At 33.7% G+C, this 56745-nt stretch carries 52 protein-coding genes and 1 pseudogene (1 of these 53 running past the window's edge); 26 read left to right on the top strand and 27 right to left on the bottom strand.

What is annotated here, in order from left to right:
- From AC4FQX_RS09895 to AC4FQX_RS09885, 3 genes and pseudogenes are all read left to right on the top strand, one after another.
- A pseudogene (locus AC4FQX_RS09895) lies at positions 1-189 on the top strand (DUF4302 domain-containing protein); the annotation flags it as partial.
- Between the two features lie 198 nt (positions 190-387).
- Positions 388-594: a hypothetical protein gene (locus AC4FQX_RS09890; RefSeq protein WP_491167529.1), complete on the top strand. Its 207-nt coding sequence runs from the start codon at positions 388-390 to the stop codon at positions 592-594.
- A 12-nt stretch (positions 595-606) separates the two neighbouring features.
- Positions 607-855 carry a hypothetical protein gene (locus AC4FQX_RS09885; RefSeq protein WP_491167528.1) on the top strand — a complete coding sequence of 83 codons (249 nt, stop codon included), beginning with the start codon at positions 607-609 and terminating at the stop codon, positions 853-855.
- 27 nt (positions 856-882) lie between these two features.
- Here the strand turns inward: AC4FQX_RS09885 and AC4FQX_RS09880 are convergent, their stop codons facing one another.
- Positions 883-1023 carry a hypothetical protein gene (locus AC4FQX_RS09880; protein WP_491167527.1) on the bottom strand — a complete coding sequence of 47 codons (141 nt, stop codon included), beginning with the start codon at positions 1021-1023 and terminating at the stop codon, positions 883-885.
- 104 nt (positions 1024-1127) lie between these two features.
- Positions 1128-1346 carry a hypothetical protein gene (locus AC4FQX_RS09875; RefSeq protein ID WP_491167526.1) on the bottom strand — a complete coding sequence of 73 codons (219 nt, stop codon included), beginning with the start codon at positions 1344-1346 and terminating at the stop codon, positions 1128-1130.
- 450 nt (positions 1347-1796) lie between these two features.
- Between AC4FQX_RS09875 and AC4FQX_RS09870 the strand changes: the two genes are divergently transcribed.
- The 12 genes from AC4FQX_RS09870 to AC4FQX_RS09815 all read left to right on the top strand — a co-directional run bounded on the left by AC4FQX_RS09870 (position 1797) and on the right by AC4FQX_RS09815 (position 15526).
- On the top strand, positions 1797-2018 hold the full coding sequence (locus AC4FQX_RS09870) for a hypothetical protein (protein ID WP_491167525.1): 222 nt from the start codon (positions 1797-1799) through the stop codon (positions 2016-2018).
- Positions 2019-2231: 213 nt separating this feature from the next.
- The gene (locus AC4FQX_RS09865) at positions 2232-2438 is read left to right on the top strand and encodes a hypothetical protein (protein ID WP_491167524.1); all 207 of its coding nucleotides are present in this window, start codon (positions 2232-2234) and stop codon (positions 2436-2438) included.
- Positions 2439-2469: 31 nt separating this feature from the next.
- Positions 2470-2760: a hypothetical protein gene (locus AC4FQX_RS09860; RefSeq protein ID WP_491167523.1), complete on the top strand. Its 291-nt coding sequence runs from the start codon at positions 2470-2472 to the stop codon at positions 2758-2760.
- A gap of 16 nt (positions 2761-2776) precedes the next feature.
- Positions 2777-3625 (top strand): hypothetical protein, encoded by an 849-nt coding sequence (locus AC4FQX_RS09855; RefSeq protein ID WP_491167522.1) that lies wholly within the window; start codon positions 2777-2779, stop codon positions 3623-3625.
- A 6-nt stretch (positions 3626-3631) separates the two neighbouring features.
- A complete protein-coding gene (locus AC4FQX_RS09850) occupies positions 3632-4543 on the top strand; it encodes a hypothetical protein (protein WP_491167521.1) in 912 nt (303 codons plus the stop codon).
- Positions 4544-4578: 35 nt separating this feature from the next.
- Complete coding sequence (locus AC4FQX_RS09845; RefSeq protein WP_491167520.1) at positions 4579-5286, top strand: hypothetical protein; 708 nt, start codon at positions 4579-4581, stop codon at positions 5284-5286.
- A 2-nt stretch (positions 5287-5288) separates the two neighbouring features.
- Positions 5289-6734, top strand: coding sequence for a replicative DNA helicase (gene dnaB / locus AC4FQX_RS09840; protein ID WP_491167519.1), 1446 nt, complete (start codon positions 5289-5291; stop codon positions 6732-6734).
- Between the two features lie 11 nt (positions 6735-6745).
- A complete protein-coding gene (locus AC4FQX_RS09835; RefSeq protein ID WP_491167518.1) occupies positions 6746-6931 on the top strand; it encodes a hypothetical protein in 186 nt (61 codons plus the stop codon).
- Between the two features lie 107 nt (positions 6932-7038).
- A complete protein-coding gene (locus tag AC4FQX_RS09830) occupies positions 7039-7245 on the top strand; it encodes a hypothetical protein (RefSeq protein ID WP_491167517.1) in 207 nt (68 codons plus the stop codon).
- A gap of 193 nt (positions 7246-7438) precedes the next feature.
- Entirely contained in the window at positions 7439-7906 is a 468-nt protein-coding gene (locus AC4FQX_RS09825) for a T9SS type A sorting domain-containing protein (RefSeq protein ID WP_491167516.1), read from the top strand.
- 40 nt (positions 7907-7946) lie between these two features.
- Positions 7947-14849, top strand: coding sequence for a polymorphic toxin type 23 domain-containing protein (locus AC4FQX_RS09820; protein ID WP_491167515.1), 6903 nt, complete (start codon positions 7947-7949; stop codon positions 14847-14849).
- 56 nt (positions 14850-14905) lie between these two features.
- Positions 14906-15526, top strand: a complete 621-nt coding sequence (locus tag AC4FQX_RS09815) for a hypothetical protein (protein ID WP_491167514.1) — start codon at positions 14906-14908, stop codon at positions 15524-15526.
- 262 nt (positions 15527-15788) lie between these two features.
- Here AC4FQX_RS09815 and AC4FQX_RS09810 read toward each other — a convergent pair whose 3' ends face one another.
- From AC4FQX_RS09810 to AC4FQX_RS09760, 11 genes are all read right to left on the bottom strand, one after another.
- Complete coding sequence (locus AC4FQX_RS09810) at positions 15789-16580, bottom strand: LPD38 domain-containing protein (RefSeq protein WP_491167530.1); 792 nt, start codon at positions 16578-16580, stop codon at positions 15789-15791.
- Between the two features lie 4523 nt (positions 16581-21103).
- On the bottom strand, positions 21104-21457 hold the full coding sequence (locus tag AC4FQX_RS09805) for a hypothetical protein (RefSeq protein ID WP_491167513.1): 354 nt from the start codon (positions 21455-21457) through the stop codon (positions 21104-21106).
- Between the two features lies 1 nt (position 21458).
- A complete protein-coding gene (locus tag AC4FQX_RS09800) occupies positions 21459-22952 on the bottom strand; it encodes a hypothetical protein (protein ID WP_491167512.1) in 1494 nt (497 codons plus the stop codon).
- A complete protein-coding gene (locus AC4FQX_RS09795; RefSeq protein WP_491167511.1) occupies positions 22952-23608 on the bottom strand; it encodes a hypothetical protein in 657 nt (218 codons plus the stop codon). The genes AC4FQX_RS09800 and AC4FQX_RS09795 overlap by 1 nt, the downstream gene beginning before the upstream one ends.
- A gap of 179 nt (positions 23609-23787) precedes the next feature.
- A complete protein-coding gene (locus tag AC4FQX_RS09790) occupies positions 23788-24540 on the bottom strand; it encodes a hypothetical protein (protein ID WP_491167510.1) in 753 nt (250 codons plus the stop codon).
- Between the two features lie 63 nt (positions 24541-24603).
- Positions 24604-25977, bottom strand: a complete 1374-nt coding sequence (locus AC4FQX_RS09785) for a hypothetical protein (protein ID WP_491167509.1) — start codon at positions 25975-25977, stop codon at positions 24604-24606.
- A 120-nt stretch (positions 25978-26097) separates the two neighbouring features.
- Entirely contained in the window at positions 26098-26508 is a 411-nt protein-coding gene (locus AC4FQX_RS09780) for a hypothetical protein (RefSeq protein WP_491167508.1), read from the bottom strand.
- Positions 26509-26600: 92 nt separating this feature from the next.
- Positions 26601-27320, bottom strand: coding sequence for a hypothetical protein (locus tag AC4FQX_RS09775; RefSeq protein ID WP_491167507.1), 720 nt, complete (start codon positions 27318-27320; stop codon positions 26601-26603).
- A gap of 139 nt (positions 27321-27459) precedes the next feature.
- Positions 27460-32175 carry an Ig-like domain-containing protein gene (locus AC4FQX_RS09770; protein ID WP_491167506.1) on the bottom strand — a complete coding sequence of 1572 codons (4716 nt, stop codon included), beginning with the start codon at positions 32173-32175 and terminating at the stop codon, positions 27460-27462.
- A gap of 134 nt (positions 32176-32309) precedes the next feature.
- The gene (locus AC4FQX_RS09765; RefSeq protein ID WP_491167505.1) at positions 32310-33152 is read right to left on the bottom strand and encodes a hypothetical protein; all 843 of its coding nucleotides are present in this window, start codon (positions 33150-33152) and stop codon (positions 32310-32312) included.
- 116 nt (positions 33153-33268) lie between these two features.
- The gene (locus tag AC4FQX_RS09760) at positions 33269-33967 is read right to left on the bottom strand and encodes a hypothetical protein (protein ID WP_491167504.1); all 699 of its coding nucleotides are present in this window, start codon (positions 33965-33967) and stop codon (positions 33269-33271) included.
- Between the two features lie 145 nt (positions 33968-34112).
- Between AC4FQX_RS09760 and AC4FQX_RS09755 the strand changes: the two genes are divergently transcribed.
- A complete protein-coding gene (locus AC4FQX_RS09755; RefSeq protein ID WP_491167503.1) occupies positions 34113-35435 on the top strand; it encodes a hypothetical protein in 1323 nt (440 codons plus the stop codon).
- Positions 35436-35558: 123 nt separating this feature from the next.
- On the opposite strand, the gene AC4FQX_RS09750 is transcribed toward AC4FQX_RS09755, so the two are convergent.
- The 3 genes from AC4FQX_RS09750 to AC4FQX_RS09740 form a co-directional block, all read right to left on the bottom strand.
- Positions 35559-36602, bottom strand: a complete 1044-nt coding sequence (locus AC4FQX_RS09750; protein ID WP_491167502.1) for a hypothetical protein — start codon at positions 36600-36602, stop codon at positions 35559-35561.
- 74 nt (positions 36603-36676) lie between these two features.
- Complete coding sequence (locus AC4FQX_RS09745; protein WP_491167501.1) at positions 36677-38029, bottom strand: hypothetical protein; 1353 nt, start codon at positions 38027-38029, stop codon at positions 36677-36679.
- A 12-nt stretch (positions 38030-38041) separates the two neighbouring features.
- Entirely contained in the window at positions 38042-39208 is a 1167-nt protein-coding gene (locus AC4FQX_RS09740; RefSeq protein WP_491167500.1) for a hypothetical protein, read from the bottom strand.
- A 222-nt stretch (positions 39209-39430) separates the two neighbouring features.
- Between AC4FQX_RS09740 and AC4FQX_RS09735 the strand changes: the two genes are divergently transcribed.
- A complete protein-coding gene (locus AC4FQX_RS09735) occupies positions 39431-40159 on the top strand; it encodes a hypothetical protein (RefSeq protein WP_491167499.1) in 729 nt (242 codons plus the stop codon).
- 147 nt (positions 40160-40306) lie between these two features.
- On the opposite strand, the gene AC4FQX_RS09730 is transcribed toward AC4FQX_RS09735, so the two are convergent.
- The 7 genes from AC4FQX_RS09730 to AC4FQX_RS09700 form a co-directional block, all read right to left on the bottom strand.
- On the bottom strand, positions 40307-42712 hold the full coding sequence (locus tag AC4FQX_RS09730; RefSeq protein ID WP_491167498.1) for a RuvC family protein: 2406 nt from the start codon (positions 42710-42712) through the stop codon (positions 40307-40309).
- Positions 42709-44937, bottom strand: a complete 2229-nt coding sequence (locus AC4FQX_RS09725; protein ID WP_491167497.1) for a hypothetical protein — start codon at positions 44935-44937, stop codon at positions 42709-42711. The genes AC4FQX_RS09730 and AC4FQX_RS09725 overlap by 4 nt, the downstream gene beginning before the upstream one ends.
- 6 nt (positions 44938-44943) lie before the next feature.
- The gene (locus AC4FQX_RS09720; RefSeq protein ID WP_491167496.1) at positions 44944-45300 is read right to left on the bottom strand and encodes a hypothetical protein; all 357 of its coding nucleotides are present in this window, start codon (positions 45298-45300) and stop codon (positions 44944-44946) included.
- Positions 45301-45387: 87 nt separating this feature from the next.
- Positions 45388-45993: a hypothetical protein gene (locus AC4FQX_RS09715; protein ID WP_491167495.1), complete on the bottom strand. Its 606-nt coding sequence runs from the start codon at positions 45991-45993 to the stop codon at positions 45388-45390.
- Positions 45994-46068: 75 nt separating this feature from the next.
- Positions 46069-46656 carry a hypothetical protein gene (locus AC4FQX_RS09710; protein ID WP_491167494.1) on the bottom strand — a complete coding sequence of 196 codons (588 nt, stop codon included), beginning with the start codon at positions 46654-46656 and terminating at the stop codon, positions 46069-46071.
- Positions 46657-46664: 8 nt separating this feature from the next.
- A complete protein-coding gene (locus AC4FQX_RS09705; RefSeq protein ID WP_491167493.1) occupies positions 46665-47225 on the bottom strand; it encodes a hypothetical protein in 561 nt (186 codons plus the stop codon).
- An 18-nt stretch (positions 47226-47243) separates the two neighbouring features.
- Complete coding sequence (locus AC4FQX_RS09700) at positions 47244-47573, bottom strand: hypothetical protein (RefSeq protein ID WP_491167492.1); 330 nt, start codon at positions 47571-47573, stop codon at positions 47244-47246.
- 90 nt (positions 47574-47663) lie between these two features.
- Between AC4FQX_RS09700 and AC4FQX_RS09695 the strand changes: the two genes are divergently transcribed.
- A complete protein-coding gene (locus tag AC4FQX_RS09695) occupies positions 47664-48245 on the top strand; it encodes a hypothetical protein (RefSeq protein ID WP_491167491.1) in 582 nt (193 codons plus the stop codon).
- A gap of 19 nt (positions 48246-48264) precedes the next feature.
- On the opposite strand, the gene AC4FQX_RS09690 is transcribed toward AC4FQX_RS09695, so the two are convergent.
- The 3 genes from AC4FQX_RS09690 to AC4FQX_RS09680 all read right to left on the bottom strand — a co-directional run bounded on the left by AC4FQX_RS09690 (position 48265) and on the right by AC4FQX_RS09680 (position 50402).
- Positions 48265-48525 carry a hypothetical protein gene (locus AC4FQX_RS09690; RefSeq protein WP_491167490.1) on the bottom strand — a complete coding sequence of 87 codons (261 nt, stop codon included), beginning with the start codon at positions 48523-48525 and terminating at the stop codon, positions 48265-48267.
- Positions 48526-48818: 293 nt separating this feature from the next.
- Positions 48819-49118: a hypothetical protein gene (locus AC4FQX_RS09685; protein ID WP_491167489.1), complete on the bottom strand. Its 300-nt coding sequence runs from the start codon at positions 49116-49118 to the stop codon at positions 48819-48821.
- 870 nt (positions 49119-49988) lie between these two features.
- Entirely contained in the window at positions 49989-50402 is a 414-nt protein-coding gene (locus AC4FQX_RS09680; protein WP_491167488.1) for a hypothetical protein, read from the bottom strand.
- Positions 50403-50518: 116 nt separating this feature from the next.
- Between AC4FQX_RS09680 and AC4FQX_RS09675 the strand changes: the two genes are divergently transcribed.
- From AC4FQX_RS09675 to AC4FQX_RS09645, 7 genes are all read left to right on the top strand, one after another.
- Entirely contained in the window at positions 50519-50761 is a 243-nt protein-coding gene (locus AC4FQX_RS09675; protein ID WP_491167487.1) for a hypothetical protein, read from the top strand.
- 26 nt (positions 50762-50787) lie between these two features.
- A complete protein-coding gene (locus AC4FQX_RS09670; RefSeq protein ID WP_491167486.1) occupies positions 50788-51312 on the top strand; it encodes an antirestriction protein ArdA in 525 nt (174 codons plus the stop codon).
- An 80-nt stretch (positions 51313-51392) separates the two neighbouring features.
- On the top strand, positions 51393-52022 hold the full coding sequence (locus tag AC4FQX_RS09665) for a hypothetical protein (protein WP_491167485.1): 630 nt from the start codon (positions 51393-51395) through the stop codon (positions 52020-52022).
- A gap of 1 nt (position 52023) precedes the next feature.
- Positions 52024-52458 carry a hypothetical protein gene (locus AC4FQX_RS09660; RefSeq protein ID WP_491167484.1) on the top strand — a complete coding sequence of 145 codons (435 nt, stop codon included), beginning with the start codon at positions 52024-52026 and terminating at the stop codon, positions 52456-52458.
- Positions 52459-52505: 47 nt separating this feature from the next.
- Complete coding sequence (locus AC4FQX_RS09655; protein ID WP_491167483.1) at positions 52506-52745, top strand: hypothetical protein; 240 nt, start codon at positions 52506-52508, stop codon at positions 52743-52745.
- Between the two features lie 57 nt (positions 52746-52802).
- Positions 52803-53609 carry an abortive infection family protein gene (locus AC4FQX_RS09650; protein ID WP_491167482.1) on the top strand — a complete coding sequence of 269 codons (807 nt, stop codon included), beginning with the start codon at positions 52803-52805 and terminating at the stop codon, positions 53607-53609.
- A 981-nt stretch (positions 53610-54590) separates the two neighbouring features.
- The gene (locus AC4FQX_RS09645; RefSeq protein ID WP_491167481.1) at positions 54591-54782 is read left to right on the top strand and encodes a hypothetical protein; all 192 of its coding nucleotides are present in this window, start codon (positions 54591-54593) and stop codon (positions 54780-54782) included.
- Positions 54783-54865: 83 nt separating this feature from the next.
- Here AC4FQX_RS09645 and der read toward each other — a convergent pair whose 3' ends face one another.
- Positions 54866-56176: a ribosome biogenesis GTPase Der gene (der, locus tag AC4FQX_RS09640; RefSeq protein WP_491167480.1), complete on the bottom strand. Its 1311-nt coding sequence runs from the start codon at positions 56174-56176 to the stop codon at positions 54866-54868.
- A gap of 261 nt (positions 56177-56437) precedes the next feature.
- Here der and AC4FQX_RS09635 point away from each other — a divergent pair, with 261 nt between their 5' ends.
- Positions 56438-56745, top strand: the 5' portion of a protein-coding gene (locus tag AC4FQX_RS09635) for a hypothetical protein (RefSeq protein WP_491167479.1). It continues 187 nt past the right edge of the window; only the first 308 of its 495 coding nucleotides appear in the window; it begins with the start codon at positions 56438-56440; its stop codon lies off the right edge, out of view.

Below are 56745 nucleotides of genomic sequence, written 5' to 3'. Positions count from 1 at the left end.
GTTTTGACATCAGGTCTTTGGTATGGTAATGATTCGGATTATGCTCTTTTTAAAGAATTAGATAACGCTCTAATGGACCCCAAAGGATTATATGTAAAGAAAGAAAGATTTACAATATATTATAGTAATACGATTTACACTTTTACAAGTGCTTCGACTGCTTTTAGACTGACAACCTATAAACTTTAAGAGAAACAAAATTACTAAGAAAGTTAGAGTCTTTGTTTTTATATGGATTTTTTATAACAAAAGAGGGAACTAACTCATAGTCCCTCCCCTAGCTCCTATTTTACTATTTTAACGTGAGTTCTGTAGAAAGTAAGGTAAAGCCTTGTCTTTTTACTGAGAGATAGGTAATCTCTCAGCTAATTTTAAAACAAATTATATATGATAACAGCGGAAGAAAAGAAAGAGATAAAGAATGCTTTAGGATACCATTACTGTACAGTTATTCAGCAATACCTTAAGGAGAATAAAATTTATAATAAAAAAGGAAATTCTTATTCCAAACAAAGTATTAAGAATTTAGTAAGCGGAAAAGGAATTAATGAAAAGATGAAATCTGCTATCAAAGAACTGATTCTCTCTATTTAAATAAAAATAATTATGATAACAGCAAAGAAGAAGAAAGAGATAAAGAATGCTTTAGGATACCATTACTCTACAGCCATTGAGCAATACTTTAAGGAGAATAAAATTTATAATAAAAAAGGAAATCCTTATTCTAAACAAAGTATTAGGAATATTGTTAATGGAGTACGTGTTAATGCTAAGATGGAAGAGGCTATTAATAAACTTATTGCTTTCTATGGATTGAGAAAAAAAACATTCGGTAATTCTAACGAAGTCATTTAAATGAACATTACCGATTAAAAACCCTTTCTATCTATTCGTTCGGATAAGGGTTTTATAAGCCGGGAAATAAGTAGGGGATTTCCCGGCTAATTTTAAAAAAGAAATAAACCCCATAGTCTGTTCTTCTAAAAGGGTTTTATAAGCCGGGAAATATTTTGAATTAGTCATTTCCCGGCTAATTTTAAAAAAGAAATTAACCCCATAGTGTCTGTGTATCTAAAAGGGGGCATGAACCGGGAAATGGTTTAGGGTTTCCCGGTTTTTTTTAAACATCATGTTATACCTTTATGATAATGCTTAGTCATCAGGAGTTCGCCTCTTTCTTCATCTATGACGATTAAATGCATATTACAAAAAAAAATAGTATTATAATCTGAGGTTTTCTTGAAAAGAAGAATGTCTCCCGATCTTATTAAAGGGATCATATCTTCCGCACTATAATCTAAATCTGTTCCAAACTGTGCAGGTTTTATATTTAGAAATTGAATCATATCTGTAAGTCGATTTGCAATTTTTGAATGTTATTCCATTTTATTTTACAGAAAAAAACACCAATAAAAAAGAAATTTCTTTTTTATTGGTGTTTTTTAATTTTTAATAAATAGCAAAACAAACACATTAGCTTTAAGTATAACTAAACATGTGTTATTTATGTCTTCTAATTTATGCTTTTTTATATAAAAAGTAGAAAAAATTAACCTATTAAATATAGTGCAACTTCTGCCTAAAAATTATTTATATTTTATTTTCGAAATTTTATAAATACATTTGTATTTTGTTAAATGTTTAAATATAATATATAAATAATGGCTATATAGTGTTGATATAGTAAACATACAGTAAAGTAATCGTACAATTTTAAATATAATTCAAAATAAATTTCTGATAAAAAAACAAGATTTTTCTTTTTTAATATAGATTAACTAATTAATAATTTTCTTATGAAGACAACAACTATTGAACCAGAAGAAGTTATGAGCATTAAAGGTATTTGCAAATTATTTGGCATTAGCAAACAGACTTTTTATGACAAGTATTTTAAACAGCTAGAATCTGCTGTTATAGAAACATCAGGGCGTACTAAATATTATCGCTATTCAGATATATTAGATTTGAAAAAAGAGATTGATTTCCAAAAAAATCGTTTAAAAATAATTGCTTAAAAGAAATGTCTATGAGTTTAACAGAAATCATGACTGCCTTGCAAGAAGTGAGGAGTATAAATCGAATCATTGAAAACAAAGAAAACGAAATTTTATTTATAGAAAAATTTCACCCATTAGATTCTGATTCATTGAAAGATTCTAAATACTGTTTAAAAGATTCTTTAGAAAGAAAAGAAGATTTTCTAAACAGCTTTTCAAATTATATCACGAATGAAAAAAACAGGATTTTACAATCTAAAAAATATCTCTGATAGTGAAATGCTTTGTCATAAGTATTGGTATAGTTATGGAAGTTTTGAAAAAGATTTTGATATTGTCGAAATCCAATCCAATACCTATGATGAAGCTTTGTCTGTTTTACGTAAAAAAGGTAAAATTATTTTTAAAATTATTTTACTGAGAATATTAAAAAGTTAGAATACAAAACCCAATTATAAATTGTATTAACATGGCTATAGAAGTAAAAATCACTCTCACAGACGGTAATATAAAAGATATTGCACAGGAAGTATTTAAACTTAATAATGAAGTTTTTGAACAGGAAGTTACTAAAAAAATTAAAGACCAGTTTGAAGTAACTTATAAGGTTAAAGAAGTAGCGAAAATAACCGGACAACGATCTGAGACCGTTCTAAGACACATCAAATATAAACTGTTAAAAGCTACTAAGACAGGCAAATCATGGTGTATTACACAAACTAACCTAACGAACTACGTGAATCGAAAAGAAGACGACTAATCTAAAAGTAATAATTATGTCTAAACAATTAATGAATATCACTCCTGAACAGTTTTTGGTATCTCAGGAACTGAATGACCAGATCATAAGTGTTTTGAATAACAAAATATCAGGTTTTGAAAAAGCGTTTATTATGGCGAGAGCAATATCAGTAATAAGAGAACTTTTAACGCCCGAATACATGGCTCCTATCATGGCCTTACAGGGTAGTAAATTGGGCTTTAGAACGGATAAAGATATTGATCCTCAGACAAAAGGAAAAGGTTCGGGCTATCCGATGGAAATCGTTAAAGAATGCCTGATTGAAGCTGTTCTGCTAGGTTTGCAATCTACCGGGAATGAATTTAATATTATCGGCGGAAGTATGTATCCGACAAAGGAAGGTTTCGGTTCCTTATTAAAAAAGATCAATAGATTGAAATACAATCTGATCTTTAAACCCCCTACTCTTTCAGTAGATCAGAAATCGGCTACTTGTGAAGTAAAAGTTGATTGGCAGTTTAATGAAAATCTTCAGTCACAAACGATCAGTTTCCCCATTAAATCGAACGCTTACGCCACCTCTGATGTTATTATAGGCAAAGCAACCAGAAAAGCCCGGGCGTGGTTGTATAACTATATCTGTGATACTGATATTCCTGATGGCGATGCGCAGGAGAATATCCATGAAATCATTGTTCCGGTAACCAATCCAAAAGTTGTTGCTGAAAACAAAGAGTACAGTAGAATTGTAGAACATATTGAAAAATCTACAACACTAACCGATTTAAATAAATGCAAAACTGCCATTACTAACAATGATTTTGAATTAATCATTCTGTTTGACACCAAGAAAAAGGAACTAGAACAATCCGGTAAAAAATAACACAATATGGAAAGTTTACTCTTTAAAAAATGGAAATGCCGTTGTAGCGCGCTCGGTAATTTAATGACCAATTTAGAAAATATTACCGCTAAACAATTAGAAAAAATTGAAACACTTCAGCACGAAAAAGAAAAAGGAGTAAATAAAAATGGTAATAAAGTACAGTGGACTTCTTTGAAAGATACGGAATTAACAGGTTTAATCGCTAAAAGAGATAAGCCGGATGAATTACCGGAAGGTGCAATCAGTTATCTGGAAGACGTATTTCGGCTCCTATTCTGGAAAAGACAAAGAATTCTAACCAATAAATATTTAGATAAAGGAAATTTATGTGAAGAAGATGCATTGGCTTTATTGTCCGAACTGGATAACCAGTTTTATATAAAAAACACAGAACGTCTGACTAATATTTATATCGAAGGAACTCCCGATAATCGAGAGGGTATCTTGAAAGATACAAAGTGCAATTTTGATATGGAATCTTTCGATAAGGCGAAACTAACTTCTTTGTATGAATGGCAGATTAAGGGGTATTGTTGGTTAAACAAAAGAAAAAGAGGGGAACTGGACTATTGTCTGGTTAATAACCCGATACAGCAAATTCAAAGCGCCAGACTCTCATTATACTATTCTCTGGGGATGCCGGATGAAAGCGAACAGAGATGGATATTGGCAGTTCAACAATTAGAAAAAAATATGATCTTCGACATACATGCTTTTAAAAAAGAGTATCCTAATTACCAATTTGAAAATACAGTATTAGATTTTGATATTCCGGCACATTTAAGAGTAAAAAGATATAAAGTAAGCTTAGAACCTGAAGATATAAAAGCGATAAAATCCCGTGTGCTTTTAGCCAGAAAATGGCTCATCAATAAAGAAAAAATAACATTAAGAAGAATTAAAGAATGTTCCTGAAATAATACAATTTCGATTCAAAAATAAACGAAAATATGTCTGATAAATTAGGCTTTACGTTTTATCCAAAAGACTGGTGGACCTCGAATACTTATTTTGAGCTTACTCCTATTCAGAGGTATATATACCTCGAAGCATTATTTATTATGTATGCTAATGATGGTTATATGAAAACCCAAAAAACCCAGTTTGAGAACCGAATAAGAATTGTAATCGATGAAAATGACTGGAATTTAGTAACCTCTAAATTCATTGTAAACGAATTTGGGTTTACGCATATTTCAGTTAACAAAAGATTGCGAAAAACCCTTGCAAACAGGGAGAATGGTAAACTTGGAGGCAGACCAAAAAAAGAACCTGAAAAACCCAAACAACCCAAAAAAGAAACCGATAAAAACCCACCTTTAGAAAGAGAAAGAGAAAGTGAAAAGAATACTATACCCAAAATTGACTTCGTCAAATTGCTTGATTATTTTAATACAACCACAAACAAAAAAACGAGGGTAATTACTCCGGTTGTTAAAAACAATATACAGGCAAGACTCAAAGAAGGTTTCACGAAAGAAGATATAGCAAATGCGATCAAAAATTGTTACAACGATGAATATCATAGGGAAACCAATTATAAATATTTAACGCTTGAGTTTATTACCAGATCCGCTAAGCTTGAAAAATATTCAAGCATAACAACAAAACCCTTAGAGCAGAATAAAAATGTATCATCAAAAAGAGACCGTTTTTAATTATGAAACAGGCAAAACTACCCCCACAGGCACTTGATCTTGAAGAAGCGGTTATCGGTGCTATGTTAGCAGACCGTAAAGGAATTTATCAAGTCATAGAGATCATAACGGCAGATGTTTTTTATGCCGAAGTGCATCAGTATATTTTTGAAGCAATCATTGGACTGTTTCAAAATAATCAGCCTGTTGATCTTCTGACTGTATCAACAGAGTTAAAGAAAAAATCCAGATTGGATTTAATCGGTGGAGACCATTATCTGATCTCGTTAACGCAAAAAATAGCATCATCAGCGCATTTGGAATATCATTCCAGAATCTTACTGCAAAAATACATTCAGCGAAAAACAATACGAATTTCAAGCGATGTAATTGATACTGCCTATAACGATGATTTTGATAGTTTCGAACTTTTGGAAAAGATTTATAAAGAGTATGGTGAAATCTCCAATCTGGTTGCTGTTGGTAAAGTTTCTAATTTCAAAGAAAACGTACAAAGTTATTTCAGTAATTCAAGAGCTATAACCGGAATACCCTCATCACTTACCCGATTAGATAAAAAATTAAATGGCTATCAAAACTCAGATTTGATAATATTAGCAGGACGTCCCAGTATGGGTAAAACAGCTCTTGTATTAAACGAAATCCTCGAATGTGGATTAAGAGGTATTCCGGTTGCTTTCTTCAGCTTGGAAATGAGCGAACCACAAATTATCTGTCGTTTTTTAAGTATGCTATCCGGCATAGAGATCACTAAAATTTACAATCACAGTTTAAGCCCTTCCGAATTGCTTTATGTAAAAAGATGTGCTGATCTGCTTTCTGAAATGCCTATTTATATTGATGATACTGCCAGTATATCCCCTTTTGATTTTAAAATTAAACTAACGAAACTGAAAAGAGAAAAAGGAGTTCAGATAGGGGTCGTAGATTATTTGCAACTGATGAAGATTAAAAACAAAAAAATGCAAAACAGGGAAAATGAAATCTCTGAAATCTCCCAAACTTTGAAAAGCACAGCCAAAGATTTGAATCTTCCGGTAATCGCTTTAAGCCAATTGTCTCGAAATGTAGAACAAAGAGGTGGTTCCAAAAGACCGCTACTTTCCGATCTTAGGGATAGCGGTAGTATCGAGCAGGATGCAGATGTAGTATTGTTTATCTATCGTCCGGAATATTATAAAATCGATCAGTGGGATGATGAAGAAAGAGGTTCCACTCATAATCAGGCAGAAATAGAAGTTGCTAAATACCGTAATGGGAAAGTTGGATTTTGCCGGGTGGGCTGTGACCTGAAATATATGCGGTTTTTGGACCTTGAACATTTAGATCAGGATATTACAGGCAGGTATTTCAGAGGTACAAACGGACTATTTCATTTAGAAATAGAGGAATTACCACAGATCGAATCTTCTGATCCCAAAGAAGAAAATAATGAACTACCATTTTAAAAAACCGGATCATGAAATATTCAAAACAACTCAATCGCAGAAGATATGGTCTTCATCAAAAGATTAAAAAAGCCTACAGATACAGTTCTCAATTAAAGACAATTTACGTCCCCTATCATGATGAAGAATATCTGAACAATATGTATTTGTCAGAACTGAATACTAGATTCAGTTACAGTATTCAATTAGAGATTTAAGGATTGAAATTACATAGAATAAAATCAACAGATTTGTACAATCAGTTATTTATTTCAAGTCTAACAACCAACTACCAACAACTAAATATTAACCAAAACTAAAAATTATGAAAACAGTAATCAAGCAAACCAGAACCTATAAGAGTATGGAGAAATTTCAACAGGCAATCTTTTTAAAAAAAGATTCGATCAACAGAATCAGCCAAAGTATTACTCAGATTGGTGTAATCGGATATGATAGATGGAAAGAGATTAACCATCCTTCCGGTAGAGATATTAATATTATTAAAGATATTCTGAATTTAATAACATAACATATATTCTGTATCGGTATATTATATCTAACAATAAATTTAATACATAAATTTTATTGTTTGAATGGGGTTTTTTACATCATTTAGCTAAAATAAACAAGATTATATTTGTACTATACTTTATAATTTGATTGTTTTTATTTAAAAAACATTTGTTTATAAAAAATAAAATGATATTAAAATCGATTACTATATGAAAAGAATACTACTATTTGTCAGCTGTTTTTTATTTTCAGTACTGAGCTTTGCTCAGAAGAAATTATCATTCAGTTATGATGTTGCCGGAAATCAGATCAAACGAGAACTGATTTGTATTAATTGCAGAATGTTGTCTGATTTTGAAGAATTAGAAGAAATCGAAGATTCCATTGCAGGTGCAAACGCCATTCCTGATTTTACAGAAAAGGAATCAGCTGTAATTTCATACTATCCTAATCCCACAAGAGAAGAATTGTATATGAACTGGGAGAATACCCCAGATGCCGTTATTCATACCATAGATGTATTTACCACAAGAGGACAGATCATTCGTTCCTTTACGAATCTATCAGCGAAAACAACATTAACCATTCCGTTTAATACCGTGCCTATAGGTACCTATCACGTACAACTACACTATCAAGACGGCAAAAAGAAAGTGATCCATATTATTAAGAAGTAATTCAGTTCACAGTCTCAGTGCTCACTAACAACCAAATTATATGAAACAACATTACTATCTATTCCTTTTTCTGATTTCGTTTATAAGTCAGGCACAGGATAAAAATATAGAAGGTATCCCTATTGAAGGGGTAACCCCAATTTTGCGAACCGATTTCGTTCAACCAACTCCTGTAACTGTTCCACAGGAAGCAATAAAGAAAAGCAGTCCGAAAATAAGCTCTCAGAATTTAGGCTCCTCAGAATTTGGAGGAACAGAAGGGCAGTTATCCGTTTCCCTGAGCGGAGGAGCCGTTTATAATATTCCCATTGCCGTTGCTCCCGGGATCAATGGCGTAGTGCCTTCCGTCAGTTTATCGTATAACAGTCAAGGCAGTAACGGACTGGCAGGTTATGGATGGAATATAAGCGGAGTATCCGTTATTACCCGAATCTCGCCGACCATTTTTCATGATAATAGGATAGCTCCTGTAAATTATTCTGCTTCCGATCGTTTTGCCTTTGACGGACAGCGTTTACTTTTAAAAAGCGGTGTTTACGGTCAGGATGGAGCCGAATATCAGACCGAGAATTTTTCCAATATAAAAATCACGTCCCATGGTGTTTCCCCTTTCGGAACTACTTTTGGTCCCGCTTATTTTACCGTATACTATCCCGATGGCTCCCTCGCTCAGTATGGAAATACAAATAATTCCTATACCCCTACCGATTATGCGATCAGTTTCTGGCAGAATCCACAAGGCATCCGAATCGATTATACCTACGTATCTACCGATAATGTAATCAGTATTTCCAGTATTCAATACGGAGGAACAAGTACAGGCAAGCCTATTAATGAAATTCAGTTTATTTATAAACCCAGAGCCAATACCGAACAAGCTTATATAGGTGGAATTTCTTTTAATAGAAGTACTGTTTTAAGCGAGATTAAAGTAATAGGAAGTGGTATTGGTTTTAGAAATTATACGCTAACACATGATATTACTTCAGTACGATATGAACGCTTAATTTCGGTTCAGGAGAAGAGTGGAGATAGCAGTAAAAGTTATGATCCAATTGTTTTTAGTTACGAAAACACACCTCATAATGCACTTTATGACGGAAATGGTATTACATTGGGAACAGGAAATATGAGCCAGTTGAATACTGCTGTTATTACAGGAGATTTTTCCGGAAATAATGAATCCGGTTTTATTGTATATTCAACAACAGGAGATAATATGAAATCTAAATACCGGGTTTATACGGATCTTGAAAAAGGAATAAATATCGGATGGGAACACAATTCAGGAAAATTTAGGGAAATATTTCCGGTAACATGGCTTAATTTTGATTCTAAATTAATGCCCTATCAGGGCTGGACGGTTCTTAAAGAAGGAACCGACACTGATATAGTAGATTTTACCACCTATTGTAAAGGAGGAACAGGTATTTATCAACAATCAAAAAAACAATATGCTTTCCCCAAGTTTATTTATCATACAGCTCATCCATTGAGTTGCAGACAGCCTAACAGACCTCCTATTCAACGTGAGAGAAGTATAGCCAAACAGTATATTAGTGGAGACTTTAATGGAGACGGATTGACTGATATATTAGCGATAGAAAGTGATATACAGTATTCATTTACTTTTTGTAATCAAAATAATAATAGTGCTACTGAAATTGAAACCCGAATTGGAGCCGTCTATTTGGTAAATCTGGATCGACGATTAACGACTAATTATGTAACTAATGTTGGTTCTATGAATATTTCAGCAACCAGTAAATTAATGGTTGCTGATGTAAATGGGGATGGTAAGTCGGATATTCTGGTTTTTGATGTGGGAAGTGTTAAAGTATATTCTATAGATCATAATAATAGAATCGTTTTACTTTGGACTACTGCAAATTCAAGGATTGTATTTGAAGAACCATTGTTGTTAGGTGATTTCAATGGAGACGGGAAAATAGATTTTATAATACCCAGAAAAAACCAGAATAACCTTTATAGTGAATTTCTTTCCACAGGAAGCAGTTTTGCCTTTACCAATAAGCAGTTTGGATTTGAATATTTAACTTCAGAAATAGGGTCCCTTCATACTTATATTTATAATTATCTTGCCACAGATATTAATAATGATGGTAAGACCGATATTATAAGAACCAAGGCTCATACCGCAACAAAAAGCAATCCTCCCATTGGAGAAATGACTATTCAGGTATTTGTAAATCAAAGTGGCTATGATTATTACAAAAAAGGGTCTACTTTTCTCCCATATGGACAAACTTCTTCTATTGTAGGAGAATTAACGTATGTTAATAATAATTCTATGGTGCGCTATCCTTTACCGGTTGTATTAAGTCCGGATAAAGTAAACCCTTTATTACAGTTTGGTTTTATTAGTGATGATAAACTTTATAAGTTTAGTTTTCAAAAAGATTTTAGTAAGGATAAACTATTAAAACAGGTTACACAAGGCAATGGTGTTACAGAAATAATTACTTATAACCCATTAGTACATGAACCTTATGAACAATATTATATACCTTCCAGTTATACGGAGATATATCCAAATATGGACATTGAAAGCACTCCAAACTTAAATGTAGTTACTAAAATAGAGAAAAAGAGCGACTTACTTTCTAAACAACAGGACTTTAAATATTACGGAGCCGTTTCCAATGTTCAGGGACTGGGTTTTATGGGTTTCCGCACTTTACTGAGAACCAACTGGTATGATCCATCCGGTGGTTCAAAAATATATACGATCAGTAAACAAAATCCCGCTTTAAGAGGTGCCGTTACAGAGAATTTTACAACTACAGAAAAAAACTGGTATTTTTGGAACACCCCCGCTTCCTTTATTTCAAAATCGGTATTGAGTTATCAGGTAGAATTACTTCCTAATAAGGCATATAAAATAAAAAATACTGTTGCAGAACAGTGGGACGGGATCAATAACACCGGTTCCGTAACCACAACAGAATATGATGTTTACAACCATCCCGTTAAAGCCACTATAGTTGTAAAAGAAGGTACTGCTGTAAAGCAAACCGGAGTAACTGAAATGATCTATAGTAACCAACCGACAGGTTCTTCCTATTTTATTGGCAGACCCATAACCAAGAAACAAAGCGTTACCGCCTATGGCGATACCCAAACCGGAGAAGAACAGTATAGTTATACCGCTTCCGGTTTAGTGACTCAGATTAAAAAGAAAGGACATCAAACCGATTTTATTACCGAGAACAATGAATTTGATGTTTTTGGGAATATTACCAAAAAAACGATTAGTGCTACAGGTATACCCCCAAGAATCAGTCAGTATCAATACGATTTGAGCGGACGTTTTTTAGTAAAGAGTAAAGATATCGAAGGACTCGAAACTCAATTCGAATATCAGCCCGCTACCGGTCTGCTGACCAAAGAAACCAATCCGGATGGTCTGACCACACAGTATTTCTATGATATTTGGGGTAAAATGATTCGCCGTACCGATTATTTAGGAAAAAGCACCTATACCGTTTATAACAGAGAATCCAACAGGCAATTTACCGTTACCGAAAAAGCAGATGATGGAAGCGAAAGCAATTCTGTTTATGATGCACTGGGGAGAACCATCCGGGCAGGCGTAAAAAATGCCGAAGGCAAATGGGCGTATAAAAGCTATCAGTATGATATTTATGGCAGAGCGATCAAACAAAGCGAGCCTTATTTTGGATCCGGTCCGTCTTTATGGTCTACAACCCAGTATGATATTTATGGCAGACCGACCGAGTCCGTTGCCACTACAGGAAGAGTAACTAAAATGACCTATGCCCCATTAAAAGTAACCGTTGATGATGGCGTAAAAACCAGTACCACCGTTAAAGATGCCGTAGGCAACGTGGTTTCTGTTACCGATCCCGGAGGAACCATCAACTATACTTATTATGCCAATGGCAATGCCAGAACCACCACTTACGATCAGACCGTTATCACACAAGAACAAGATGGTTGGGGCAGAAAAACGAAGCTAACCGATCCTTCCGCAGGTACCTATACCTATCAGTATAATGCACTCGGTGAAATGCTAAAAGAAACCACCCCAAAAGGCACCACCACTTTTGTACTGGATGCTGTAGGAAAATTAATGAGTAAGACCATTAAAGGTTATGGTACCGATATGGCAATGACCTATACCTATCACCCTACTACCAAGTTGCTAACGAAATTACAGTCAGTAAGCAGTCGTGAAACGTCTACCTATACCTATAGTTATGATGCCTATCAGCGTTTGGTTCAAACAATAGAACAAACCCCTTTTGCCCGTTTCCAGAAAAACAATACCTATGATGCTTTTGGCAGAGTAGAAAAAGAATACAGTGGCGCCACCAATTTAAGAAATGCCAAAACCGTTTCAAAATGGGTTAAAAACACCTATAAAAACGGTTATCACTGGCAGATACTCGATAATGATACCAATAAAGTGCTTTGGCAAACCGATGTGACCAATGCCCGGGGACAACTTGAAAAAGCTATCTTAGGCAATGGCATTGCAATAACCAATACTTATGATGCCTATGGTTTTGTAACCACAATGCAACACAACCGAACCGGAGCAACACCGGGAACAATCATGCAGTTGACCAACTCGTTTAACCCGTTAAAAGGAACCCTGAACAGCAGAACCAACAGTCTGTTTAATAAAAAAGAAACCTTTCAGTACGATAACCTGAACCGCTTAACCCATTTTACCAATGCACAAGGCGTTCAGGAACAACAAACCTACGATCAAAAAGGAAGAATAACTGAAAATAGTATCGGAACCTATGAATATGCCAATACCGCAAAAGCCTATCAGAATACCGGAGTCAATCTTACCCCCGAAGCATTCGGCTATTATGCGAATAGAGAAGGAATCTTTAATGACAGTATGGAGGAGCAGTCCGGATGGGGTATATCAAAATATCCCGGAGGGAGAGAGGATTTTATTTCCTATGATACTACAAAACCACATACAGGGAATTATTCTTTAAAACTAAGTACTCCACAAACAGTAGCGGTATGTTATGTACTTTCAGATAAATCAGTTGCGATTGATAATTCAGTAGCAACCCAATATACCTTTTCCGGATGGGTGTATAATGATAGTTCTATTGCTCAGATCACTTTCTTTATGTATAAAGAAGGAGAGACTGGTCCTTTTACGCAGGTTTCATATGCTAATACAACCATTAAAAATGAATGGGTATATTTAACACAAACTATTATAGTTCCAGCCAATATTAAAAAATTAAAACTCCGTATGGATAATTTAGGTAAAGGCAATGTGTGGTTTGATGATATACAGATTCGGAAAACAAATACTCCAAAAACCGATCTGAGACAACTGAATATTACCTATAACGCCTTTAAAAGTCCGTTACATATCGAAGAAACCGGAGTCGATAAGATTAGTTTTAAATATAATGCTTTCGGACAACGCAGTAGCAGTTTCTATGGCGGACTTGAAACTGATCCGGGACACCGAAGCCAACGGAAACACTATTCGTATGACGGTAGTATAGAAATAAAAGAGAATATTGTTACCGGAACCACAGAATTTGTTATTTTTATAGGTGGAGACGGGTATAGTGCTCCCGTTATTTTAAAAAGTGACGGTGCTAAAAATGATTATTACTATCTGCATCGGGATTATCAGGGTAGTATACTCGCGATTACCGATCAGGCAGGTACTGTTGTAGAGAAGCGACATTTTGACCCTTGGGGAAATTCAGTAGGAGATTTGCAACTTTTGGACAGAGGCTATACCGGACATGAACATTTACAGAGTGTAGGGATAATACATATGAACGGTCGTTTATACGATCCTAAAGTACATCGTTTTCTGCAACCGGATAATTTTGTACAAGATCCTTCCGATACACAGAACTTTAATCGGTATGCTTATGTATTGAACAATCCGATGTCGTATATTGATCCGAGTGGAGAGAGTATTTTGGGAGCAATAATAGTAGGTGCAATAATAGGCGCCGCAACCGGAGGTGCCGCTTATACCGCTCATGCTATAAAAACAGGTAACTGGAATTGGGGAAAATTTGGTATATCCGTTATATCAGGTGCCGTAGTAGGAGGTTTCTCAGGAGGTATAGCTTCTACAGCTTGTACTTTTACGGTGAGTTCCATTGCTAATACCGCAGGTTCTGCTTTTGTAGCAGGATTATTGCCTTCGGCAACTATTCCTATTGGCAACTGGAGTATTAATATATCCCCTTCAATAGCTTTTGGAAACGCATCTGGTATTGGAGCAAGTGTCTCCGCTGGTTATAGTGATGGCAACTGGAGTTTTTCGGCAGGAGCAGGTATTATGAGTAATAGTGACTATAATGGATTTGGTAAAAACGGATTAGAAATAAGAAAATCGATTTTAGCTTCTTGGGATGATGGAAAAACCGGAGTTTCATTAGGAACTAATATTTGGAGAGGTGGCTTTAATCAAAGAACAGGTATGCTTGGAATTCATTCAGGGGATTTTAGAGCGATGTATGAGAATGATGGCTCAATAGGAGGACTTGGAGACGGAGGTGATCGTTATAGAACAGCGGCCTTAAATCTTTCTGTAGGTGATTTTTCAGCAGGTTTTAATTTATTTACTGGGTATAGGGATTACAAAGGAGAAGAAAAGTTAATAGGAGGACATAGAGGTATGCCTGTATTAGATAAATTTGGAAGAAGAATGCCAAACGGATATGCTTTAGAAGATTCCTATAAACCAAGATTAGGTGCCTTAACTATTGGGTATAAAGGTTATCGAGCAGGAGTTAATAGTGAACATGTACGTCATGCAATTCAAAATCAGGCTATACATAATTTAAAATTAGGTCCTTTGGATAAAAGGCAAAGAGGTTTTGAGAATCAATCTTGGGATTGGAAATCCTATTTTCAATATAAAACACCAAATACATTTACATCATGGTAAAATACACATATTTATTATTATTATTATTATGCTCTTGTATAGCAAAAAGGCATAATGTGGACAAACAACTAAATCCTAAAGAACTTTTATATCAAGATATTCCTTTAAAATTGAATGGGTTTTATTATACTGAATATGAAGTAGAAGAGTCTAATAATCTTTCTATAAAAAGGAATAAAGACTCTTTAAGCTATAATAACGTTAAATATATTTCTGCTTTAATTTTATTTAAGGATGGATATTTAATTAATGCAAAATCATATAATGGTATTTACAATTATTATTGTATTCTGGATGAGAGTAAAAAAATAGAAAACTCATATAAAAATGCTTTAGAAAAATTTAAGTCAAGACTTGCTTTTTTAGAATCTCGAAATAAGATACCTAATTCGTGTAAGTTTAATAATAAAGATATTGATGGTAAAGGTCTGTTTAAGATTGAAAAGGATAGCATTATAATACAGTATTATAATGCAGAATTACAAAAAGAGAATAAAGACTCTTTTAATTCGTATTATCTTTATGAAATGAGAGGTAAAATCATTAATGATACTACATTTCATCTTACGAAAATCATCAATTATAGAAAAAATAATACAGAAAAAATAAATTTAACGTATAGGTTTGAAAAGAATTTATTTAAACCAGACTCTTTAAATTATTTTAAAAAGAAGTAATATATTAAGTGTTGAATAGTGGTATAAAGAGTTAAACCAATGAATAAAACAGAAGTCATAACAAGCTTGATATTTATAGCAATAATGATAGTACTTCTATTATATATTTATGCATTATACTTATGTTGTATAAAGTATGAATTAAAAAGAATGATACATGTATTGATATTAAATCTAATATTATGGGGTCTGTTAATTGTGGTGATCTCCTTTGAATTTTCGGACATCAAAACAAAATTAATCCCCTGATTGAAAGTACTAACTAAAAGCTGATTCCTTTGTTTTCAGCTTTTAGTTCTTTCTTTATTTCTTCAAAATCGGCTCTTATTTCCTGAGCCTGATGATAGATTTCTTTAGAAAGCACTTTACGTTCTTTTGGGTCATCGGTGTCGTAAAATTCTTCAATAAGATCTCTCATATCCTTTACGCTTTCATCGTTCCATTTGTCTAACTCAGTGGCCAGTTTATAAACCGCATTTACAGAAACGGCATTGTTTACCGGAATATCTTTTGCAAATCCGCTTTTAGAAAGATCGAATTTAAAACGACTGTCTTCTACACCAATATCAGACAAAGCTAATCCCCAGTTTGCCATATAGGTACCGTATCCTTTAATTACATGATCTATTTTTCTCGGATCAAGTTCCCAACCTACTTGTTTAAAACCTTTATGCAGAACCTTACCTAATCGTGAAGCTTTATTAGCTCCTTTGCGTATTTCCATTAGTTTGCCTTCTTCATACGGAGATATAATAGCACGATCTGTAAACATATTATAATTTACAGAGGCTTCAAATAAAGGCTTTGCACTACCCAACAAGGAACTATCATCAAATGGTAATAGTGATTGCAAAAGAGAACCTCTAAAGCCTTCAAAAGCGGTATCATACCCTTTTGCTTTACTTATCACTCGGTCAACACCGGAAGAGATCATCCCCTGTTCAAAGGGTTTTGGAATACTGATCCATGTATTTCCTGTAGCGGGTGTTTTAAAATTCCAGAATAAATCTCTATAGTGTGCAGGTAACTGCTCATACTCATCGTCATCACCCATCATGGATACTAAAGTTCTGAATACTATACCCGGAAGTACTGTATAAAGAGCGGTTCGTACTGCAAACCCTGTTGGGTCTTCTTTCATTGTTTTTTTAGTTCTTACCAATCCCTGAATTCCGGCATTTAAAAAAGGAATATATCGGTTTAAAGTTCTGATGGTATGTCCGGCTACGGCAAAATCCATTAAATCTCTTGCCTGATACGCCCCGTATAATCCCGCATTATAATCGTCCATACCTTGTTTCTTTGCTTTTCTGTAAGCAGATTTGAATTCTGCCACACGATTCAGATTTTCTCCTTTTTCAAGTAGATTTCGGTATCCTTTATACAGGTATCTGGGGTCCAATACAATTCCGCCTTTAGCGGTTATTTCTTTGACCGTTTCTTTTAATTTTTGTTTGTAATCGTCTTTGTTAATCAAATAAAACCCTGCCTGACTACCTCCGTAGATTTCAAACAACTCTTTATCAGTTGCATTATGTAAAAAATCTTTAAAACCACTATTGGTTCTGGTTACGATCATTCTTGAAGTGGTATCCCGAACGGCATTTCGCACCGCAAAGGTTGGAAAATGAGTAACGGTAAATCGTATCACATCGGCAGGTTTGGCTAGCAAGCCAATTAGCCCATTTTTTGCCTCAGCTTCTAAACCGGATATGGATTTGTAAATATCTTCATCAAACTGCCAGTGCTGTAATTCTCCATTGATATAAACTTTTTTCGTGTGTTGGTCTCCTGGTTGTGCGGGTCTGGCAATTTGCGAAAAATCGACAGGTGTACCGTCTCCCATTTGACGAACTTTCATTAAAGGTTCTAAAAAAGAACTTAGTACTTCATTGCGGTCACTTTCGCGAATAATACCGACAGTATTCTGTAACAGTGATACATACGGGTTTTGGATCATTGCTGTTCCACCTTTGGCTTTTTTTATGATTTCTTTTACAGAGGTAATTGTTCCGCCCTTTTCATTAAAAAAATCTCGTTCTTCCATTGGTGCATTTTCATTTACACGGGCTAATGAAGCATAATACTGATTGTTTTCTTTAATATGGTTATAGGAATCTTTAGAAATACGCCCTTTTTCCACAGCATATTTTAATCCTGCATCTGCAAATTCACGATACCGTCTGGTTGCTTCTGTAATTTGGTCGTATTTCTCTTTATTGGTTTGTTTCAGCGTTTCAAATTCATTGATATAGCCTAATGCAACAGCACTATCGGCATGTATTCCGGCACCTATTCCGGTAAGATTGTCTAATCGATCAAATTTATCGGCATACTCTAAAGTTCTTTCGGCTACCAGTAATTTGATAACATCATCCATATCCTGCCGTACTGTTTGTTCGGAAGTGTTATCTAAAGGAGATAGCAACCATTCAATATTCATTGGATTTTTTTTGCTGTCCTTTAAAAGATTATTTTTGGCATCCACTAATCCGGAACTTAGTATACGGTTAGTTTTTCCGTTTACTCCGGCAAATAATCGGGACATCATTTCAAAATTCTTTTCCGGGAGCAAATCTTTTTCTCCGGCAATATCCGTTAAAAAGTCAAACGCTTTATTGGCAACTGCCATAGAATTAAACAGATTTGAATTTAGATTATCATACGGTGTTATACTTAATTTACCGTCTTCAGACTTAAATCGGTTCAGCCATTCTCTAAAGCCTTTTTTATCTGTAAGATCACTGCTTTCAATATTAGAAATAATCTGTTCACCATAGGTAGCATTAGCTAAATCTAAATATTGATCTGAAAATCGTTTTATAACTTCCAGTGTTTTTTCATCCACTACACTTTCAAAATGCTTTTGCAATTCAGGTGCAAGAGTTTTAGCCTGTGTAGGATTAGCCACATAGGCTCTTATAAATTCAGCAAGTCCTTCTCTTTTTAAATATTCTCGTTTCTTTCCGGCAGATAGTCTCGTAGGGGGATTGGAACCGCCCCTGCCATGAAACCATTTGATTTGTTTGTTAACGGCATCCAGTGTAGCAGAGGGGATTGTATTTAAGATATTGAAACGGTCGTCCAGTAAATGCCCTAATTCATGTGCAACTGTATCTATATCTCCGGCGTTTGTAATTCTGACTAGTGTATTGGATGGGTTATAGGTTCCTAAAGTTCGGGAACGTTTAGAACGTCCGTAGATTAAAGTAGCTTTAAGACCGTCAGCAACTTCTTTAATAATCTCATTTAGTTTTTTAGGTGGAGCCTTTGGAATTCTTTTCTCCGGTTTTACACGCTCAGTAATCAGTCCGGTTTTTCTTTCCTGTGTAGTTCCCTGTTCTGTATCATTGATAGTAAGCGGAGTGGTTTCGCTTACGGTTTCAGAGGATTCTGGTTTTGTTGTTCTTTCATCTGATTGTACTCTGTTTTGATCTCTTTTGGAAGATTGATTTTTTTTATTTTTTCTTACTGAATCAGTCTTTCGATCTCCTGAAAGTCCTCTGTCAACAGAGGAAGATTGTAATTCTGTAGTTTCTGTTTCATTCCCGCCTGATTCGGAACCAGGTTCCTGAATTCCGGATTGCTGTTCTTCTGCTTCAGCAATTGCATTTTCAGCTATTCCCTCTGTTTGGGTACTACTTTCTGTTTCATTAGTTTCTATTTCCGGTTGGATTTCCTGTACTCTCTGTTCGACTATATCCAATCGTTTCTGTTCACTATTTTTAAACTCCTGATCTAAATCAGATAACAGACTATTTTTGATTTCTTCCTTTAAAGCGGTATCTTTTTTAATCTCTGTTGCTTTTCTTCTGATTTGGGTTTGTTCCTGTTCAATGGTAACTACCTCATTTAATTCTTCCAGTGAAAGGGATTCTATTGCACCGATACTATTTTTGATGATCTCAGAACTTTTTTTAGTTAAGTTATCGATCTTCTTCTGAAGTTCGGTTTTGGAACTTTCTGTTATTCCTTCCGTTTCCAGTTCTTTTGTTAAATTAAAAATTGCATCAGCATTTTTCTGAAGAGTTTTATAATCCGATACAAAAGGTTTCAAAGCCGTACCGATAACGGAAGGCATAACCGTCATCGCATTTCCTAATAGCGCACCGGAGATACCTGCTTCAAGTGTATTATCCCAAATATTAACGTCTTTCTTATCCAGATAATTGCGATCAATATAGTTTTGTGTAATTTCTGTTAGAATTTCAGAACCACCTTCTTTTACGGAATTCTTAAAAATTTCTGATCCTGAATTTTTGGCGAATTGGACAATCTCTTTTTTAATACCTTGTTTAAATAATTCTCTGGAAGCAGTTTCCCGAAGGGCAGTTGTTACGACTCTTTTACCCTGATTCAGAATTTGTAAAGTTGGTAATTCAAAAAGGGCTTCGGCAGTTCCGTAACCCAGAGGGGCTAAGGTCATTTGCAAAGGGGTATAATTTCCTTCTTTACCCATTTCCTCAAACTTGTTCCCGGTTGAAGAAGCTCCTAAAGCCCCCAGACCACCATAGCCTGTAGAAGTAACAGCCAATATCGGTATTTGCTGACCGACCATTGATGTAAACCATTGTCCGAAGTCAGTAACATCATGAATATCTTCTATTTTAATTGTTGGCGCAATGAAATCCCGCATCTCGTCAGCTTCAGTTTTAGCTACTTCGCTGAAGTCTTTAAAGGAGGTATTGAATCGTACGTGAGGGTTAGGGTCATTTGCCTTTGCATAATCAACAAAGCCGAACAAACCTGCTACTACATCGGCTGATGATGCCGAAATACTGCCTGCCAGATTATTGAACCATCCATAATTTCTTTTAAACAGATCAATTTCATTATCAACGGTACTGAGTTTATCATATGAATTTTCAAAGTCTCGGTTTAAAACGGTTAGATTTTTTTCCAGTTTTTCCAGTTTTTGGAATTCGGTTTTAGCCTGTTGAATTAATTCATTCGGAATAGGTTGTCCTTTATTCTCAAAAGATTTAATCTCTTTTGCAACGGCATTTAAATCCTGAACATTGGATTCATACGCCTGTTTATAGATTTCTGCTTTTTTCAGCGTGTTTTTAGTAGCCTTTTCAAGATGTTCTTTTTTATCTATGCCATCAAAATGCAAAGCTTGTTTATCTTCATCGCTAAGAGATTTCATATAGTCCCGTTCTTTTTTACGTTGCAGGGATTTGATTTCTTTTGCTATTCTTAATTCTTTTGCACGGGTGATTATATTAGGGTCAGCTTCGTTCCAAGCTGAATATTTAGTTTTATCAAATGAACTATCTAATTCTTTTTTGGCGTCCAAAATTTCATCATTCAGCTCAAAAGTTCCTTTACCCCGACGAGCGGTATACTGTTTACCGACAAAGGCACTCAGTACAATATCTTTAGTGGTGTTCCAGAATCCTTTATTCTGGATATTATTTTCAAGGTCTTCTTTTATTTTAGCAACCTCGTCTTCATTGACTGCAATCGCCTGTTCAAAAGAATCAACCTTTTCAAATGGAGTTTCTTTAGCAGGTTGCAAAGGATTGTAAAGTGCTTTTTTTTCTCTTCGTTCGGATGCTTTTTTTCTTTGATCCTTTATAAAATCAGCATGAATTCCTTTTGGAGTAACAGGAGTATCTGATTTAGATTCCGGTATACCTCTTTTACTCCTGATAAAATCCGAAGAAGTATTCTTTTGAATAGCAGAAGGAGATTCCAATCCTTGATTTGCAGAAGTGGATTCTGAATTTTCTTTTTTTTTTTTACAGAAGCAATCTTGGATTCAAATTCTTCAAAAGTTCCCAGATCAAATTTTTTAGAAACACCATTATACAGTTTTTGTCTGGATTCCGGTTGGTCCATTTTAGTATTAAATTCTTCATAGGTTCCCAGATCAAAATTTTTTGATAAGGCTCCATACAATTTTTCTCTTGAAGTTGGATCAGGCATACTAATAATCAAGTTTAGTTATTGATTCTTCTTTATTTGTTTCTCCTGTTTTTGATGCTCCTTTACTTTGTAAAGCTTTAATGATTTGTTTTGGATTACGGGCAGGCTCTCCTGTTTTAGGGTCTATATACTGACGGCCAAAAGCCATTACATCGTCATTATTATTGGCAGAAGAGTAACTTTTTTTAGTAAAAGTTTCTTCTGAACGCATTTGATCGGCTTTTTCTTCTGTAATTATTTTTTTTCGTAACTTTTCCTGAATATCTTTTTCAGAATGCACTTTTTTTGGAACTATTACATCAACAATTAAGTGTCCTTCTTTATCAACTCTGAAACTTTGAAGGACTTCTTCGTCTTTACCGACTTTTCTTTTTATATTCTGATTGGAAGGCTGATAAGTATTAGCGATAATTTCTTTTCCTGTTTCCGTTGTAACACCTCCTTTGGTTGCTGTTTTTGTTTCGGTGCTTACTCCGGTATGTGAAAAATCATCAAATGATTCTTTTGGTTTTTCTTCTTTAGCTTTATCGTGTTTTAAACGATTGGCAGAATTCAAAGCTCCATAATCAAAATTTTCTTTTTTCTTATAATTGGTATTAGCTAATGTTGTTTCAATAAAAGAATCCTTTATTTTTTTTAAGTTTTCAGGAGTATTGGATAATCCTCTTTTTCGGAGTTCAGACAGCGTCATATCCGTTGGTGACCCGTCTGCTTTAATTAGAAGATTATTGGCAACCGCTTCCAGTTCTTCTGCTTTAGGTTCAACAATTTGACGGGATAAAAATCCCTGATCGGTTGTAATATCTGTACTTCCCAGTGTTTTAGCGGTATCAACTGCCATTTTATTCAAATCATATTGCTTTTGAAATTCCCACGTTCCAATACCTTGAGATAGATTATCATAGGTCTGAACGTCTTTAATGTCTATTACGCCATCATTGTTACGATCTATAAACCCTACGACTGGCAATCCGTTGTCCAGATCACCTACATAATTTTCAAAACCACTGAGTACCATTTTTTCAAAATCAGCATTCTGAAAATAACTTCCGTCTGCAATTCCTTTTTTATAATCTCCAATAAGTTTAGTGAAATTGTCGGTTGCTGTTTTTAGATTACTTGGAAGATTATTAATATTCTGCGCTTCCAATTGCAAACCGATTCGTTCATTATCTGATATTCCGGGCTTCGCTAAAATTTTATAAATCTCTCCCAAACGGTTTACGCCTTTTTGAATAATACGTGCCTGAAATTCATTTAACGAACTGGAACCCGTATCATAATTTTTAGGAACCTGATCCTTCATCTGTTTGGAAAGCGTATCTTTTTTTGCTTGTTCTTTATCCTTACGAGCTTGCGCCAGTTCATCAACTTTTCGTTGTTCTGCTCTGTACTTAAAATCTTGATTTTCAAGATTAATAATATCTTTACTACTATCGCCCTCAAGCGGTTTTAATTTCTGTAAAGCTGTAAAATTTCCTTTTTCGATTGCCATTAGAATCCGGGATTAAAATCATTAAACGGATTGTAGTAATTAGAACTGGTTAAAACAGGAGCTTCTATTGAAGAAGGGTTAAAAGTAGTAGGAGTTAATCCGGAGTTTACAGTAGTAAGATTCTTTGGTCTGTTTTGAGCAACCGGATTAAAAAGTGACGAGTTTGAAGCAGACGATAGTCCGGAAAAAATTCCTCGCATTCCGTTCCACTGATCCTGACGTCCTACCTGCAAAGCAGTTCCGATTCCTGCTAAATCCTGTTCCTCTCTCTTTTCGGTCATTCCCCGAATAGCGGTATCATCTTTGGCAATAGCATAATCCCGATCTACCACCTGTTTGTCTAAATAGGCTCTGGCTTCTTGATTATTGGTATTGTTTCCTGCAACGATTTGAGGGATTGCTCCAAAGATCGCTCTTGAACCTCCGTTTCTCACTGCATCGACCAGATCAGCAGAAGTACGCTGATTTTCTTCTCGCATTAAATCGGAACCTACAGTGGAAATTTGAATGTTTTCAAATGCATTTTCAAGATCCTGACGTTCATAGTCATTTAAAGCCTTCATCGCATCTCTTTTTCTCTTGGAACCATCGATTGCCTGAAATGCGCTAAGCCCTACACCTGCCCCTGCTAATGCTAAACTTGTTACTGCTGCCATAATTAAAAACTATTTAATACAGTAAAGTTATAGATTATTTCTATAACAAAAAGAAAAACAATAGATTAGTTGAATGGATTGTGATTTGTTTGAAGTTTAAGGTTTAAAGTTGCCAGTATTCCGTAGCAGTACTATGTACGAAAAGGTTTTTGAATACTGCAAACTATGATTGGATAAATTTATTTAATCATTTGACCGTTACTATTTCTGATCTTTAAATTCCATTTTAAATTTAATAAATCATCAGATGTTTTTTTCATTTTCAATGATTTACCATCTAAATACTCTTCAAATAATTTTCTAAGAAGTCTAATCAGAAATACAACTATTATTATAAGAATTAAATATTTAAAGCCTAAACTAATTAATTCTTCTAACTTGTTTTCATCGTTAGATTTATAAAGTAATCTTAATGATTGAGTCCAAAAAGGAACAATAAAGAGTAAAATAATGGCTCCATAACTTTTTAATTTTTCTGTAAATTTATTTTTCTCTGATTCCTGCTTAAAATAATTAGAATATTGATCCAATAAAACAATATTTAGGTCATTATTATTGATTGTCAAAACCCTTTTTTCTATTAAACTTTTATAAAGTAAATTATTTTCGTGTTTATCATAATTTTCATTTCTCCAGTGTTTAATACGTTTATCAGAAGGAATTACTCCTAACTCTAAGAGTTGTTTTTTCGCATATGGATTAACATAAAAGTAGAAGAAGGAGAGTAATGTTATAATTGATGCTATTATTATTGCAAAATAATAAATAATGTGTTCTTTCCAAATAGGAAAAAACAAGTATAAGGCTATAGATGCAACTATTGCAATACCCCATTTTACAAAATAAATTCGTTTTTTTATCTTAGAAAAAATAATGTTCATTGGAGCATTTTCATCAACTGTTTTTAGGATATTTGTTAATATTTCTGTCATTTTATTAAAGTAATTATATAGGGTTTATAAAGTTATTTGAATGTTGGATACTGTTGATTTAGCTTATGTCTTTCCATATTTCCTGAAGGCTGATATAGTCTGATAAATACCATAACTTATAGCGATTTTAGCAACAATAAAAATAAGATATAACCAACCATTACTCTCAATTTCCTTATTGTTAAACCCTAATGAAAACATAAACTTTAGAAACTCTTTAGTAGTTTCATCTGCTGGGGCAAATTCGGCTTTAAAGGATAGAATAAGAGGGTGTTCAGAAGATACAAAATTATTTATATATAACAGAAATAGAAAAGGAAGTAATCCTGCAAACAAGGTAAACCAAGCACCTCTTGACCAATTATTTCCAAATTCATTAGACCATTTATTTAAAAACAATAAAAATCTATCACGCCTTTTTAAGTTCCCTTCTTTTAATAAATTGTTATGCTCCAAAGCTTTATATTCTAAATAATCAATTTTATTCTCCGTTTTAAAAAATTGATTTTTTATCATTCTAATAGTTTCTAATTCCATTCTATCCTTTTCCTTAATGGTTATATTATTGAAAAAAGCAACTTTATCAAAATGTGATTTATTAAATTTTAGAATATTACAAGTTACATTTTGAAAAGAAGTAATCTCTTTAAAATATACTGAATCAAATATTAATTCTTTTAAGTTTGATTCATCAAAATAAATATGCTTATTAAAATTACATTGAATAAATTTTAATATAGTATTTTCATTAATATTATTTCTAAAACTAGAAGTGCCTGAAAAATCATTATTCTGAAAAATCATTTCTTCTTTAAAAAAAGAATTACTTATGTGAATTGAATTAAAATTATTCCCGGTAATATTAAAAGCCTTATTTATTTGATTTTTTTGTAAAGTGAAATAGTCTGTAAAATTAGAACTTATAATTATTATATAATTTATAGTACTGCCTTCAATATAAACAGATTTAAAAATAGAGGTTGTTATTTGTAATACAAGAGAAATATCACTATATCTTATTTGTAATTCAGTATCTTGTAAATTATAAAAGTTTAATTGCTTTATTTTATTAGGTTTATTTATATCTCCTTTAAATAATATTTTTTTAATATCAGAATAATCAATATTAAAAAAGAATGAATTAATTTCTGTTTTTTCAAAATTAAGAATATTTAATTTACAATTTATAACCGATAAACTGTTGTCAATAATACAATTTTCAAAAACTAGGTCTCGATTATTTTGATCTTCTGTTTTTCCTGTGAAAGTAATATCCTTTCCTTTAAAATGACAATTTATAAATGAATATGAATTTGTAGAAGTGTCAATTTCTATAGTAGAACTTAAATTCACATCATAATTTTCTATTTTTTCATTATTTGATCTATTAATTAGTTCCCTAAATTCAGCATCACTTATATCAATTCTTTTAGTCATTTTTATTTTATTTAATCTTCAAATATAAGATAATTTAAAGGTGGTTTTAAGAAATAAAACTCATAAGTGGCACTGGTTTTACATAAATTATTCAGTTCCGAAACTATCAACTATACACTTTCAACTATCAATTATAAAAACCATCTCATTCACTTTAACACTACCCTGAATATACCCCATCTGCTGATATAATTTCTGAAGGTTTTGATTTTTAACCGTTGAATAGATGTATTTATAGCCTTTGCTTCTGGCTAGGATTCCTAATTCATGAATCAGTATTTTTATGGCTTCTTTGCGATCTTTTTCTTTATAGTCAAAATTGGATATAATGAATTCAGACCAACATACTTTTGAGTTCGTAAAATAGATAAACCCCGCAACAATTTCTATATTTCCTTTAGAGACCATTAAACCACCTGTACCGTGTTCCGGTAAAAAGTCTTTTGAAGGAGCTGACCATCGCCAGCCTTTCCACCATTTACATAATGTGGTGTAATCCTGTTCCTTGAGTAAGCGTACTTTATAGTTCATAATTGGTTGTTAGTTGTTGGTTGTTGGTGATTGGTTGCTCAGCTAGCTTTAAAACAGTATTTAGTTATTAGTACCAGTTAGCAAACCAACAACTATACGTATGATTTAACGATATTACTATTTACGGCGAATAGTTCTGCGGGATCGGGTCCTGCATGGGTCAGTTTGGTTTCCATAAAATAGCCTCTTATTTCAGCACCTTCTATTCGGCTGTCTTTTTTAGCGTAGCAAAATAATCCACTTATTGGAGGGGTAACAAGACTGTCAACGGTTATGTGATTTCCGGTAACCAAAACAATCGTTCCGATTTGTTCAGAAATCTCACCATTCAATTGATACAACCCATCGCCAACGCTTACCAGATTCGGAATAGAGTTAAAAGTAATCTCTGTTCCGGCACTGTTTACGATCACACCAATTCCCTGAGCAGAATGTCCTCTTAAATCCTGCTGATCTTCATTATTCCGGATATACGAAAACCAACGGCTTTCACGAGCATTAAACTCGTTTTCTTCTATCGTTCCATGTGTATAATTGGTTCGTAGTTCGCATTTCCACGCTTTACTACTTTCCTGTACGATCGTTTTAAATATCTTATCATTATCAGGAGATTCATTAAAAATAGTCGTAACAGAGGAATCATACTGCTTGTTATAAAAATTATTGCATACAGCAGTATTCTGATCGTGTAAATAAAGCTGTCCGTCTTTAACCGAAAAGAACCGATTATTTAATCTCAACATCGCATCCGGAATAAAGCTGTAAAAACTAATCCATCCTTTTACGTCTTCAGAGTAACTAAGTGTTTTCATTTTCTTTAGTTTTTTTGTTTAAAGTATTCAGTCACAGTATTCAGTCACAGTATTCAGTTTTCAGTAGCAGTTTCCAGTATACAAAAACTATCAACTATCAACTATACACTTTCAACTATCAACTATAAAGAACTATCAACTAACCCGGGCATTTCCCGGACAGTTCCCATGCGGTACCACCCAATACTCCGGTAACAACTACTTTCATATTTGCGGGGAAAGCGGTTGTCTTATTGAATAAAAGGATTCCATTTCCACTGATCGGCTCAGTTGTTCCATTAGCAATATCATTTTGTGTAATTATCAGATTTCTTGTTTCTCCCGTAGGAACAAAAGAAGTACCATCGTACGTTAATACACTTAGATCATTATGCTCTCCCAATAATCCGGTATAACCGGGAGGGTCGCCTTGTAATGCACCAACGAATTTAGAATCAGCTACCAGAACCTCATCGTAGTAGATTTGAAAACGATCCGGTATCCCGTAAGCATTATACCGAATTCCGGTCATACCTGTATCCGTTCCTACGGTGATATTCATTTCATAAATACCTCTATTTCCAGAGGTTTGGATTCCTTCACTACAATCAATTCCTATAGTAAGATAAATGGTTGCTGTAGCAATACAACCGTTATTATCTACTTTATAGACAAAATGATCTTCCATATCTGTACCGCCATCGTGTGTATACGTAATTGTATTGTTTGCATTAACAATAGCAGTTCCATATATTGGAACGGTTTCAATACTGACAACCGAAATACCGCTAACTTCATCATTTGCCAGTACATCAATGCTTACACTTTTACCGGATTTCACAGAAACAAAGTCATCGTTTAAGATTGGATTTCTACTGGTATAATCCCAGATCAGATATAAAATTTCTGTACCTATGGTTCTGTTGAATAGAAAATTACCGGAATATATTTCAGAAAACCCCTCTTCAGTACTGGTGGTAAGGGTTAAAAAATGAGCCTGATCTAAAAGGTCCTGTAGTGTGTTTTCGGAATATTCTGTTGAAGAGATCAGATAGCCTAAACGGTTACAGTTTTCTCTTTCAAAGTTTCCGGAACTAAAAGAATCTTTATACGACTGAATCGTCATAATACTGCCATTAAGCGGGTATTTACCTTCTCCTTCGATACCGGATTCGGTTTCAAAACGACTGATCGGAACAGCATTAAAAAAATCTTCGGTCTCATAGAATGATGAACTATTCCATTTATAACGGTTAAGAATTGAGGTGCCGACATCTTCCGGATCATTCAGTACAATACTTATCATCTTTAAAGCAGTACCCACCGGACAGCTATTCATAATAGTATAACTGATAACAGCTGATACAGCCGTTATGGTAACTTTTACACTATTCTTTACTAAACTGGTTCTGGTAAAGGACAAACTGCCCGGACCTGTAACATTGGATTGTACATAAACTCTATCATCAAATTCTGCTGTTAGGGTAGCATATCCATCGGTTATATTGTAGTTCAGAACAACATCTCCACCCAAATCATTCAATTTGAGAGTATACGAAAAAGAACCGGACTGATTTAGTTTGTTAATCCGGTTATTACAATTCAGTTCCATCAGTTGTACAGGTTCATCACCTATAGATAAAACATAGTTTTTATGATAGGGGTCGAATCCGCCTAATTTTCGGGCATTCGGGTTTTTTATAAACGCTTCCCGGAACCATGATTTCATGCCGTAAATAATTGGCGTAACACCGTCTAATGAGAGACGGTTTACGGTTCCTCTGTGTGCTGTGGTATAGTAAATTTGTTTGTCGATTATTGTAGCACTTTCCGGGTTCTTACCAATTCCATTTTCTCCAAAATAGGGTATATATTGTCCTAAAACACTTGGTATAGCGGTTAAATTAACCGTACCGTCTGCATTGTACAGAGCATCTTTACCATATAATACTTTACCGGGTTTTTCTTCCTGAAAGACCGCCAAATCATTATCCCGTGCGTAGATTAGCTGAATACTTCCATGTTGTTTATCCAGTTCTTTAAAGTTGGCAGTAGACAGATTAAAAACATTCAGATTGTTCTGATTACTACTTTCAATATAGGCTTCTCCATAAGTAAGGTCTGCATATCTGCGGACTGCTTTATATCTTTCTATCGAAGTGGCTGACGGTCTGAGATCAATATTTAATGCATTTTGATTAAACGCATCTTTAATCAGATAACTTTCAACGCCATTACCCTGCATAAAACAATTAAAAAAATCCAATTCGATTTCAGCCGGGAGTACCAGATTTTGATTTTGTAAATTCCCTTTGTGGTATCCGTTAATGATGTCAAAGGTCTGCTCGGTTTCATAATATATCTCTTCCGGAGCTTGTTTGGTTTCCGTTTCAAAGATCAGGATTCCTGCTGAGTATAGTATATCAATTTTAATTTCTACGGCTACTTTATGATTGGATGCTCCGTCCCGGTTACTGGACAGATACATTTGTTTACCATCGTCAGTAACACCGAATTCATAGATATAAGGCATTTCGGTTTTAATTCCGCTAATGCTGATCTCTTCATTAAACCAGTCTTTAAAACTGCTGTAAGTATTTTGTGAAATATAGTTACGATTCAGTATGTTTTTAAAGCTACCGTTACCGTGTTTTTCAATACGCAGATAAATATTTATTTGTGATCCTGCATGAATAGGTGAAGGAATAAAAATACCATTATCCATAATTCCGAAAAACGGATCAGTATAGGTACGGATAAAAGCATCTTTTCTTGCTTTATAGCCATAAAAAGAACCAAAAGAATTTTCAGTTAAATTCATATCAAAACCATCCGGTTTGATTTTCATATATAGCCCTGCTTTTTCAATTAGTTTTTCTCCTGTACCGGTTGCATTATCATCTATAAAATCTTTTTGCTGAACAGAAACTTCTAACACTTTTACTTTAATTACCTTTTCTACTCTTCCGGACAGATCGGATTTTACAATTAAAACATCACCTTCTTTTACTTTGTCTTTGCTGTCACCTTCCAGTTTAACCCAACGGTACAATCCGTCCGGATAAAACAAAGTAGCAAATAAAGTCTGGTACGTTAAACTGTTGGCTTTTACCACTATTTTAAAACGATCCGCAAAAGCAGGAGGTAATGAATTAATTGTAATTTTTAAAGTGTTGATTGAATCGGAAAACTGCTGAGGTAAAAAGATCGTATTCTTTGGTTTGGTCAAAACGGTTGTACAACGATTAAATTCTTCCAGATACACAATACCTACTTCATAACTTCGGTTGGTCTTTAAACTGGCCGAAGAAACCTGATTAAAGTAGAATAGATCGGTAGCATCATCAAATTTCCATTGGTATACCTCATCATGGGTATTCTCCGGATCATCCGGATTCTCCGGTGTATTGTCAATAGTATAGGTAAAAACGATTGCTTTGACTGAGATTTGTGTAGTATTGTATCCTGCAATTGAAAATTCGGTATGGGTACTGCTGACAACATGCTGAGGGGATTCAACGGTATATTGTTTCAGAAAATTATTAGTAAGAACCTTAGTGATAAAGAAAATAAAATCTTCATCGGTTGCCAGTTCCGCTACAGAGTTGTAATCTTTATTGATAATGTATTCTACCGTTTCCTTGTACTCTCCGTTTTTAGACGCAAAGGACAGTTTAAAATTAAAGGAGAGTTTTGAGTCCTTTAAAAGCAAATGGTCTTCAAAATCAAAAAGAATACTATCATCTGCAACCGTTCCGGTAAACAGGGTCTTTTTAATAGTAATTCCAGTATTGTCTTTATGTAACAACGAAAGCTGATAGTCTAAATTAAAATTCTTTCCGTTTCTGTCAGTAAGATCAAAACCTTCTAAATAATTACCCATTACAATTTTATTTCCGATAACGGTTTGTGCTTTTGCTTTTAACGGTACATTATCAAATCTGCGGTATAATTCTTTAGAGGGTAACAGGGTATAAATTTTGTTATTGGAAAACACAAAGCTTTTTAGAACCTGATCTTCCCATCCTTCGTTTTCTTTATTGAAGGTTTCAACAATATATAAATTGTTACTATTGGCTTCTTTAACGATTAACTGAATATCGGTTACCCGGTGGTCTCCGGTATCAAACTGAACCCGGATCGCATTAAAAGCATTTATCATTCCGGTATTTTCAAGGGTCTGATAATCCAGTTTGAATTTTTTAGGGGAAAAGACATAATTAGAATAAGAGGATAATGCGGAATATTCTCCGTCCAGATATTTATAACGGTACGAAAAAGACAGGTATTTTTCTTCAATATAATTTTCAAGATTATCGGTATAAAACAAACTGGTTTGTGGCGCGTATCGGGGTGGTTTTTTGATTAAGAATATATCTTCTTTCTGAAAGTTGTCAGGGCCGTAATTTTTAGCTCTTTCAATGTTGATGCAAAGTGGTTGCAGATTATCATCATTGAGCAACAGCAGATCCTTTTTAATATCATCGGACAGGATTTTACTAATGGCTGTACAGTAATGGTCTTTATCTAAATTAAAAACGCGTTCTGCTAAAGGCCGGGTATCTTCCAGCACAATGGCAACAACCTGATTTTTATGATCCCATTCTAACAGATAACAGCCTAAATCGGATTTTACCAACCAGTACAGTTTATCTCTGAATTCATCTTCATATTTTCCTAAAGTAATCACATTAGAACCAAAATAAAGATTGGTCAGCTGAACAGTAGAAACAGATTTTTCTATTGCTCCGGCATCGGAACCTTCAGTATGTGTTACATGAATGTTTAAGGCATCACGATATTCACCGTCTTTCAACAAACGTTCGTCAACATCTTTATTCATTCGCCCGGCTATAAATGTTCTTTTTGTGTTCATCTTTTTTTAGTTGATAGTGTATAGTTGTTGGTATTTGGTTGTTAGTTGTTGGTTTGGATACTGGAAACGGAGTACTTTAAACCAAAAATGATAGCTTTCAGTCTAACAACCAACCTCCAACAACTAACAACCAATTAAAGGTTCATTAATCGGATTCGTATGATGTTTGCAATTCGTTTTAGGTTAAAATCGGCACTATCGATTTTTGCTTGGTGTTTTAATCGTTTATACTCATTTTTAGCCGAATCCTTTTCGTTTCTGGGAATGTTTTTCTTTCTTCTGATACAGGCATAATAGATGTAGCTTTTTAGAACTTCTTCGATCATTTTTGGAATACGAACCTGTTCACTGACCAGTTCATTCTGTAAACCGTCAGACAGGTATTCCAGTACAATTTCACGATCTGCCATTTCAGAACTGAATAAGATAAAGCCTCTTTCAGTATCTATTTTGAACTCTCCATATTCACTCAGTTTAGAGGTGTTTAATCGGGATTGTCCACCTTGTTCAGCAAACTGATATTTACGATACGGTTTCGCATACGCACTGGTAGCATCCGCCTTTAGAATATTTCCGTTATCATCAAATAAGATTTCGTATTTATGATCCTGTAAATAGCCCGGAGCCGTATTGATGTTATAGTTGATGTCCAGTTCTTTTAATCGGTAACTGCCTGTAACCGGATCAGTACTGACAACAGATACCCGCATATAATCTGTAAAGTCGTGCGGTAAAGGAAAATAAAGAGAGGGCGGAACAGTAATCTCACACGCTAAAACGGTATTGGCAACACCTCTGGTCAGCTCCTTTATTCCATTCTTAGCGTGCAAAAGAAATAAAGAACGGGAAGTGTTCTTTAAATTATCATCATCATCCAGAAGAGCCTGAACAACCATTTCATCAATAATATCTTTTAGAAGAGTATATTGATAACTTCCGAATTGATCTTCGTCTGAGTAGTATTGTTCAGGGGTCATACTCTTTTGTTTAAAGTTCTTTTTTCTGTTTAAAGTTTAAAGTTACCTGTATTCAGTATTCAGTCGCAGTTTTCAGTATCCAAACTATCAATTATCAATTATGAACTATCAACTAATTATAAGGTGTTCTCCTTATTAAAGTCCTGTGCTTCTTTTGTTGCCGTACTGTTTTGCAGATCGGTTTCTTTCAGGTTAATTCCGAATTTCATCAATACCCGTAAAATAATATCTGCTTCTTCAGACGGGTGCATGTCTACGTCCTGAAAATCGGTTGCGGATGGGTTAAACAGTTCTGCATCATTAAACTTAACATACGTCCACTTTGGTATTAACGGCTTACGTAAGTAATAAACAACAACATCAGACTGTATAGAATCCGGTGCGACTTTAATAGCATTGCCTTCTTTTAATCCAACCGGATGGGTTGGATCGGGTTGGGTATGCTTAAATATATTTACGGCATTAAAAGAAGCATAATCTTTACAGATTTCGATTCGGTTCTTTTTATACATCAGACTATCAATGTATTTCAAATCATCCGGTAATAGAAAATAAGAGGTTTGATAAACAAGAGGTTGATGGGTAAGATAATACGTGATCTTTTCTCGTGAAGCATCGGTTATATTATCCAAACCTGAACTGATTAAACCTCTGTTCTCCCGGTTAATTAGTCGGTTAATGTCAAAGAAGTATTCTTCATACTTTTCGTTGATAACATTAAATAACACCAGATCAAAGTCCGAAGGTTTAAAATTCCCTCTACCGTCTGTGTTTATCAACGTTTTTACGGTCTGAAATATTCGGTCTATCATCATGATTATAGATATAATCTATTTGTATAACAAAAGTAATAAATAATATTTATAATTATGATGTTATTAATTCTTATAGTTCATAATAGAAGTCATTATAAATATTTTATATCTTTAGAGAAACATTTTTTTAACTGATATATAAATCATGAAATTAATTATATTTATTCGTTGGGTATTTGGTTTCCTTTTTTGCTTGTTTTCAATTATTCTTTTTGGAAGTAGTGATATAATGTTAAATGTTATTTTTTTTATTTTAGGGCTTCTTCTTTTACCTCCTATAGCAAAAGTTCTTTTTAAATCTAAAGCACCTAAAATAAAACCTGTATTAAAAAAAGAGCAATACGTATCGGATACTATAAAAAATTATGCAGTAACTATAAATGAAATTGATTTAAAGCCACAAATTAACATTAGTAATCCGAAATTAAACACTTTAATTTCTCAAATCTCTACAAAAAGTAATCCTGAATATCCTTTATTAAGAAAGGAATATGTTGCTACTTCGGGTATGCCTTATATGGATTTTTCAAACTGGGTAATTGAACAACTTAAACAAAAAGATTACAATTCATTATTTGCTTTTATAGATGAGTTTTATCGAGGTCATGGATATGCTTTGGGTATTAGTATTGGTAATGGAGAATCAAGTGAAAACAACTTTAGAGAAGATGAGTTAAGAAAAAACTTTAAAGACTTTCTAGCGAAAGATTTTAAAGCTTTATTTAATAGTATTGATGAACAGGCAATATATGAAATTCAAGCCTTTTTTATTTTAAAACGTGGTATAGCTGATTTTAACAGAGAGTTTTGGATAGCAGAAAACAAGGAATCCGAATTATTATGTAAAATTTTAAGTGTTTATTCTTTTACAATAAACCCTAATTCATTTGAACCATTGATTAAGAAAGCAAACAAGTTTTTAAGAGAAATGAGAAAAGATGTTGAGTTTTGGAAAGAGTATAAAAATTATAAAATAGATCAATTACATATAGAAAATAAGATTGAAACAACAACCAACCTGATAACCGAACTCAAAAAACTTCAATCAGGTGAGCGACTTTATTTTTTTGATTATGCTACTACTTATTCATATAGAAAATTTTGGAATGGAGACAGTACATATAAAACAAGGAGCTATGGAATAAACGAAACTGAAAGCTTTAATACAATATCAAGTTTAGAAATTTTTGAAACTGTAAATGATATTAATTCAATTCCTGATATAATGAGCAAAGGAGAATTAAAAGAACTAGCAGAGAAGGCAGGTTTTGAACTAAAAAAGTCTTGGACTGTGAGTAAAATCTTTGAAAATCTTTTGAAAACAGAACAAGGGCAAACTTTTTTAAAAGAGCTTATCAAAGAAAAAAAAGTACTAATTCTCAAACAAAAATATGAATCTGATTTATCTAATATTTTAAATTATCAATCAAGTATAAAGAGAATCGTTGATCTTATAACCATGATGTAAAAAAATTAGAATATACAATCAATCTTTTTTAGAACGTGACAATGCAAAAAAAGCCTTCCAATCCGGAAGGCTTTTTCTTTCACATTGGGAAAAATGAAAACTATCACAAGGGATAGGGTCTCTTTATTCCTTCAGTTTAGAAATAATATAACTGAGGTCATTTTTATACTTGTTGCTTAGTTCTTTACCGAACTTTGCCACATACAGCTCCGTTGCTTTTTCCAGAGTTAAACTATCATAATCGGCTGTATCAGTAATAGGAGATACAGGGGACTTTATGGTTGTGTCTTCTGTTACCGGAGCAATAACCACTTTATTCTTTTCTTTGAGTTGTGCTTTTAAAGCTTCAATCTCGTTGTCTTTTTCAGATAATAGTTTTTGTGTTTCCGGTGTATCCTGAAGGATAACTTTTACGTCCTTATCAGAAGTCTTTTTCCGGTCTAAGCGGATTCCGATCTCTTGTAATACCAAACGACTTTCATCGGTATTAAAGGATAAAAATTCCCCCAGTTTATGAATCCCTCTTTCACCTTTGGCCAGTGGTAGGATTAGATTTTCAAATTCATCATTCCATACAACGGCATTGTTCATCGAACTTTCTTTTACAATTCCTGCATAGAATGATAATCCGGAAAGAAATTTACTCTGATAGTTATCTGCATTCATTTTATCCAGAATAAACTCCGGCTTATTTAAAGCTTTTTCTTTTAGTTTGGCAGTACATTTTAAAGCAGACCAACCGAAAGCTTCAATTCCAAAAACAGCCAGTGCAGTAGCCTGTATTTTTAAGCCGTCCGTATCTTTGATTAATGACAAAGCTTCTTCGATTTTACTAATAGAATCAATACTTTTTTCAGCAGAAATTTCTTCACTGTATATCTCATAATAAACACCGAACCAGGGATGTTTTTTTAATAAGGTATTCAACACTACGTTTTCTGCCGAAACAATGATCTCAGTAGCCGGGTCTTCATCTTTATAATTATACTCAAAGACCACATTCTTACGTTCCCGGTCTTTGTTATCTTCAGCATAAATACTGTCAGAATTTGGAAAGTAGGCAATTACCTTTAATCCTCCGCCTTCTTTAGTGATACTGGCTTGGGGCAAGGACCATGATATAGGTTTTTTTTCACCTTTTAAGCGATATATATTTACTCCTGTCATAACACTGTAATTTTGATTAAAAAATAAAGAAGCAAGAATCTCTTTTTTCTTGATTCCTGCTTCTTTTCTCTTTGTTAGATATAGAATTTATTTTTTCTACCCACAAAAAAGCTGTTAGTACCCACCATTTTATTCGTCATTTCAGACAAATACTCAGCCGTCATAACGTCTTCTTTTTGTGGTACACCACCGAAGCCGAAAATCTGGACTTTACGTTTTCTACTGATGGTGTTATCACTTCTGTACATCAATGACAGGTATGGTTTTTCGGAAACTTTACCACCTTCCATTGTATGATTTAAACCAGAAGGAATACCTAAATACGCCAGACTGGTCGTATTGAACTTCGTTGCTCCCATTAGCGTTGGGTCATCCAGTAAACGGTAAGCGGTAAAATGAAAAGTAACGCCTTCAACAAGGATAGAAGCAAAATCTAATTTTAATGCCATATCCTTAGAGTTACTGAACATACCGTAATTCGCACCATTGACAAACGAAGCGTTTACTCCTGAGGCTAATTCTCGGAACTTACGCATCTGACCGTGATCGCACCACATGGTTACTTCTCTGCAATTCCCTTGTTGTTTTAAACGGAGTGCCATATCGGATAAATCACCCACTTCGCTAATATATTCATTGGAAATATTACCGAAATTTTCGATAGTTGGTACTACACCATTCATACCTCTTGGAAAACCTGCCAGAGTGGAAGGAGCGTTTTCTAATGCTCTTTCGTGAAAGATAGCAGTTAACTCTTCCAGATTACGAAATAGTGTACCAGTTCTTTCCATTTCGGCATTATACCATCGTGGACCAAACGGGGTCATTACCCATGAGGTATGTACCATGTCACTCTCATTGATGTTGTAGGTTTCTTTAATGATTTGAGAATAGTTGTAATACGGTTTTGGGTTCCAATTACGCCCAATCCCAAATGTAGATGTTCCTTTATCCCATCTATTAGAGAAGTCAACCAATACGGTAACGGTACTGGTAAAGTTAAACACAACACCATCACTTTTTGCTTCAAAAACAGTTGGTGAAATAATAGCGGTTACAATTGCCTGTGCTTCTGTAGCGATACCATCTGAAATTTTCACTACCATATTTACTCTCAGGTTATGAGGAGTTGGTGAAGTAAATTGTTCTCCGGATACTGCTACATTATGAATCACGTTATGTAAACGACCCAATTCCATATGTTGGATCATATCGGATTCATAGGTGCCTTCTCCGGCTACTACACGTAAAAAATCAGTGATCTTTCCCAGTCCGTTAGAATAGAATAATTCCGGAACTAATTCCGGCTGATATTGCTGTACATAATCGTACTTATCTATAAAGGTAGCGTGAGAAGGGATCACTCCGGCAGGTGCATCTATTACAGATATACCTGTTAAGTTGTTTTCTCTTAATTCAAAAGCCATGATTTCAAGTTTTTAGGGTTTAAAATTCTGCGGAAATCCATAACTCCCTTTTTTTTCTGTGACCGGAACCATCTTCTTATCACTACCGGTTGATAATGAATTTCGACTAAAGTTCACATTGTTTTCATTTTTGATGATCTCTTCAATTGCTTCCGCTCTTGCTTTGTGTACAATTGAAAGGATCGCTTTTTCCCTGTTTTTCGGATCAGACCAAAACATATCTTCAGCAAATTGTTTATGGTTAAATCCGGTTTCGGAACGATACCGCTTTTCCATCGTACCATTCACATCACCTACAATTGACAACATACTATGCTTGTCTTCAGGCGAAAAATCATAGCCGTACTTTAATTCACGTTTCGTTCCGTTATCGTCAACTTCTATTGCAAAAGCAACGCCTGTAACACTGTTCACATTCGTTGTAGCTTCTTCAATATACTTTTGACGGTTTTCCACCAATAACTGATAATCTGCTTTTTTCATTAACGTTCCGTTATCCAGTTGGATAATTTCGTCTTGCTCGGCAGGTTGCTCAACTTCGGTTTTCTTTTCTATCGGTTGTTTGTATTTTTGCTGTTCTGCTTTTTTTTCTTCTCTGTAAGGGTTTGAAAAGGTGGCAAGTTCTATTCTGTCAAGCGGGTCTATTTCGGTAAGGTCAGTAAGATCAATATTTAATTTTCTTTCCAGAAAAGCGTCTGCTTGTGCATCGGTTATATTTTGACCGCTTTCTTTTCGAATTCTTTCTCTTGCCAGTTCCAAAGCATCTGTCTTATCGTAATCTTTGTTTAAAGCATTAAAATCTTCTCTGGTTCTTCCGGTCTCTTTACGGTATTTAAAATACTGCTCATCTTCTTCACTAAACAGACCTTCATAGGGATTTACTTCTTTTACGATCTCTTTAATAACTTCTTTCTCTTTAAAAAGGTCCTCTATAGAATTGATCTCTTTGCCCTGACTTTTAAAGTAATCTAAAATGATCTGTTCATTAACAACACTCTCAGTAGTTGTTTCCGGTTCTGTCATAACAGGATTTTCCTGTACTGGAATATCAGCAGTAGATTGCTGACTATTTTCTTGTTCCGGTTCTATCGTTGAGGTTGGGATTTCTGTTTCTGTTTCAGAAATAGTAACTTTAGGTTGTATCTCTGCATCCGGTAAAAATTCTTTTCCAAAGACCATAATAATAGATTTTAATTATAACTACAACAAAGATAATAGAAATAATCTATTTTAAAAGAAAGCAGGAATAAAAAATAGTGATCGTCAGTAAAAGAAAAAATATGTTAAATTTTGTATATTGTACCCTTCTATGGAAAAGGTTTAAATTTAAAATTAAGATGATGCATTTGTATAAGGTGGAAGTTCAGTTATATGAAGGCAAAGATTAAAAAATGATAGGAAATGACAAAAATTGAAGATTTATCAAATTCTTTTACAGAGACCATAAAGGATGCAAATCTAAAAGATATTAGTGTGGATATGTCAGAAGTTTTAATTGACAATTTTCTTGAAGATGGTATTTTAAAAGATATTCCTATCATTGGTACAATACTAAATCTTAGAAAATTTTCACTAAATATAAAAGACCTTTTATTCACAAAAAAAATCATTTATTTTATTTCTGGGTTTAAAGAAATATCCAAAAAAAAAAGAAGTGAAATGATTTCTAAAATTGATGATTCAACGGAATTTAGAATTAAAATAGGTGAAAAACTTTTATACATAATTGATAAATGTGAAGATCATGTTGAATCTGAATACATTGCAAAATTTTTCAAAGCATTTTTAAACGAAGAATTAACCTATTCAGAATTTTTAAGATGTTCATCAATTCTCCAAAATATATTTATAGAAGATTTTGAATATTTTATAAATCATAAAATTCCTGAAAAGGAATCTATTTCTTCAAATAATAGTTGGAATAGTTTTTCAAATAATAATTGGAATGAATATCCAAGTGAAGTTGATATGAATCTAGTTAATGCTGGCTTATTAGAAATTGAAATTGAAAAAATAACCATTAGTGACCAAGATGATTGGAAAATGAATGAAAAATATGTTGTTGGAGGAGGGGAGAAATATATATATATTACTAAAATTGGAAATAAAATAAGAGCAATCTTTAAGTAAAAACTATCAGCAAACACAGATTTTTCACTATTGCGAGGTTAGGGTTTAATTTAAATTTAATAGATTTTCTATTTTATCAAATTACTGTTCTGATTCTTTTTTCTATATCTTCAATCCTATAATTAAAAAATAAATTTTAGGAGATAGTTAATCTCCTAAAATCGTTGAAAAATCAAATTCATTTTGAAAATCTATAGGGTCTTTGTTCTCCTTACGTTGCCGGATCATTTCACTTTGTTGCGAATTATTGCGGTCTTGCCTAAATTTCTTCTCGTCTTCTTTAAGCTTATTCAGATTAAGAGAAGCCATTGCCCTGATTTGTTCCAGATAGACTTCCTGATTAAAGGTTTCTTCCCGTAAAGGCGCACGAAGGTCCTGTAATGCTTTTTCACGTATTACTTCCATTTGAAAGAGTTGTCCGTTATACTTTAGATCAACCTCTTTTTTGAAACTGTACGATTGTGCCTTTGCCTGTTCAGCAACCTGAGTGGACTGCGCATTAGCATTAGCCTGTTCCCGAATAACAGCAAGCTGTTCTTGCTGTTTCATTTTAATACGTTTTCTTCTGTGATACATTAAGTACTCGGTAGCCAGTTTAAGATTTGTTTTAGCAATCCGGGTGGCTTCAATCTTGATTTCAGGGTCAATAGTACCTTCCTGAATACCAAATGACAGGTCTTCTTGAAATCTTTGTAACTCTTCAGTAGTAGGTAACATTTTAAACACAAAACCGAATTCGTGCAAATGGCGGTTTGCCATCAGTTCGATAGCATCGACAAAATGTTTTCCTAATACCGTACTATAGAGTTCCTTTAAATGTTTGGCTTCCGGATGTCTGAAAATACCATTGATTCGGGTAGAGATTACTTCACATACTTTTTTATTGAAAAACACTACACTGTCTACAATATTTTTGGTGGTGGTATTACTGGCAAGCTGATTCATTTGATTAACGCCAAGTAACGCATCAGGTGGTAAAGAGCCGTCACGTGCTAAGTTGATTCCGGTAATATCTCTGATCTGGTTGTAAAAGAACGCCCATGCATTTAATGCAATGGCAATACCGGACCCCTGACTAACGGGTGAGCTTTGTACAGCAGGAGCTTCTTTGAGTCCGCTGTCTCCCATATCCACCCGTTTTTTAAAGACCACACCCCGTACCTGCATTAATGTCAGTGCATTTTCCCAATTTTGTTTTTTGGTGCCTTTACCAAAATCCAGTTCTGCCAGTGCATCAATATCAATTACAATTTGATCCGGTTTTAATTCACCAATCAATTGTTGTATTTTTAAAGACAAGTCCTGTAAACGGCTACCAATCGGTTTAATATTATCCAAAAAAGCACGTGGTATATTTTCATAGATATTAGTAGACATAAATACAAACGGGGACATGGCTTTATTCATTTTGTCTCTTACCAGATTCTCACATTCCCGGTAATCATAGATCGCATCACAACCTATAATATAATTCCCTTCAAACCAAGTGTCTAATGTTTTTGAAATTTTGCCCGTATCACTTCGTTCCGGTGCTTGGTACGTATCTTTCTTTTGGCTTACTTTAACGGCTTTACCATTTCTGATTTTGGTTTTATAGGTAATCGTCTTAACGGTTTTATAGGCAAATCGTAAAACGTTTACTTTATAATCAATGATTTCATCAATAGTACAGTTGTCAAAATTAATTCCGGTAGAAGGATTGGAACCGGAACAGCTTTTCGCCAGTTCTCTTATTGTCGCTTCATTGCAACCGCTTTCCCGTCTGACATCAGATAATGTAATGGTATCAATAACCCCTTCATAGAATTTATCGGCGAAATCATTCCTGTTCACGTAACTATGAATATAATTTTCCGGATCAACATATTCAATCTTAACCCCATCATTTTTATCGGTAAAAATGCGAACCCCAAATAAGGCTATATCTACAGCATCCTCATTTTTTTTCTTTTCGATAAACGACCAGTCGCTGATCTCTTTGATATAATTAATCAGTATTTCTTCACCGATAATGATCTTATTGGGTATTTTGATTTCACTGTACAATCGCAATTCCTCTTCATCTTCCGGTACAAAACCTTTCGGCATCAGGTCAATTCCCAATACTTCTTTGGTCTGTTGTAACATGGCTTTAGAATACATATTTTTACGGTATTCATCTTCTGTGTCCGATTTGATCTTTACGGACAATGCATCTGTAGCCTGAATATCCAATCGGTAGTTTTCATCGGATATCCCATTCGATACAATGCGACAAAATTTTTCTACAAAATTAATGTTCGTCCAGTCCAGATTCAGGAAATCAAGATCATTATCACCTCGTGAAATATGATCTTTAGAGGCTTTGGTATCCTGTTCTCCCCGAACCAGTTTACGGTTTTCTCTAACGTAATTTTTATGTTTCATGAATCTTGAATCTGTAGAGAAAATCCCACCATTGAACCATTCCCCTGAGATTAGTTTTGAGAATTTTAACCCGTATTCATCACTTTGTTTCTCTTCAAAAGAGGCAAACGGATCGGGGTTTCCTGTTACTTTTTTTATCGTTATCATACCGCTATTGAAATGTTTCCTGAGTTATCGTATTTTGTAAACGGAACCACAATAGGCTCCTTTCTTTCCGGTTTTTTCAGTTCTGTCTTCTGGTTTCCTAAAAGAGAAAGACTGGAACTGATATAGGCATCGTATTTGGTTCGTTTTTCCGGATCAACCTCTTTCCACTGTACAAGTGTCCGGGTAAAAGGCATATAACCCATTTCACCCTGTGATCGTACAGAGCTGTCCCGTGCAACGCCTACATAATCCTGAATATGACTTTCTACAGCATAAAACTGTTGTTCTCCGATCTTAGCATCCTGTGGAGATACACCACCATATTCTTTTTCGGTATCACTCAGATCAGACCAGTTCTTAAACGGATTGTTCAGGCTGAAATGACGGTATCCTCTGTTTTTGACAGTGGTTAAAAATTTCTCATTCGATAATTCGGCAAGCATCGGAATAGAGAAATAGACCATTGCCATAATAATATCTTCAAAGAATAGTTCTACTTTTAATGGTCTATCGATATATTCCAGTATAAAAGTGTTATTCGGTAAATACGAAGTATTATACTTGGTGCTTAAATGAATAGAGCCTTTAGAACCTCTGTTGTCTACAGTCTTACTTCTGTTATATGGGTCGACACCGAAACAACCGATATGAAACGCTAACGGTGCGTAGGCAGTAATACCATTGATCGTTTTCATTTCCTTTTTATTTCGATATTCTTCCGGTGGATGACAGTTTTTGGCTATCCAGAACCGCCCGTTCTTCGGGTCAGGATTCCATTTCACAGTACTGTCCTGTATACCGTTAACCCATGAGAAATTGCCACGTTCTACTTCGGAGTTCCCCAGTTCATTTTCTCCCAGTTCATTTTCATTGTGATCGATCTGTTCTGTGATCTTCATCAGGTTAAAAGCACAATCTTCGGTTTCATCCCGAAAAGCATCCTTTTCCGTATCCGGGAACTGGCGTAATTGTTCGTTGTATTTTTTAGGATCATTAATCATTCCTTCCAATTCATTTTTTAAGAAGGTGACCGCTCCCTGACGAACATATTTACCCAAGTCATTTAATACAGGTTCTTTAGGGTCATCCAGAATGCTGAAGCCATACGTATCAAAGAACCCTTCCATACAATATTTAGCAGGTATAAAAATACGGTACAATCCGGATTTAGTCTGGTCATTCTGATTGCGTTCTAACGGATTAGAATCGTTCCATATTTTTTTAAACTCAGAGCCGCCCTTTTTCATCGCATTAACGGTAGAGACTACAAAGGCCTTTCCGACAATATTACTACCGATTCTGTGAGAGGTTTTAACGATGCTCCAATAATCGGAAAAAGGTACTTCTTTTGGATATTTACCGGATTCATCTATCAGAGACCGAAATATCTTTTCTCCATCCATTGCGTTTAATTCGGTATTGTGCCAACTGATAACGGTATCCAGTCCGTCATGATCTGAAATTTGTTCTCCGGCTTTACGTTTTTTGGTAGGCTCGGATAATACCAGTTCTGTTTTTGGGGTGGTCGTTCCGTCCCATACCGGAAGAAAGAAACAAGGCAGACGTTTAAAAGTACGTACTAAACGGTTAAATATCTTTTTGGCATCACTTCCCTTTTTGGAGATCATACCCAAAATCTTATTTTCATGACTGGTACCGGATTCCAGTAATTCGGCGTTGCCTAATGCAGATGCGCCAAAACGTCTGTTTTTTACATAATCCATTCCATAACAGCGATCATCGGCTTTACAGGCTTCCCAATAGATCATTAATTCATTCTGGATCATTCTGAAATTGGGAAATTTATCTTCTTCCCGGAGCCACTGGATAAAGTAACAATAGGTCCCGGTTACATAGATGGGTTTTCCTTTAATGAAAATCCATATCCCTTTATTTCTTCTGTCAAATTCCTGATCGATATACTGCGCAAAACGGGGTTCGTGTTGCGTGTTGGTGTTTAGTTCTTTCGGTAGTTCGGTTCTCTGCCATTTTTGATCTGCTGTTGCTTTATCGTAATTGATAATTTCTTTAGTATCGGGTTTTTCAGGAAAACCGATTTGTAGACCGTTTACATAATATACATCGCCTAAAGTACCGTCCTTTGAAATAATAATAGTATTAATTGCAGGGTCATAACCATACTGCCACTCTTTCATTTTGTTTTTCTGAAGGCGTATTTTTTTAGGTACCGGATGGTTTATTTTATGTCCCAGATAAAGTAACATCGTCTCTTATTTTTTGGCGTAGCGTTTGGTCATATTGGTCTGTACCGAATCGGTTTTTACGGATTCTTCCTTTTTTTCTTTGTTATGAAATTCGGGATCGTTCAGCTCTCTTTGCAGTTGATTCACCTGAAGTAACATATTGTCAGCATTGTTCAGTGCATTTTTACGTATATCAATAAACTTATACAACTGCTGTTCGGATGAGGCAATCACTTCTCCTTTTTCATCTGTAACATCAATAAACAAAGGGAGTGGATTACTAACCGTTTCAAAAATATTCTCAATCAGTTTCTGATATTTTTCAATCAGCTTCGGAATGGTTTCTTTACGTATTCGTTGCAGGGTTTCATCGTTCTTTTCCATATTTTTTTAAATAAAAAAGGGTTTATATTCTCTTTTTAAAAAGGTAATAATCCGTAATTGTAGACCTAATTCAATAGGCATCAGACCTTAATTTTGTTCAATGGTTCCAAAAATGTGACGGTTCTTAATCCAATAATACGTTTTTGACTCCATGTAAAAAGCGAGTCCTATACCTTCTTTAATCAGGATAAGGGTGTCTTCCCATATTCCTGTTTCGGTATTTTTGGTATTTGGATAGATTACTTTTGCAATTCCTTTTATGTCCTGCTTTATAACCTCAGATATAATTAAACTGCTTTTCGGACTTTCAATCGGATTCTCTTTCAGGAATTCTACCAATAGATTATCCTGATTTCCTTGCCAGCTCTCTTTTTCATTCTCACGATACAGTACAATCATATCCGGAGAAATTTTATATAATCCGTTTGCTTTATCAACCATAAAAACGTTATCCTGCATACCGTTTTTCTGATAGATATGCTGTAAAAAAATAGTAGGGTCAATAAGAACCTGATAACCTTCTTTAATCGTTGTAGCAGTTAATGCAGGACAACTGACAACTCTAGCAATTCTATTCGCCAGTCGGTCAGCAGAAAAGCGTTTATCAGCGAAAATTTCAATTCCGTTTTCTGTCTGAAATGTTTCGCTATACGGGTTTTCTACATAAATGATAAAATCGTGGAGTCCTTTCATACTGTTTTGTTTTAAATATTTTTTTATTCCCATCTGTAGTCCCACTTATTTTAATTTGTGGAGGAGATAATCACGTCATTTTTGCGCTTGTTTCAATTCGGCTATTAACTCTTTAACTTGCTTTAAAGTAGGAACATCTTCATTATTTATAGCTCTTTCGCAAGAAATTCGTGAAGGAATACTTAGTCCTGCATCATCATCAGTTTGAGCTTTAAAAATAGCTCCTCGATGCCCGACCGCAATATGAAAGAAATTTTCGGAAATTCCCAGACTTACAATTGGATTTCCTCTAACACACAACTGTATACCAGCAGAATTATCTTCTTTGTCATGATAAATTACCAAAGAATCAATATCCCTATCAAGCAATTCTCTCCCTGAAATTTGTAATGCACAGTTAGTGACGTTACTAAGCTTCATCACATCTTGTAAATTGTGTAGTTTATTTTTTTGTGCACCCTTTTCAATGCTTTCCAGTTTATATTTATCCGTATTGGTAAAAACATTTGTATTACTATTGCTTTCATACTTTTGTTTTATTTCTTTCGCTGTAAATCGAGAAGGAATAGTAATGTTTGTGGATAATTGTAAAACCTCTGCGTTTGTTGCAGGGGGATTATCTAATCCGTAGGGTCTGTTTGTAATTCTGAAAAGTTTTTCCATAAAATTATTTATTTAAAAATTTCAAGAAAAACAATATTGTCCGTATAAGAGGTAACTTCTCTGGCCGATATAATATCTTCTTCTTCTAACAGCCTTGATCTGTCAATCACTCGACCGGGATAAAATAAATCAATATTTGATTTTATTATTAAGTTGTATGTTTTAGGATTGGAATCCACTGTAATAATTGCTCCGGTGTTGTTGCCAATTACAGTATTGGTATCTATTAACAATAATAAATCGGTTGTTGTCCATTTAGCCGGAGTTGTTCCGGTCGCTTTAAAGTAACTGTAGTTTTGATTGTCTCCTCCGACATTCGTAAAATCGTCATCTGCTTGATAGTTATATATCTGATACCATTTTCCGATAATTAAAGAAACGCCAACAGTCAATTGTTCTTGATCTGAAGTGTGGGATATAGTAATTTTTTGACTAACAAGACTGATAATAATATTGCTAATATCCTCAATAATGCTTGCTAATTCAACAGGAGGAATAGCATCTGTTATTCCGGTTTTTGCGATCATTCTATGTTGTAGAATTTGTTCTATTTGTTCTTTGCCTGTCATGATCTTTTTATTTAATGATTAACTGAACTCGCTTGTAAATTCCTTTGTAAATGTTCTAATTCCTATTACATTTATATAAACATCTGCACTAGGGTCTAGTTGTAAATCAGTCCTTGTATCTAGCCATTTTTTTATTCCTGATCGATCTAAAGAACTCAATTCAGAGGCTTCAATTTTAATAATTTGAATACTTGGGTTTTTTATAGCACCGCTTTGAGCAAAAGAAACGATTTCCTCAATGCTGTAGGTAAAGGTTTTACCTGTATCCGGGTTGGTTCCGACAAAGAAACACGCATCACTTGTCGTTGGATCAGCAGGGTAAATAGTTTTGTTTTTGATTAGAGCCATAATAGATATAATTGATAATCAACACAAAGATAATAGATTTATTCTATTAATAATATGTAATTGATTAATTTTGTCTATCAATACAGGGATATGAAAAACCAAAAATCAAAAGTCAAAACCTCACTAGGGGAAGAGACAAGGGCGGTTTTAAAAGAAAATAAGATAAGGATCGTTAATAACGTTACCGGGAAATCCAAGCAGAATAAATATTCTAAAGAGGCTTTTTTGCACGTATATCAGGGGTATGATTTTTTAGAAAATTTAATAGTGATCCGCCCGTATATTCAAAAAAGATATAAGATTAATATCTATCTTTTTGAACTGCTTTTAAAACTGGGAGCTGTGCAATACTTTACTCGGGAGGAGTTTGTAAAAATCCCAAAGACCTATAATTATAGAACCATTAAGTCCGTTATGGCAACCGGATACGTTGGTATCTTTATGAAAGGTAAGAATATGGATAAAAAGATATTCTGTTTGACCCCTTCCGGAAGAGCAATTGTAACTCATGTTTACGAATGTTTGTCCGGAGAAAAAAAAGTGCCGGAAAGAAACGATGTAAATCCATTGGCTAAAAGTACTTCTAATGCTTACGATAAAAAGCGATTAGCTTTGATAAAGGAACTCAATAAGATTCCTGTTTCCAACGCTAAGAAATCGCTTTTTGAATAATGCTGAAGCAGATCCTTTATTACAGAATTAGTTCTATATCTTCTCTTTCCCGGAGGATGATATAATCAACACCATTTTGCTCATAACACATTCCTTTAGCCCCGTTAAATCTTCTAATACGATCACCTGCTTTTAACTTCTTTACTTTCGGACCGACAGCAACCACAATACCATCGTTTTTATTTTGATGGTGTTGTGGTAAAAAGATTCCTGAAGTGGTTTTTCCATCGGTCTGATCTAACTGAATAAGTACACGATCATTTAATAGTTGTAAGGTCATGTCTGTTCAAAGGTTTTTTAAATTACGCTTTATTAGTTTTTGTTTGTCCTTGCAGTTGCAGTTCTTACATCTGCATTTCTTCTTAAAGGTTATTATTTCGGCATACCGATTGTTTTCAAAGAAAGTAACCAAGCCCCCACGTGAGGTATACGTCTTTTCAGTTTCTTTGAATTCAAAATCTTTGAATTCGGTAATATCAATAATGATATTATGCTGTAAACATTTAATTTCTTTAGCCTGTTTAAAATATGTTTGAATCATTTTTAAACTGGGTAGGTCGGGTTGTTTCATACTTATAAAATCGTAAGCTTATTCCACAGGTCTCCGGGACTCATAAAAACACCACCATTTGAATATTTGCCATAATCTAATTCAAAGCAATAATGCTCAATTTCACAGAATCCGTTTTCATCTTTAGGGAACTCCAATCGTAAAAGAGAAAAGATCATATTAATCAGTTTAGAATTATCATACAATTCTATATCCTCAACTTTAAAAACTTTTGCTATTAAATGAACCTTTTCAGTATCTTCCGATAACTGCTCTCTGATAGTTTCAATAGCCTGAACAAAAACCTCTTTTGATATATTCATAGGATATAAGAATTAGGGATTAGCTTATTTATTCTTTAATCTCATTATTGAGACTCTAGCGTATTTTGAATTTCTTCCTTCATAATGCCGATGAAGTTTGTATTGGAGAGTACAAAGGTATTTGTTTTTAGCATTACATTAGCGAAAATGCTAAAAAAATGCTAATTAGTTTTTATAGATAGAGTATTGAATTTTAGTATTGAGAAAATGAACAGAGAAAAAAATAGCTTTTTAAAAAAGTTATCAATTTGATCTATGATAGTGGTATTGGGACCGTATAGAGGTCTGGGACGGATTCGTGCGTTTTGGAAACCGTTTATTTTTGAGGGAGGGGGGTATGTTTTTTTGTTGGTTGAGTAAAATTTTTGGGTTTTTTGGGTTTCTCTCTATAGCTAATTTTATATAAACTCTTTTATATTTGATCTACTATATCTTATATTATTTTTCGTTAAGCCCTGTCGTTGTTGGAAACTTCATTTTAAATGTGCTGATTTTCCCGACTACTTCCCGATTTGAGCAGTTTTACATCAATAAAGTATAATTATAGAACTTTTAAACTCTTCGAGGTTTCAATATTTCAAACCTTACATTTATATATTGAAAGATTATACACTGGTTATCGCTTGTTTAATTCAATATAAAGGCTCTATACTGCCTTTAAACAAGGTATTTTTAATAGTTTATTCGATCGTAAGTATACTATAACCGTGTGTAGGTGTCAGAAAATTTACATTTTCCCTTAACATATAAATTATTGTACAAATATTGCGGTATTGATTCAATATGTTAATTAAATACCTGTTTAGATGGTTTGCTTTTGTATTTAATAGAAAAACGCCTTAGATATAGCTACACTATAAATAAGGCGTTTTAATAGGTTGTTTTGTTTACTGTGGTGTTTCCTCCTCTTAATTGTTTGTTTTCTCTTAATAACAATTCTATTTCACGTTTTAAGCCTGCTATAATATCCTCTTTATCTTTTAAACGGGCATCCATTAAAGATAAAATTTCGTTTGGTTCTGCTGTGGTTGTTCCACTTACTGTCAAAGGTGTATGTTCTTTCAACATATTGCCTTTGCCAGTGATTAACCACTCAAGATTAATACTAGGATAGTTAAGTAATATATTTGCTATAGCGGTTGAATTAATAGGTGTCTCCTTTGCTTTACCTGTAAAATTACCATAAGTCATACCAATTTTACGCATAAAATTTTGCTTATTACCTTCCTGATTTTCAGCGAAATATAAAATTCTTTCTTTAATATTAGAAAATTTATTACTCATAATTTGTTTAATAGAAAATATATTACCTATATTTGTAGTGTTGTTAGGTACAAAAGTAGTAAAATATTACCCAACAATCAATAGGTAATAAAATATAATGACTAAAAATAAAGATTATGAAAATAGAAATTCAAAACGAACAAGGAACAGAGCCTACTTGTATAGACGGATTATCTCGCTGTACTACATACATAGACGATACCTATTATAATAACAAATCTTTTATAAGTGTTGATTCTTACGAGGGTTGGGGCGATACCTATCAGGAAAGAGAAACACCTCTTATTACTATTTCTGTTCAGGGTAAAATCTTATTTGAGGAAAATATTGAAGAACTAGAAAACCAATTAAAAAAATAATCTATAACCTAAAAAATTATAAAGACATGGAAAAATTAGACCAAGCAAGTATCTACATAGGAACATACGCTAAATATAATAATGCATCATTAGAGGGCAAATGGTTAAACCTTAGTGATTATTCCGATTACGAAGAATTTATAAATGCCTGCTTAGAACTCCACAAAGACGAAGAAGACCCAGAGTTAATGTTTCAGGACTGGGAATATATACCCGATTCGTTAATAGGCGAATGTTCACTATCTGATAAATTCTTTGAAATTAGAGACAATTTGGAAGAAATGGAAAGCAACGAGAAAGAGCCCTTTTTAGTTTGGTGTGATAATCATCACAAGGACTTAAAAATAGAAGATTTTGACGACTTAATAAATTCTTTTAGAGATAATTATTTCGGTCAGTATGATAGCGAAGAAGATTTTGCTTATGAGCTAGCGAATAACACTTTAGAAATCCCTGAACATATAGCACATTATTTTGATTATGTAGCTTATGCTAATGATTTATTTTCTTCTGATTACTGTTTCATAGACGGATACGTATTTTATAACTAAACAAAATATAAATCTCTAGTGAACTGTATTAACGGTTCACTAGAAATCAAAAAAGTAAAACCAATAAGAGATAAACAACTATGAAAAATGAAAAATATAAAGAGGTTAGAATAATGAATTATTACGACCTACAATTAAACAAAAAAACGTTGTTGGACGGTACTATTATTGTCCGCTTAGAGGATTTTAAAAATAAATATAAAATCTCTGATCTTCATCTTTCAGGATTAAAAAAGTATAATAAAGAATATATAACTCTCAACGATGCTTTATTATTCTCAAAATTGAAAAAACAAAATATCCCGTTTGAAAAAATATGTTATTCTGATGTTGTTTGGTGTGCGGTAACTAATGAACCATTATTACCAGATGAAGAGGCTTATTTCGATGTTCATAATGGGGATGTTTTATGCAATGAAACATCAGTATATAATGAAAGATTAGATGCTTATGAAAGAGCTTCTGAAGAAAATGATTGTAATGACAAACATTATTCTCTTTCTATTTCTTGGAGTACGGAGGACTTTGAGTGTCGAGCAAAAGATAAATTTGATGATACAGATAACATAACTTGGGATCAGTATTATGATCCCTCTAAATTTAAAGAAGCTTTGGTGCGTATGTTTAATCGACATGATGCAGAATTCGGCATAACGTGGGATACTATAGACTTTTATTTAGACGAATATTGTAAATATAAAAACGTATAAAATGAAAATAGAAACATTAACAAAAGAAGAGCTTACGAATATTGTAACAGTTTATACTTCCATAGTAGAAGTTATGTATGAATCCTCAACTGATGAATTCGACAAATTTGATGAAATAAAACGATTAATTTATGACAAAAGCCTCTCTGTGTCATGGCGTACAGAAGACTTTATAAAAATAGAAATTCTGGAAACTGTTTACTTAAATAAATCCGCAGAACAAGCAGATTTTTTATCCATAAATATAAATGATAAAGTAAATCATTTAGTTGCTTACAATAAAGGGAATGGTTATATAAAACTGTTTAGCTATCAAGATTTTTTTAATTTTTATTACTTAGACAACAATGATAATGAAAGCATTGATATAACACAGGACTTATATAACGAAAACGAAGAGTTTGACACTTTTATTAAAGAAAATTTTATTTCGTAAAAATGGTTTAAATATTATCTTAGCAGAATAATAAGTTTAAGAGGTTAATGAAACGATTTTATATTAAAGAATCAGAACAGAAAGAAAATCTATTTACAATAACAGATACACAGAATAATTTAATTCTGATCTTTGAGAAAGGAAGATTTGATGAAACACAAAAAATAAAATATTTAGAAAATCAGAATTCTTTAGACTCTATAAAAGAAACTAAAGCTATTAGAGAAATAGAAAAATGGTTAAACACCTATCATAAAAATAAAATCAATAAGCTGAACGGCTTTTAAAAAATAAAATTACCTCACAGAAGAATTGTCTCAAAATCATTAGAAAAATATTACAATATGATAGAAATCAATAATGTTGAAAAAGGTGCTTTTTTGAAGCTTTTCAACAGAGGAGGGTACGTTTTAGATTTTTCTACACCTGACTTTGATGCTTTTACAATGGATAGTATCGGAGAGCCTCTTTGTCAAAAATATAAATTATCTAAAGGGAAATCGCTAATTGCTTACACAGATGAAGTAGATAAAGAAAACATAACAAAACTTTTTAAAGATCTGCTTGACTACTATGAAAAAGAGTATGATGATTTTAAGAAAGAAACAGAGGGTGAAATACATTACACAAAACTATACACAAAATGTCGAGCGACAATAGATCGAATCACTCAAGTAGAAAGCCTTATTAATATTTCTGCTAAAGAATTGAAAGAAAAATTTTCGAGTCAATATATTTCAGATCAGATTAAGTTGATGCTTGAAAAGCAGAAGAACAATCCAACTGAAGCGATCGGAAAAGCAAAAGAGTTGATAGAGAGTTGTTGTAAAACGATATTAGAGGAAAAAAATATTCCGCTAAACAAGAAATGGACGATTATTCAACTTGTGGATGAGACAACAAAATTACTCAAAGTTACACCAAAGGACATCCCTGATACAATATCTGAAGCTAAAGTAATAAAAGCAATTTTAGGAAATCTCAAGGCTATTGCAAGTAATGTTGCTGATTTAAGAAATTCTTATGGTAGTGGACATGGCAAAGGTGCTAAATACAAAGGTTTAGAAGAAAGACATGCAAAATTAGCCATTGGTAGCAGTATGACTTTAGTTAGTTTTCTGTGGGATTCTCACGAAAAACAAATCAGCTAATTAAGAAAACAGTCATATTATATTACTGATTAAGGAAAACAATTTATTAACCATTAAAAACAGAAAAAGTATAAGAAAAAAAAACCAAAAGAACTGAAAATGATTGCATGATTTTCTAAGAAAATTAAAAGTAATCGACCCCTGCTAATTTAAAAGCAGGGATCAAAAACTTAATAATAAACTACCGAATAGAAGACAAATTATCAAAAGTAAAAGCTTTAAATAAACATGAAAACTAACATGTTTTTAAAATTTAATATTTAAATCAAAGTGTTTTCATTTGTTTTTAAGATGCTAAAATCGGGAAATAGTCGGGAAGATTTGCATTAGCATTATTATAAATAGATGATATTTAGTTGTTTAATTTTTAAATAGTTATCTAATACTTAATATCCTATATTTCATTATACCTACAAGGTCAAAAAAAGACCTTGCAGGAAAATCATATATTGTAAACCTCTTTTTCCCAATACTGTGAACTGAGACTGTAAACCGATACTTTCTATCTTTCTTCTTGACTCTTTCTTCTAAATATCGTAAATTGTATATCAATTATATCTACAAGGTCAAAAAAAGACCTTACAGGAAAATCATATATTGTAAACCTCTTTTTCCCAATACTGTGAACTGAGACTGTAAACCGTATACTTTCTATCTTTTTTCTTTTCCGGTAAATTTTCCAATCTTATAGGTCAGAGAAAACACTGCATAACGTTTCTAATCAATCAGAGTCGAATCTTTTGCAGATGACAGATATACTGTCGCAAATTCCACAGGAAGTTGTGTGTTTTCATCTATTATTTTCCCTTTAAAGCTTATAGCGTTCTGAGAAAAGAAAAAACAACTAAAAGATAAAAAAATAAATAATAAAACTATTTCTAACTATAAAGAAAGAAAATTTTCACTCTTATGAAAAGCCGTAAAAGACTTTGTTCTATATTAAATACATTCGCCTTATTATAAATTTAAAATATACTAATCATGAAAAAAGCACTACTATTACTTTTACCGATTCTGTTATTATCCTGTTCATCTGATGATGGAAGTACAAACACTACAAGTACAGGATGTAAATATGGTCAATGTCTTGCAATAAAGGATGATGGAAACAGATGTAAAAACTGCAGTCAGGAATATTCATCTTATTGCTGGTCACACAGATTAAATAAATAAATATTACACGTAAAAAAGGCGCTTATCGGTGAAATAAGCGCCTTTTATTTTATGAATCAAATACTTAAAAAATCAGTATTCTTTTATTTCTGTCTAAAATAGACCTCTATCGGCACTCCGGAAAAGTCAAAATTTTCTCTTAGTTTATTTTCTACAAAGCGCTTATAAGGCTCTTTAACATATTGTGGCAAATTCGCAAAAAACACAAACTGAGGTGTTGGTGTTGGCAACTGCATACAATATTTTATTTTCACATACTTTCCTTTTAATGCCGGTGGAGGTGTTGCCTCAATAATAGGCAACATCAGATCATTTAATTTTGAAGTAGCTATTCTTTGTTTTCTATTCTCAAAAACCTTTACCGCCATTTCCAGTGCTTTTAAAAGTCTTTGTTTTGTCAATGCAGAAACAAATAAAATAGGCACATCAGTAAAAGGCATTAGTTCTTCTCTGATTTTTGCTTCATATTCTTTTGTAGAATGAGTATCTTTTTCAACCAGATCCCATTTATTAACCAGAATAACCACCCCTTTTCTGTTCTTTTCTGCTAACCAGAAAATACTCTGATCCTGTCCTTCAAAACCTCTTGTAGCATCAATAATAAGAATACAGATATCACTATGCTCAATAGCTCTTACGGAACGCATAACAGAGTAAAACTCCAGATCCTCTTTTACTTTTGCTTTTCTTCGGATACCGGCAGTATCTACTAAATTGAATTCAAAACCAAAACGATCAAATTTTGTATCGATTGCATCACGAGTTGTACCTGCAATATCGGTAACGATATATCTGTCTTTACCAATCAGAGCATTAATAAAACTTGATTTTCCTGCATTAGGTCTTCCTACAACAGCAAAACGCGGTAATTCCGTATCTTCTGCAACCACTTCTTCTTTTTCAGGAAAGGCTTTAATTAAAGCATCTAACAAGTCTCCTGTTCCACTACCTGATATACTTGAAAAAGTATAATATTCTCCTAAACCTAAATTATAAAACTCAACTGCGTCTTTTTCACGCATTGCATTATCCACTTTATTAATGGCTAATAAAACAGGTTTCTTTACTTTTCGAAGTAATTTAGATACTTCTGCATCCATCGGAGTGATTCCTTCTTCCACATCTACAACAAACAGAATAACATCTGCCTCATCAATGGCAAGCTCTACCTGTTTTCTGATCTCTCCTTCAAAAATATCTTCAGAACCTTTTATATAACCACCAGTATCAATTACTGAGAATTCTTTTCCGTTCCATTCACTTTTACCGTAGTTTCTGTCACGAGTAACTCCGCTCACAGAATCTACAATGGCTTCTCTCCTTTGAATCAATCGATTAAAAAGAGTTGACTTCCCTACATTTGGTCTTCCTACTATGGCTACAATATTGTTCATATGTAATTTTAAAAATATTTTGCAAATGTAGTGAAAATTGACCTACCAGCTAATTGGTTTGGTTACGGATTTAAGCATTCTTTAAAATTACTTAACAGAAAAAGACATTTTGTTGTGATCTTGCTATAATTCGGAATAAAAGAAATAGCCTCTCTTTTCAGACACTCAATGCTCTTTAAAGCAATTATCCATAAACAGATATTGTTTTAATTATTTTTTATATAAAATTTTAAGTAATTTAGTAGAATAAATCTACAAACCATGAGTTTAGATACCGCTGTTAGACTTCGTCCCCGCTCTGAAAGGATTTCGTCAAAAACAATTGATGAAATCAAATCATCCTGTGAACAACTGAAAAAAACATACGGATCTGAATTCAAAATTCAGAATGCGAATCGTCTGATCTGGATCACAGTAGGTTTAAAAAGACGTGAATACTGGTCTCCTACCCTCTCCCTTGAACTGGAAAAACGAGAAGACAACACTACTTTGGTAAAAATAATCTATGGACCTGATCCTGTATTATGGACCTTATTTATGGCTATACATTTTATTATTGCTATTGTATT

Source organism: Flavobacterium sp. AK-301 (assembly GCF_058310215.1).
This window is presented reverse-complemented; position numbering and strand designations above follow the sequence as displayed.

Excerpts from the sequence above, each read along its gene's own strand:
- AC4FQX_RS09890 (WP_491167529.1), top strand. The coding sequence starts at position 388 with ATGATAACAGCGGAAGAAAAGAAAGAGATAAAGAATGCTTTAGGATAC.
- AC4FQX_RS09885 (WP_491167528.1), top strand. The coding sequence starts at position 607 with ATGATAACAGCAAAGAAGAAGAAAGAGATAAAGAATGCTTTAGGATAC.
- AC4FQX_RS09880 (WP_491167527.1), bottom strand. The coding sequence starts at position 1,023 with ATGACTAATTCAAAATATTTCCCGGCTTATAAAACCCTTTTAGAAGAA.
- AC4FQX_RS09875 (WP_491167526.1), bottom strand. The coding sequence starts at position 1,346 with ATGATTCAATTTCTAAATATAAAACCTGCACAGTTTGGAACAGATTTA.
- AC4FQX_RS09870 (WP_491167525.1), top strand. The coding sequence starts at position 1,797 with ATGAAGACAACAACTATTGAACCAGAAGAAGTTATGAGCATTAAAGGT.
- AC4FQX_RS09865 (WP_491167524.1), top strand. The coding sequence starts at position 2,232 with ATGAAAAAAACAGGATTTTACAATCTAAAAAATATCTCTGATAGTGAA.
- AC4FQX_RS09860 (WP_491167523.1), top strand. The coding sequence starts at position 2,470 with ATGGCTATAGAAGTAAAAATCACTCTCACAGACGGTAATATAAAAGAT.
- AC4FQX_RS09855 (WP_491167522.1), top strand. The coding sequence starts at position 2,777 with ATGTCTAAACAATTAATGAATATCACTCCTGAACAGTTTTTGGTATCT.
- AC4FQX_RS09850 (WP_491167521.1), top strand. The coding sequence starts at position 3,632 with ATGGAAAGTTTACTCTTTAAAAAATGGAAATGCCGTTGTAGCGCGCTC.
- AC4FQX_RS09845 (WP_491167520.1), top strand. The coding sequence starts at position 4,579 with ATGTCTGATAAATTAGGCTTTACGTTTTATCCAAAAGACTGGTGGACC.
- dnaB (WP_491167519.1), top strand. The coding sequence starts at position 5,289 with ATGAAACAGGCAAAACTACCCCCACAGGCACTTGATCTTGAAGAAGCG.
- AC4FQX_RS09835 (WP_491167518.1), top strand. The coding sequence starts at position 6,746 with ATGAAATATTCAAAACAACTCAATCGCAGAAGATATGGTCTTCATCAA.
- AC4FQX_RS09830 (WP_491167517.1), top strand. The coding sequence starts at position 7,039 with ATGAAAACAGTAATCAAGCAAACCAGAACCTATAAGAGTATGGAGAAA.
- AC4FQX_RS09825 (WP_491167516.1), top strand. The coding sequence starts at position 7,439 with ATGAAAAGAATACTACTATTTGTCAGCTGTTTTTTATTTTCAGTACTG.
- AC4FQX_RS09820 (WP_491167515.1), top strand. The coding sequence starts at position 7,947 with ATGAAACAACATTACTATCTATTCCTTTTTCTGATTTCGTTTATAAGT.
- AC4FQX_RS09810 (WP_491167530.1), bottom strand. The coding sequence starts at position 16,580 with ATGGGTGATGACGATGAGTATGAGCAGTTACCTGCACACTATAGAGAT.
- AC4FQX_RS09805 (WP_491167513.1), bottom strand. The coding sequence starts at position 21,457 with ATGCCTGATCCAACTTCAAGAGAAAAATTGTATGGAGCCTTATCAAAA.
- AC4FQX_RS09800 (WP_491167512.1), bottom strand. The coding sequence starts at position 22,952 with ATGGCAATCGAAAAAGGAAATTTTACAGCTTTACAGAAATTAAAACCG.
- AC4FQX_RS09795 (WP_491167511.1), bottom strand. The coding sequence starts at position 23,608 with ATGGCAGCAGTAACAAGTTTAGCATTAGCAGGGGCAGGTGTAGGGCTT.
- AC4FQX_RS09790 (WP_491167510.1), bottom strand. The coding sequence starts at position 24,540 with ATGACAGAAATATTAACAAATATCCTAAAAACAGTTGATGAAAATGCT.
- AC4FQX_RS09785 (WP_491167509.1), bottom strand. The coding sequence starts at position 25,977 with ATGACTAAAAGAATTGATATAAGTGATGCTGAATTTAGGGAACTAATT.
- AC4FQX_RS09780 (WP_491167508.1), bottom strand. The coding sequence starts at position 26,508 with ATGAACTATAAAGTACGCTTACTCAAGGAACAGGATTACACCACATTA.
- AC4FQX_RS09775 (WP_491167507.1), bottom strand. The coding sequence starts at position 27,320 with ATGAAAACACTTAGTTACTCTGAAGACGTAAAAGGATGGATTAGTTTT.
- AC4FQX_RS09770 (WP_491167506.1), bottom strand. The coding sequence starts at position 32,175 with ATGAACACAAAAAGAACATTTATAGCCGGGCGAATGAATAAAGATGTT.
- AC4FQX_RS09765 (WP_491167505.1), bottom strand. The coding sequence starts at position 33,152 with ATGACCCCTGAACAATACTACTCAGACGAAGATCAATTCGGAAGTTAT.
- AC4FQX_RS09760 (WP_491167504.1), bottom strand. The coding sequence starts at position 33,967 with ATGATGATAGACCGAATATTTCAGACCGTAAAAACGTTGATAAACACA.
- AC4FQX_RS09755 (WP_491167503.1), top strand. The coding sequence starts at position 34,113 with ATGAAATTAATTATATTTATTCGTTGGGTATTTGGTTTCCTTTTTTGC.
- AC4FQX_RS09750 (WP_491167502.1), bottom strand. The coding sequence starts at position 36,602 with ATGACAGGAGTAAATATATATCGCTTAAAAGGTGAAAAAAAACCTATA.
- AC4FQX_RS09745 (WP_491167501.1), bottom strand. The coding sequence starts at position 38,029 with ATGGCTTTTGAATTAAGAGAAAACAACTTAACAGGTATATCTGTAATA.
- AC4FQX_RS09740 (WP_491167500.1), bottom strand. The coding sequence starts at position 39,208 with ATGGTCTTTGGAAAAGAATTTTTACCGGATGCAGAGATACAACCTAAA.
- AC4FQX_RS09735 (WP_491167499.1), top strand. The coding sequence starts at position 39,431 with ATGACAAAAATTGAAGATTTATCAAATTCTTTTACAGAGACCATAAAG.
- AC4FQX_RS09730 (WP_491167498.1), bottom strand. The coding sequence starts at position 42,712 with ATGATAACGATAAAAAAAGTAACAGGAAACCCCGATCCGTTTGCCTCT.
- AC4FQX_RS09725 (WP_491167497.1), bottom strand. The coding sequence starts at position 44,937 with ATGTTACTTTATCTGGGACATAAAATAAACCATCCGGTACCTAAAAAA.
- AC4FQX_RS09720 (WP_491167496.1), bottom strand. The coding sequence starts at position 45,300 with ATGGAAAAGAACGATGAAACCCTGCAACGAATACGTAAAGAAACCATT.
- AC4FQX_RS09715 (WP_491167495.1), bottom strand. The coding sequence starts at position 45,993 with ATGAAAGGACTCCACGATTTTATCATTTATGTAGAAAACCCGTATAGC.
- AC4FQX_RS09710 (WP_491167494.1), bottom strand. The coding sequence starts at position 46,656 with ATGGAAAAACTTTTCAGAATTACAAACAGACCCTACGGATTAGATAAT.
- AC4FQX_RS09705 (WP_491167493.1), bottom strand. The coding sequence starts at position 47,225 with ATGACAGGCAAAGAACAAATAGAACAAATTCTACAACATAGAATGATC.
- AC4FQX_RS09700 (WP_491167492.1), bottom strand. The coding sequence starts at position 47,573 with ATGGCTCTAATCAAAAACAAAACTATTTACCCTGCTGATCCAACGACA.
- AC4FQX_RS09695 (WP_491167491.1), top strand. The coding sequence starts at position 47,664 with ATGAAAAACCAAAAATCAAAAGTCAAAACCTCACTAGGGGAAGAGACA.
- AC4FQX_RS09690 (WP_491167490.1), bottom strand. The coding sequence starts at position 48,525 with ATGACCTTACAACTATTAAATGATCGTGTACTTATTCAGTTAGATCAG.
- AC4FQX_RS09685 (WP_491167489.1), bottom strand. The coding sequence starts at position 49,118 with ATGAATATATCAAAAGAGGTTTTTGTTCAGGCTATTGAAACTATCAGA.
- AC4FQX_RS09680 (WP_491167488.1), bottom strand. The coding sequence starts at position 50,402 with ATGAGTAATAAATTTTCTAATATTAAAGAAAGAATTTTATATTTCGCT.
- AC4FQX_RS09675 (WP_491167487.1), top strand. The coding sequence starts at position 50,519 with ATGAAAATAGAAATTCAAAACGAACAAGGAACAGAGCCTACTTGTATA.
- AC4FQX_RS09670 (WP_491167486.1), top strand. The coding sequence starts at position 50,788 with ATGGAAAAATTAGACCAAGCAAGTATCTACATAGGAACATACGCTAAA.
- AC4FQX_RS09665 (WP_491167485.1), top strand. The coding sequence starts at position 51,393 with ATGAAAAATGAAAAATATAAAGAGGTTAGAATAATGAATTATTACGAC.
- AC4FQX_RS09660 (WP_491167484.1), top strand. The coding sequence starts at position 52,024 with ATGAAAATAGAAACATTAACAAAAGAAGAGCTTACGAATATTGTAACA.
- AC4FQX_RS09655 (WP_491167483.1), top strand. The coding sequence starts at position 52,506 with ATGAAACGATTTTATATTAAAGAATCAGAACAGAAAGAAAATCTATTT.
- AC4FQX_RS09650 (WP_491167482.1), top strand. The coding sequence starts at position 52,803 with ATGATAGAAATCAATAATGTTGAAAAAGGTGCTTTTTTGAAGCTTTTC.
- AC4FQX_RS09645 (WP_491167481.1), top strand. The coding sequence starts at position 54,591 with ATGAAAAAAGCACTACTATTACTTTTACCGATTCTGTTATTATCCTGT.
- der (WP_491167480.1), bottom strand. The coding sequence starts at position 56,176 with ATGAACAATATTGTAGCCATAGTAGGAAGACCAAATGTAGGGAAGTCA.